The organism is Arthrobacter sp. HMSC06H05, from assembly GCF_001807395.1.
Lineage (GTDB): Bacteria > Actinomycetota > Actinomycetes > Actinomycetales > Micrococcaceae > Pseudoglutamicibacter > Pseudoglutamicibacter albus.
Map to the genome: position 1 here is coordinate 81,463 of NZ_KV788984.1, position 57,671 is coordinate 139,133.

Sequence of the window (57,671 nt, forward strand, 5' to 3'; positions counted from 1 at the left end):
TGCGGGCTTTGCGGCGTCGAATCGCTGCCGCTCGGAGACCGCGGCCTGGTTTCGTCGGCGGCTCAGCCAGTGACTCGCGCTCTTGCCTAGCCCGCCCTTGCTTTGCTTGACTCTGTTGAGATTGGCCCTGCTGGGATGGATCCTGCCTGGCTTGCTGTTGGCGGGCGTGGAATCGCGCTTTACGTTCTTCGGTGTCTTGGGCTCGGGCTTCCGCGAGTTTCTGCGCATGCTCGCGTTGTGCACGGCGGCGTTCGGTTTTCTCTAGGCGGCGTTGCTTCTTCGCTAAACGACGCTGGCTAGCACTGTTTCCCGCTTGGGCTTCAACCCTCGGCTGGCCTTTTTCTCCGCCTTTAGCGGTCGCTGAGAACGTGTCCTTCGTAGGTGATGCAGAGCCCTGTGGCTGACCTTCGGCGCGTTGGCGTTCGCGCTCACGATCTTGCCTCAGTTGTTGCTCGCGCTCTTGCTGGAGCTCTTGTTCTCGCTGTTGCGCGCGTTGTTGTTCTAGCTCGTGTTCACGCTGTTGCGCACGGCGCAGGGCTTCTTCGGATTTACGCGCCTGCTGTGCACTGTGCGCATGCGGAACGCGTGGGCGTCGCGGGCTCATTGACACATCCTCTCGGCGCTCAATCCATCCAGTCTTTGCCTGCTCCCAGGCGAGGCTCCCCCCCACCTTCATTCCTGGGCCAACCCAGCTGGGGTGAGAAAGCAGGAAACCACCGAAGCGTGAGGCTTCGGTGGTTTCCTATCCTACTCAGCTGAGGCGGGCCTGCGGGCTAACCTCGCCGTGCATCAGGCCTTGAAACGTGGGAACGCGGATGCGCCGGCGTATGATGCGGCTTCGCCGAGTTCTTCTTCGATGCGTAGCAGGTGGTTGTACTTAGCGACGCGGTCGGAGCGGGCCGGGGCGCCGGTCTTGATCTGGCCTGCGTTGGTTGCGACCGCGAGGTCGGCGATCGTGACATCCTCGGTCTCGCCTGAGCGGTGGGAGATCATGCATGCATAACCTGCACGCTGCGCCATCGTGATGGCGTCCAGGGTTTCGGTGAGGGTACCGATCTGGTTGACCTTCACGAGCAGCGCGTTCGCGGTGTCGTCTTTGATGCCGCGTTCGAGGCGTTCTGGGTTGGTCACGAACAGGTCGTCCCCGACCAGCTGGACCTTATCACCCAGGCGTTCGGTCAGGTTCTTCCAGCCTGCCCAGTCGTCTTCATATAGCGGGTCTTCGATGGAGACGAGCGGGTAGGCCTCAACGAGTTCGGCATAGTAGTCGGCCATCTGCTCTGCGGTGCGGTTTTCACCCTCGAAGACGTAGACGCCGTCCTTGTAGAACTCAGATGAAGCCACGTCGAGTGCAAGCGCTACGTCAGCACCTGGCGTGTAGCCGGCTTTCTCGATCGCGGTGACGATCAGATCGAGCGCGGTGCGGTTGCTTGGCAGGTTCGGGGCGAAGCCGCCCTCATCGCCGAGGCCGGTCGAGAGGCCCTTTTCGTTCAGAACAGCCTTGAGTGAGTGGTACACCTCAATGCCCATACGCAACGCTTCAGAGAAGGTTGGGGCAGAGATCGGAGCGATCATGAACTCCTGAATATCGACATCGGAGTCAGCGTGGGAGCCGCCGTTGAGGATGTTCATCATTGGGACTGGCAGGACGTGTGCGTTCGGGCCGCCGAGGTACTTATACAGCGGGAGGTTCGAGGACTCGGAAGCGGCGTGTGCTGCCGCGAGCGATACACCGAGCAGTGCGTTAGCGCCGAGCTTGGACTTGTTGTTGGTTCCGTCCAGGTCGAGCATGATCTGGTCGATGTCGCGCTGATCGGTTGCAACGAGGCCCTGCAGTTCTGGACCGATGACGTCGATGACGTTATCCACGGCCTTGGTGACGCCCTTGCCGAGGTAGCGGCTCTTGTCGCCGTCGCGGAGCTCTACCGCTTCAAACTCACCGGTGGATGCGCCGGAGGGCACAATCGCACGGCCCAGCGAGCCGTCCGTGAGAAGAACTTCAGCTTCAACAGTTGGGTTACCACGGGAATCGATGACCTGGCGCGCGTGAACGGCGTCAATCAGAGGCATTGGTTTGTGCTCCTTTTGATGATTCAACGGCGCGTGGCTTTGTGATGGCGCCGCTCGTCGCTTCCTATGGTATCCGCCCGTTAGCTTCGGGCCGATTTCTCTTTCCGTTTCGCTTCCGCCCACGCGGCTTCCGCGGCTTCCACGCTACGTTGCGGATCCGAGCGCATCGAACCGTCCGCGTTGAACAGGTGAGTGTTGCGGCGCAGCAGCTTCTCGCTGAGCGCATCAGCGATGTCATCAAGATCAAACGCGCCGCGCTCCCTGCCCAGCTCCGCGTGGAGCAGGATTTGGAACAGTACATCCCCCAGCTCGGACACCAAGTCAGCATCCGGGGCCTCGCTAGCCACCGCGTCGTGCACTTCGTGCGCCTCTTCAATCAGGTACGGAGCCAGTTTTTGTGGAGTCAGCGCGGAGGTCCACCCGCACTCGCTACGCAGCAAACGCACGATGCCGCGGGCACGTTCAAGCGCGGCCGTCACCTTCTCGTCATCAGGATTCATCTGGATCTTTCGGATTGCGCTCTGCCTGCTTCTGCTCACGCGACTCTGCTTGCTTCGGTTCGCGCGGCTCGGCCTGCTGCTGGGTTGGGTCCCTGTGGACTTCGCGGCGCGGGATTTTCGGTTTCGGCTCGGTTTCTTCCCACTCAGGGTTCACGCGCCAGATCACGCGGTGGACGATGCGGTCCAGGATCCACCCGAGCACCATCGCGATGCAGATGGAGATGATGATCCCGAGCAGGCGGTTCGATTCCATCCACTGGCCGGCCACGGTCCCGATCAGCACGGAGTATGCGCCCCACATGAGGCAACCGATCGCGTCAAACAGCATGAACGTTTTACGTGAATATCCGGTGGCCCCGGCGGTGAAGTTCACGGCAACGCGGCCGATTGGCACGTAACGGGCCGTGAAGATGAGCACGCCACCGCGTTTTTCGAGCTGTTTCTCTGCGGTCACGAGCATTTTCGCGACCGCGGGCCTGCGCATCCACTTGAACCCTTGCCTGCCCACGGCTCGGCCTAACGAGTACGCGATCTGATCGCCGATGAACGCACCCGTTGCACCCACTAACGCGAGCACCATGACAGGCAAGAAGCCTTGAGAGGCCCACACCGAGGACAAGCCCACGAGCAAAGACTCTGAAGGCACCACTGGGAAGAACCCGTCGATCACAGACATGATGAAAACCACGGGCAACACCCACCATGCGGTGGCGGCGTGCAGAATCCAGTCGTTGATCATGTCCATGGTCTCGCCGAGTTTTGTGGCGATGACTAGACCGGTGAGGCTCATCTCGTCATGCTCTTCCCTTTTCAGTGTGTTTACTGTTTGTGTGCGGCTTCCTCTGCCGCGAGTAGCGCGGCGCGTGTCATGACGGCTACGCCGGTCTTGATCGCGGATTCATCCGGGTCATAGTCGCCCTGATGGAGGTCATACACTGGCCCGCCTGGCCTGCGTGTACCCAGGCGCATCAGTACGCCTGGCTTGCGCATCGTCATCCACGCGAAGTCTTCGCCACCCATCGATTGCGGCATGAGTTCGATGGCCTCGCCGCCTATCTCTTGGCGCGCGGCTTCTTCGATGAGCGCGGTTTCGGTTTCCGCGTTGACAACCGGCGGGACTCCGCGGATGTGTTCGAGCTCGACCTCGACGTTGTAGGGGGCTGCAACCTGCTTGATGACCTGATCCAGCAGCTCTCCTGCCTGATCCCAAGCTGAAGCGTCGAGGCAACGCATCGTGCCGGATAGGGTTCCGAACGCCGGAATCGCGTTCGGAGCGTTACCTGCATTGATCTGGCCCCACACAACCGATACGGCCGAGCGGACGTCGATGCGGCGGCTTAGGACCGCCGGAACGCCGAGTGCGATCTGCGCCATCGCGTAGATGAGGTCTTCGGTCAGGTGCGGGCGGGAGGTGTGACCGCCGCGCCCGTGCAGGCGGATACGGATCGTGTCAGATGCCGAGGTGATCGCGCCGATGCGGGTGCCGACGCGGCCGGCGAGGATACGGGGTTCGCAATGCAGGGCCGCAAGCCGCGGCAACGGATCGATTACGCCTTGCTTGATGACCTTCTTAGCCCCGCCTGGCATTTTCTCTTCAGCAGGCTGGAAGATCACCCGAACCCGGGCGTTGAGTCTGCCTTCGGTGTTCAGGCGATGCAGAACCAGCGCAACGCCGAGCATCACCGTGGTGTGGACGTCGTGGCCGCACGCGTGTGCCACGCCCTTGTTCTGGGATGCAAACTCCAGGCCTGTCACTTCCGTGACGGGTAGCGCGTCGATGTCGGCGCGTAAACCGATCGCGAAAGGCCCGTCCCCGATATCGACGTAGGCGCCGGTGTCTTGGAGGCGGACCGGCTCCAACCCGGCTTTTTCAAGCGCTTCTACGATCCGGTCTGTAGTACGGAATTCTTCGAAAGAGAGCTCCGGGTCAGCGTGGACTTCACGGCGGAATGCGACGAGGGTATCGAACAGGTCCTCGATGTGCTCAGCGGTATCAGGGGCGGGCCTTTGAGATGTCACGGCGTATCTCTCCTCTTCGTCTCTCAATCAGAGTAGGTGCCTCTAGATTCAGAGTACGTCCGTTTGACCGTGAGCTTTCAACGCGTTAACTGCATCCTTAACCTGCTGTGCATGGGACTTTGTGGTCACCAGAAGCGCGTCCGGAGTATCGACCACGACAACGTCTTCAACGCCGATCAACGCGATCACGCGGTTCGTATCAGAAACCACGATGCCGGAGGAGTCATCGACGTAGACGCGGCTTCCGTGGCCCAGGACTTTCACGCGTGTGTCATCCTCGGCAGGGTTGAGCCGGCCCAGGGCGGCGAAGTCGCCGACGTCGTCCCACGTGAATTCGCCTGGGACCACCGCAACATCACCGGCTAGCGCGGCAGGCTCGGCGACCGCGTAGTCGATCGCGGTTTTAGGTAGGCCCGGCCACACCTCGTTGAGGACCCGCTCTTGACGCTCAGTTCCCCACGCGTCAGCGATCTCTTCAAGCCCTGCGGCAAGCGCTGGCTCGTTTTCCCGCAGGTGCTGGAGCATGAGCCCCACCGGGGCCACGAACATTCCGGCGTTCCAGAGGTAGCTGCCGCTGGCCAGGTAGCGCTGCGCTGCAGCCTCGCCTGGCTTCTCAACGAATTCGATGACTTTCCGCCCGCTCGGAGCGCCGGGGATATCGAGCTTGCCGCCGGTGCGGATATAACCGAAACCGGTTGCAGCGTAGGTAGGTGTAATGCCGATCGTGACGATCTTGCCGGTCGCGGCGATATGCACCGCTTCAGTGACTGCCTCGCGGAACTGCTCTTCCGGAGTGATCACCTGATCGGCCGCGAACGATCCCATGATGATGTCCGGATCGCACTTATTGAGGATCGCTGCCGCCAAACCGATCGCGGCAGCCGAATCCTTCGGTTCAGGCTCCAACACGAGGTCATGCTCTTTAAGCTCAGCGATCTGGCGGTGCACCGCGTCTCCATGCGCGCGGCCGGTGACGACCAGGACGCGGTCATTCATCAAAGGCAAGAGACGCTCATACGTCGAGCGGATCAACGTTGTTCCGGAGCCTGTGAGGTCATGCAGGAACTTAGGGGCTGCTGCACGTGAGAGCGGCCAGAGCCTAGTGCCCGTCCCGCCTGCAGGGATGACGCCGTAAAAGCGTTCCATGACATCGCCCGAAAACCCTTTATTCTTCATCATTTGCATCACACTACCCGAGATGATGTGACCGGCGTCCTACCGAAGGATGAGTCGAAGTAGACCAAAGTATTAGGAAAGCTTTGGCGTGCATATTTCATCCAGATGACATGCGCCCATGAAGCAACCGACATATTTAAGGGTCGCAGATCACACTGGCGGCCAAGCACTCGGCACGCAAACTCAAAGTGCATTAGTCTAGATAGGAACGCTGACATCGGCGCGCACCCGAAATTGTGCCCAAAGTGGCACATACGCCCGGTGGTCTTGGAGGTAGATCAGTGTCGAAGACATCTTCTGGCACCCTGTATCGCGGCCGTGAAGGCATGTGGTCATGGGTGGGACACCGCGTTACCGGTGTCGTTATTTTCTTCTTTTTGCTCGTCCACGTTCTGGACACCGCCCTGGTTCGCATTGACCCAGGCGCATACGACGCCGTGATTGGCGCGTACAAGAACCCGATCATGGCTCTCGGTGAGCTCGCGCTCGTCGCCGCGATCGTGTTCCACGCCTTCAACGGCGTCCGCTTGATCTTGGTTGACTTCCTGAAGCAGGGCACCAAGATCCAGCGCGGCCTCTTCTGGGGCGTCATCGTCCTGTGGGTCGTGACCGTCGCCGCATTCGCTGCACGTCACTTGACCCTCGTGTTCAGCCACTTCTTTGGGGGTAACTAATCATGGCTACTGCACAGATTGAAGCTCCCCGTTCCCCACGAATTGACCCGAAGTACAACCGGTCACGTAAGTCTCGCAACAACTTCGAGATGATGGCGTGGCTGTTCATGCGCTTCTCGGGCGTGGTCCTGATCGTTCTGATCTTCGGCCACCTCATCACCAACCTGCTGGTGGGCGACGGTGTAGCCGCTATCGATTTCGGTTTCGTTGCCGGTAAGTGGGCTAACCCGCTGTGGCAGTTCTGGGACCTGACGATGCTGTGGCTGGCAATGTTGCATGGCACCAACGGTGTTCGCACCATCATCAATGACTACGCTGAGAAGGATCGCACCCGTTTCTGGCTCAAGACGATCCTCTACATCGCCTCGATCTTCACGGTGATCCTCGGCACCTTGGTCATTTTCACCTTTGATCCATGCATCCCTGGCTCGACTCTCGCCGTGTGCGGCGCCTGAGTAGCCCCCTGACGTTTCGAAAAGGAAAACACGAATGCAGGTACATCAGTACGACGTCGTGATCGTCGGTGCCGGCGGCGCCGGCATGCGCGCAGCCATCGAGGCTGGTCAGCGTGCACACACCGCGGTCTTGACTAAGCTCTACCCAACCCGTTCTCACACCGGTGCCGCTCAGGGCGGTATGTGTGCAGCGTTGGCCAACGTTGAAGAGGACAACTGGGAATGGCACACGTTCGACACCATTAAGGGTGGCGACTACCTGGTTGACCAGGATGCCGCAGAGATCATGGCTAAAGAAGCCATTGACGCGGTGATCGACCTTGAGCAGATGGGTCTCCCGTTCAACCGCACCCCAGAGGGCAAGATTGACCAGCGTCGCTTCGGTGGCCACACCCGCGATCACGGTAAGGCCCCGGTCCGCCGTGCATGCTACGCAGCTGACCGTACGGGTCACATGATTCTGCAGACCCTCTACCAAAACTGCGTTAAGCACAACGTTGAGTTCTTCAACGAGGTCTACGTTCTCGATCTGTTGCTGACCGAAGAGGACGCAACCCGTGAGGACGGCACCGCCTACAAGCAGAAGCGCGTTGCAGGCGTGGTGACCTACGACTTAGCAACTGGTGAGATCGAGGTCTTCCAGGCTAAGTCGGTTGTCTTCGCAACCGGCGGTGCAGGCAAGATCTTCAAGACCACCTCGAACGCTCACACCCTCACCGGTGACGGCATGGCGATCGCGTTCCGCGCAGGCCTGCCGCTTGAGGACATGGAGTTCGTCCAGTTCCACCCGACCGGCCTCGCTGGCCTCGGTATCCTCCTTTCCGAGGCTGCCCGCGGTGAAGGTGGCGTGTTGCGTAACGGTGACGGTGAGCGCTTCATGGAGCGTTACGCACCAACCATTAAGGACCTCGCACCACGTGACATCGTGGCGCGTTCGATGGCTCAGGAAGTCCGCGAAGGCCGCGGTGCTGGCCCGAAGAAGGACTACGTCCTGCTCGACCTCACCCACCTCGAGCCGTCCCACATCGACGAGAAGCTCCCGGACATCACCGAATTCGCACGCACCTACCTGGGTGTTGAGCCTTACACCGAGCCTGTCCCGGTCTTCCCGACCGCCCACTACGTCATGGGTGGTATCCCAACCAACGTCAAGGGCGAGGTTCTCCAGGATAACGACACGATCGTGCCGGGCCTCTACGCCGCTGGTGAGGTCGCGTGCGTTTCCGTTCACGGCTCCAACCGTCTGGGCACCAACTCGCTTTTGGACATCAACGTGTTCGGTAAGCGTTCCGGTATCAACGCGGCAGCTTACGCACGCGATGCCGAGTTCGTTGCCGTCCCAGAGAACCCGACCGCGTTCGTGGAAGAGCAGATCAACCACGCTCTGCACAACGACGGCCCGGAGCGCGTTGCACACATCCGTGCAGAGCTGCAGCAGACCATGGACACCAACATGCAGGTGTTCCGTTCTCAGGCCTCCATGAAGCAGGCTCTCGATGACATCGAGGCGCTGCGTGAGCGTTACAAGTCGGTAGGTATCCAGGACAAGGGCAAGCGCTTCAACCTGGACCTGCTCGAAGCTATCGAGCTCGGCTTCCTGCTCGACCTTGCCGAAGTCATGACTGTTGCTGCTATGCACCGTCACGAATCCCGCGGTGGCCACTACCACGAGGACTACCCGAACCGTGACGATGAGAACTTCATGAAGCACTCCATGATCTACAAGGACGAGTCCGCCAACATTGACGGCACTCGCGGCCTGCGTTTCGATACCAAGCCGGTTGTCTTCACCCGCTACGAACCAATGGAGCGTAAGTACTGATGTCTACCAACGTTGCTGAACCAGCATCCAAGATTGAGGTTGCTGGCTCCGATTCCGGCGAAATCGAGCAGTTCGATATCACCCTGAAGGTCCGCCGCTACAACCCGGAGGTCTCCGACGAGGCCCACTGGGACGAGTTCAAGCTCACCATGTACGGCACTGACCGTGTGCTGGATGCCCTACATCAAGCCAAGTGGGATCATGACGGTTCGCTCTCGTTCCGCCGCTCCTGCGCACACGGTATTTGCGGTTCCGACGCTATGCGTATCAACGGCCGCAACCGTCTGGCTTGCAAGACCCTGCTCAAGGACTTGGATACCTCCAAGCCAATCACTGTTGAGCCGATCAAGGGCCTGCCAGTCGAGAAGGACCTCATCGTGGACATGGAACCGTTCTTCCAGTCCTACCGTGAAGTCATGCCGTTCCTCGTGACCAAGGGCAACGCTCCAACGCGTGAGCGCCTGCAGTCCCAGGAAGAGCGCGCACGCTTTGATGACACGACCAAGTGCATCCTGTGTGCTGCATGCACCACCTCGTGCCCGATCTTCTGGACCGACGGCCAGTACTTCGGCCCTGCAGCAGTTGTGAACGCTCACCGCTTCATCTTCGACTCGCGTGACGAGGCCGGGGACATGCGCCTTGAGGTTCTCAACGATAAGGAAGGCGTATGGCGTTGCCGTACCACCTTCAACTGCACCGAGGCATGCCCACGTGGCATCCAGGTGACCAAGGCTATCGCTGAGGTCAAGCGCGCAATCCTGAACCGCACCATCTAAGGTGACAGGATGAACGCTTAGGGCTGAGCCCCTCAAACGTTTGCGGGCCGGAAAGGGAATGTCCCTTTCCGGCCCGCAAACGTTTAACGGTTATCCACTGAAGGCAAGCTCCTCGATCTGGGTCCAGGACCCAGCGCCATCGCCCACATGCACCGTAACGCTGTGGGCGGACATGTTGAATGAGACGTCCTCCCATTCCCGGCGCACCTGCGCAAGCCGCTCCGGAGCTACCTCCTGGGCCAGGGTCAGATGCGGTACAAACGGGTAGGCAGGTTTCGCATCGAGCGGGCCTGAATGGAGGCGTTCATGCAGTTCAGTGAGTTCCCGCTCCCCTTCCGCAACGCGCAGATAGGTCACCGGCGAGACCGGATAGAAAGTGTCTGTACCTGCGAACCTCAACGGGAACGGGGAGAACGCCGAGACGACGTTGCGGATATGCGCTATGGCCTCGGCCGGATCCGGCAACGGGACCCCCGACATGAGCGTGATGTGAGGAGGGATGTACGCGTACGGGTCACCGGTGGCGGCACGGGTCGCAGACACCTTGCGGGCGTACTCGCCCTCGACGGGGATCACGATGCCAAGAAAGGACCGGCCCTCGCCTATCGCGCCTGCCATCTGGCCTGGGCTTAGCTGCGTGCTCGTAGCATGAGTGCGCGTACTTTTCTCGTGTGTGCCGTGCTCATAGCGTTCGGTACCCATAGTTGAACCTTACCGTGGCACTCTCACACCTTCGCGTAATAACAGTTGCCGCGTTAGTTCAGGCGTGCAGGTGGCAGGAAACCTACCGCGTCGTAGACCTCTTTGAGGGTCTCTTGAGCGACGGCGCGGGCCTTCGCGGCACCAACGGCGAGCAGCCGGTCGAGTTCGGCTGGGTCGTCCAGCAGTTCCAGCGTGCGTTCGCGTACCGGCTCGAGCGCTGCGACCACGGCGTCGGCGACATCGACCTTGAGGTGGCCGTACATCTTGCCTTCGTATTCGGCAACGAGGGTTTCGACCGGCTTCTCGGTCACGGCGGAAAGGATCGCGAGCAGGTTGGATACGCCCGGCTTGGATTCGCGGTCGAAGGAGACCTCAGTCCCGGTGTCAGTTACCGCGGACTTGATGCGCTTAGCGATCGTCTTCGGTGCGTCAAGGATGTCGATACGACCGTTCGGTGACGCTCCGGACTTCGACATCTTCGACGTAGGCTCCTGCAGATCATAGATGCGGGCGCCGTTAGGTGGGTTGACGGCCTTCGGAACCACGAACACCTCGCCAAAGCGGTGGTTGAAGCGTTGCGCGAGCGTGCGGGTCAGCTCGACGTGCTGGGTCTGGTCGTCGCCGACCGGCACCTGATCCGCCTTGTACAGCAGGATGTCGGCCGCCATGAGCGACGGGTAGGTGAACAGGCCGACGTTGGTTGAGTCGGCGCCGTAGCGGCTCGATTTGTCTTTGAACTGGGTCATGCGGGAGGCCTCACCGAAACCGGTGATGCACTGCAGAACCCAGTTGAGTTCGGCGTGTTCTGGGATGTGGGACTGGATGAACAGCGTGGCCTTATCGACGTCCACCCCGCCTGCGATGTATTGCGCGGCGGTCGTGCGGGTGCGCTGAGCGAGGTTGGTTGAGCCGTCTGGGGATGTGATCGAGTGCAGGTCCGGAACAAAATAGAACGCATCCGCATTGTGCTGTAGCTTCACGAACTGCACGAGCGCACCGAGGTAGTTGCCGAGGTGCAGGGAGTCCGCAGACGGCTGCATCCCTGACAGGATGCGCGGGCGGTGCGGCGTTTCGGTTGCCCCAGTTGTTTCAGTCGCTGTTTCGGTTTCGGTCGCTTCGGTGCTCATGGTGATGCTGATGTCCTTCGGGTGTATGCGCTGTTGCCGTGTGTGCTGGAGGCTACGCTTAGTGCAGCCTGCGCGCTAGATGCTGTAGTCGATGACGAGTGCGGAGTGGTCTGATACTCGCTTGTCATAGGATTCGGCGCGGTCCACAGTCGCCTGGACTGCGCGGCCGGCAAGCTCTGGGGTGGCCATGTGGTAGTCGATGCGCCAACCGGCATCGTTGTCGAAGGCCTTCCCGCGGTAGGACCACCACGTGTACGGTCCCGGTACGTCCCCCGCGAGTTCGCGGGCGACGTCCTTGTAGCCGATCTCACCGAAGAACTTATCGAAGTAGGCGCGCTCTTCCGGGAGGAAGCCGGCGTTCTTGACGTTGCCCTTCCAGTTCTTGATGTCGAGTTCGGTGTGGCCCACGTTGAGATCGCCCACGATCAGCACATCGTCTGCCTGCTTTGCCAGTTCCGGCATGCGCACGAGCATCGTGTCGAGGAACTTGTATTTATCGTCCTGGCGTGGGGTGTCCACCTCGCCGGAGTGCACGTATGCGGAGACGACGGTGAGCGTGCGGCCGTTGATGGTGTAGTCGGCTTCGACCCAGCGGCCGGAGGTCTCAAAGTATGGTTCACCGATTCCGATGCGGGTCGCATCTGGCTCTCGTTTGGAGGCGATGAGCACGCCAGCACGGCCCTTATCTGCTGCTTCTGCGTGCAGAACGTGCCAGTCGCTTCCCTCGAAGTGCTTCTCAACGATCGCATCGGGTGCCCGCACTTCCTGGAGCGCGAGGATATCGACGCCGCGGTCCTCGAGCCACTCATCGAATCCACGGCGGGCTGCGGCACGGATTCCGTTGACGTTGAAGGATGCTACTCGCAATACGTTCTCAGACACTCAAATACCTTTAGCTTGATCGGTTTGCTGTGCGTGTGTGGTGCGCATTCGGCGCAGGTGCGGGTTCGGCGCAGGTGCGGGTTCGGCGCAGGCCGGTCGCCCAACGTTAGTCGATGATTTCGCCTTCGACGGTGCTGGTGTGGCGGTCTTTGCGGCGCTGCTTGATCATGTCGCGTGCGTTGGTCGCGGTGATGTTGATGGTGTCCAGGGCTCGGTTGACCATGTCTTTGGCTTGTTCGTCGTCTTTGCCGAGGTTGTCCATGACCACGCCGTATTGGACCTGGACGATCTTGAAGGAGTGATCGAGCTTCATCTCGTGGTTCATTTCGGCTTCGCTGATCACGCCTGGGCGGGTGCTGTCTGGGCTCGCGTCGTTGGAGAGTTTCGCGGCGAGGTTCGCGTTGGTTTTATCCCACCTACGTCCCACGGCCCGGGCACCGGCGCGCAGGGTCAGGAACACGCCAGCCACGAGCAAAAGCCACAGGCCGGTGATGATCACGACGATCCAGCCGACCACCTGGTTGGAGTTCGCGGCGAAGATGATGGCGACGATGAGCGCGAACGTCAGCACGGCCATCATCCAGGAGGCCATGCCGAGCGGGCGAGCGACGTTCCGAGCGCGCGCGTTGGCCTGTTTATTAGACGAAGGGAGTTCAGACATGATGCCCATTATCCCAGATGGCCCAGCCGCACACGTCCCCGCTCACGTGTTGTGTCCAGCTCACTCGTTACGTGAGGAACATCTTCTTGAACCGCATGGTCGCAACCGTGAGTCCTGCGACCGCCATGACAACGAAGTACAGAACGTGCCACAGGATGTCGATGGTGAAGGTCGAGGTCGCGAGCATTCGCAGCAGGTCGACGCCGTGCCACAGCGGTAGCGATGCGATGACGGCCTGTACGGCTTGCGGGTAGACGTCCAGCGGGAAGAAGGTCGCGGAGAACAGGGTCAGCGGCTGAACGATCATGTTGAGCCAGTCGAGGTGCTGGAATCGGGTGAACCACGTGGTGATGGCCATGAACACTGCCGCGAATCCGAACGCGATCAGCACCGCTGCCGGGATCATGAGCAGGCCACTACCCCACCCCACGAGGCCCGCCGCCGCGGCAATGAGGTAGAAGCCGAGCGAATAGATGAACCCGCGGATCATCGCCATCGCGATCTCACCGATCGCAACGTCCATCGGGCCGAGCGAGGTGTTGAGCATGACCCGGTACAGCTTCGCGTAGCGCAGCTTGAAGAACATGTTGTTGGTGTCCATGAGGGCACCGTTCATCGCTGAAACCGCGAGCAAGCCCGGCGCGATGTATGCCGCGTAGCTCATCGTCTGCCCGCCTGGGCCTTCGACCCCGCTGATGACCACGCCGAGGCCGAAACCGAGCGAGGCGAGATACAGCACCGGCTCCGCAAAGCCGGTCACGATCACGATCCACGTGGAGTTCTTGGTCGCCATCCACGAACGTTCCATGACCGCTTTAGCGTTGCGGCCATACAGGTCAGATAGCCAACGACGCCGTGGCTTGCTAGCTTGCGAAAGCGCGGCTTGTGCTGTGCCCTGGGCCTGGGCAGCTGCCGGGGCGGAAGGTGCGGAGTCTTCATGCGCATTCTGCGCATCGGCGGAACCGGTGCCCTGGCTTCCGTAACCGACCGCGTACGGATCGCCTGCTTCACCCGAGGTGTCAGCGGGGCTCACGCTCGCCATCGTCTTCTTGGCGGCGCGGGCACCCCACACGCGCGTCTTGACTTTTTCGCCGCGCAAACGGCGGTAATAGCGGGTCTGGGCGATCAGGAACGCGATCACGGCGACCACGATCATGACGCCGAGGTGGACCGGGAACATCCACGGCTCAACCTCGTGCCCGTAGATCGCCCACCGGTTCAGCTCGGTTGCATGCCAGATGGGTGAGATCCAGCCGATCCACTGCAGGTAGATCGGCAGGTGCTCGAGCGGGTAGAACGTTCCCGAAAACAGGAACATCGGCGTGACGATGAAGCGCATGATGACCGAGAACTGGCCGCGCTCCTGGAAAATACCCGCCGCGAACGCCATACACGGCAAGCCGAAAGCGAGTGCTGCGATCGTCGAAAACACGATCACCAGGACGGCGCTCAGGCTGTGGATGACGCCGAAGGCCGCGAGGATCAGGAGCAACAGTAGGGTCTGCGCAACCACGCGTATAGAGACAGCGATCACCGTGCCCCGGGCGATCTGTTGCGGCGTGATCGGGGTGACCTGCGGCCCGTAATAGGTTCGGTTCCATTTGAACCCGCCCATCACTGGGAAGGTCATTTCCTCCATCGCGATGCCGACCGCCATGGTCGCGGCGAGCGCGCCGGCGATGAAGGTGATGTACGGGACGCCATCGAAGCTCGTCTGATTATTCGTCAGGACGGCACCGAGGCCCACGCCCATCGTGACGAGGTACATGAGAGGGGTGCCGACGGAATCCGCGAGGATGACGTCGATGTAGCGGCGCATCACACGGAAGAGGTATTCCGCGAAGTACCACGAGCCTGCCCGGGAGACCTTCCGTGCGGAGCGGTCGCCTTGCTCCGTGGGCCCGGAGATCGGCTCGCGGCGGACAAGGACGTCGGCGCCTGTTGCTGAGGCGTCGATTACGTGTGCGTTATGAGGGTCAGTCAATGAGGGACCGTCCTGTCAGGATCAGGAACACGTCTTCAAGCGATGCGCGGCGGGCCAGCGTCGATACGGGGCGCAGCCCCAAGCTCACAGCGCGGGCAACCGCGGCCTCGCCGTCGTCGGCGTAGACAAGCACGCGGTCGGCCAGCGTTTCGGTTCGGAAGCCGTCTTTATTCAGGACCTCGGCCGCCGCAGCGTTCTTGTCGGAGCCGAAACGCATCTCTGCGACTTCGCGAGTCGCGTACTCGCGCACAAGCGCGGACGGCGAACCTTCAGCTTTGATCTCGCCGCCATCGACCACGATGAGCCGGTCTGCGAGTTGCTCGGCCTCATCCATGAAGTGGGTCGTGATGATGAGCGTCGTGCCGCGTTCTTTGAGCCGGTAGAGGCGGTCCCACAGGATGTGACGGGCCTGTGGGTCGAGGCCAGTGGTTGGCTCGTCGAGCAGTAGCACGGCTGGATCGTTGATGAGCGAGCGCGCGATGGTCAGGCGGCGCTTCATACCGCCTGAGAGCTGGTCGACGCGGTTGGCGGCCTTTTCCTCAAGTTGCGCAAACGCGAGCAGGTCTTTGATGCGCGGCACGATTTCGCGGCGTTTCATCCCGAAGTAGCGGCCGTAGATGTAGAGGTTGTCGCGGACGGTGAGCTCTTCGTCGAGGTTGTCTTGCTGCGGCACCACGCCGAGGTGGGCACGCAGGCGTGGACCTTCTTCGCTCGGGTCCATCCCGAGGATGCTGAGCTCGCCCGATGTGCGGGTTGAGACGCCGCCGATCATGTTCATGGTCGTGGACTTGCCTGCGCCGTTGGGGCCTAACAGGCCAAAGGATTCGCCTGCGGCGACGTCAAAGTCAATGCCGTTGACGGCTGTGAAATCCCCAAACTTCTTGGTTAGCGAACGCGCGCGCAGAACCGTTGGCGCGTCATTAGAAGAAGGTGTTTGAGGAGATGGTGCAGGTACCCCAGAATGGGCTTTTGAGTCGTGTGCCACACCATGACACTACATAAGGTGTGCCCACGGTCGCAACGAACACCCCGCCTCATCGCTCACCACGCTGTTACCGAGACGCCAAGAGTTCATTTCTTATTCTGAATTATTCAGAATAATTTGCTAGAGTGTGTTGCATGACACTCGGACCGATCACGGCGGCTTCACCTGTTGACGACCGTGAACGCTCATGGGCGGACACGCTCAAAGCGCATAATCGCCGTGTCACCAAGCAACGGATGGCGGTGATGCGAGCAACAGCCGCGTCATCCCATGCGTCGGCAGAACAGATCCACAAGTACGCATCGGAAGCTCTACCCCAGTTAGCGCTTTCAACCACGCACATGATCCTGCATGACCTCACGAACGTGAGGCTGTTACGGCGCGTGGAAGTCCCTAACTCCCCCACCCTGTATGAGGTGGAGACCGGGGATAACCATCACCATGTTCAGTGCGTGAAATGCGGCAGACTTGAGGACGTGGAGTGTGCCCTCGGGCACGCCCCGTGCCTTGAACCTTCACACACCCACGGCATCGACATTGACGTGGCGGAGGTTCTCTACCGCGGTCTTTGCGAGGACTGCAAAGAAGCATAAGGTCGTCCACAAAGTTTCAATCTCATCCAAGTAAAGGAGCAACATGGCTGAGAACACCAAGCCCCACGGCACTGGTTCAACCACCCAAGCCGGCATCCCCGCGGTCAGCGACCGCAACTCGCTGACCGTTGGTCAGGACGGCCCGATCGTCCTGCACGACCACCACCTGGTCGAGACGCTGGCACACTTCAACCGCATGAACGTTCCAGAGCGCCGCCCACACGCAAAGGGTTCCGGCGCATTCGGTGAGCTCGAGGTCACCGAGGACGTTTCGAAGTGGACCAAGGCTGACTTCCTGCAGCCTGGCAAGAAGACCCCGATGCTGGCTCGTTTCTCCACGGTTGCTGGTGAGCTCGGCTCCCCAGACACGTGGCGTGACGTTCGCGGCTTCGCGCTCAAGTTCTACACCGAAGAGGGCAACTTCGACCTCGTCGGTAACAACACCCCAGTCTTCTTTGTGCGCGACCCAATGAAGTTCCCACACTTCATCCGTTCGCAGAAACGCCTGCCTGAAAACGGCTTGCGCGACAACACGATGCAGTGGGACTTCTGGACCCAGAACCCAGAGACCGCACACCAGGTCTCCTACCTCATGGGTGACCGCGGTATCCCTAAGAGCTACCGCCACATGAACGGCTACGGCTCCCACACCTACCTGTGGGTCAACGCTGAAGGCGAGCGCTTCTGGGTTCGCTACCACTTCCTTTCCCAGCAGGGTGTTGAGGGCCTCACCAACGAGGAAGCAGAGCACCTGGCAGGTACCGACGCCGAGGCTCACCGCCGCGACCTGTTCGAGGCAATCAAGAACGGCGACTACCCGAAGTGGGACATGCACGTTCAGATCATGCCGTACGAAGAGGCTAAGACCTACCGTCTGAACCCATTCGACCTCACCAAGATCTGGCCGCTGGGTGACTACCCTCGCCACAAGGTCGGTACCTTCACGCTGAACCGCAACCCTGAGAACTTCTTCGCTGAGATCGAGCAGGCTGCTTTCTCCCCAGCGAACATGGTTCCAGGTACCGGTAACTCCCCAGACAAAATGCTGCTGGGCCGTAACTTCGCCTACGCGGATGCACAGCGCTACCGCATCGGCACCAACTTCCAGCAGCTACCTGTCAACCGTCCAATCAACGACGTCCACACCTACAACTTCGAGGGCAACATGTGGTACGAGCACACCGGTGCTCGCTCCGTTTACGCCCCGAACTCCTTCGGTGACTCGTGGTCGGATGAAGAGGGCCCGGTCGACAACGGTTGGGAAGCTGACGGCGACCTGACCCGCGCGGCCTACACACTCCGCAAGGACGACGACGACTTCTCGCAGGCACACGACCTGGTCCGCAACGTCTTCGACGACGCGGCCCGTGACCGCCTGGTCGAGACCGTATCCGGCGCACTCGCCGACGTTGTAGAGCCAGTCCTCTCCAACGCGATCGAGTACTGGAAGAACATCGACGAAGAAGTCGGCCAGCGCATCGAAGGCAACGTCCGCAAGTAAGCTGACGCGGCCTACCGCTTAAACGAGTGGGGGCGTCCAAACAGTTCAAACTGTTTGGACGCCCCCACTTCGCGTATCAAGCGAGGTTTCGTTCCGCTAGCCGGCTCGATTCCCCCTCTTGATGTGTTCTCTACTTCTTGAGGGAGCGCTCCGCGGCTTCAACAACGTTGGTCATGAGCAACGCAACCGTCATCGGGCCCACACCACCCGGATTCGGCGAAAGGTAACCTGCTACCTCTTCAACCGCCGGGTCGACGTCGCCATAGACCTTATCGCGGCCGCCCTCAGGGTCCGGTTCGCGGGTGACCCCAACATCGAGCACCGCGGCACCCGGCTTGATGTCTTCAGCCTTGATCATGTGCTTGACGCCCGCGCCGGCAACCACGATGTCGGCCCGGCGCAAGTGCTCGCTCATGTCCTTGGTTCCGGTGTGGGTCAGGGTCACGGTCGCGTTGTGTTCGCGGCGGGTCAGCAACAAGCCGATCGGACGACCGATCGTGACACCGCGGCCCACAACAACAACATGCTTGCCCGCGATCTCAACACCGTTGCGAGTCAAAAGCTCGATCACACCGCGCGGGGTGCACGGCAACGGGGTGTCGATCGGGTCATTGACGTTGAGCACCAGCTTGCCGAGATTCGTTGGGTGCAGGCCATCCGCGTCCTTCTTCGGATCGATCCGCTCCAAGATCGCATCCGTATCCAGGTGCTTCGGCAACGGCAACTGAACGATGTAGCCGTGGCAGGACTCATCAGCGTTGAGCTCATCGATCAGAGCCTCAACGTCTTCCTGGGTCGCATCCGCAGGTAGCTCACGCATGATCGAGTTCATGCCCAACGCCACCGACTGCTTGTGCTTCATCCCCACATACAGTTGCGAGGCAGGGTCAGCGCCCACCAGGACCGTAGCGATCCCCGGGGTCACACCCTGTTCCTTGAGCGCCGCGATACGCTCAGCGAGCTCTTCCTTGATCGCCTTGGACGCCGCGCGCCCATCAAGCTTTACTGCCGTCATGACTCCCCCTTACCAGTTCTCGTGGCCAGGATAGAGCGGGAAGTCAGCGGCGAGCTTATCCACGCGGGCACGCAACGCATCAACATCAGCGTTCTTGCCGTCACGCAAAGCAACCGCGATGATGTCAGCGACCTCGGTGAACTCCTTGTCGCCAAAGCCGCGGGTCGCCAGAGCCGGGGTGCCGATGCGCAGGCCGGAGGTCACCATCGGCGGGCGTGGATCCCACGGGACAGAGTTGCGGTTGACGGTAATGCCGATCTCGTGCAGCAGGTCTTCGCCCTGCTGGCCATCGAGCTCGGATTCGCGCAGGTCAACCAGGACCAGGTGGACGTCGGTGCCGCCGGTCAGAACCGAAACACCCGTGTCGGCAACGTCCTTGGCGGTCAGCCGTTCGGCGAGGATCTTCGCACCGCTCAGCGTGCGTTCCTGGCGGTTCTTGAACTCCTCAGAAGCGGCAACCTTGAACGCAACAGCCTTACCGGCGATCGCGTGCATGAGCGGGCCGCCCTGCTGGCCAGGGAACACTGCAGAGTTGATCTTCTTGGACATCTCAGCGGTGTTGGACAAGATCACGCCCGAGCGTGGGCCGGCGAGCGTCTTGTGGACGGTCGAGGTCGTCACGTCAGCAACCGGCACCGGGTTCGGGTGCAAGCCAGCCGCCACCAGGCCAGCGAAGTGCGCCATATCAACCCACAGAAGCGCGCCAACCTCGTCGGCGATCGAACGGAAGGCCTCGAAATCCAGCTGGCGAGGGTACGCCGACCAGCCAGCAACGATCACGTTCGGGCGGGCCTCAAGAGCCTGCTCACGCACCTTATCCATGTCGATGCGGAACGTCTCCGGGTCTACTTCGTAAGCGGCAACGTTGTAGAGCTTGCCGGAGAAGTTGAGCTTCATGCCGTGCGTCAAGTGGCCGCCGTGAGCGAGCGAAAGGCCCAGCATCGTGTCGCCTGGGTTGATCATCGCCGCCAACGCGGCGGCGTTGGCGGAAGCTCCCGAGTGCGGCTGAACGTTGGCGAAACCCGCGCCGAACAGGGCCTTGACGCGGTCCCGCGCCAGGTCTTCAACCTGATCCACGTATTCGCAGCCGCCGTAATAGCGGCGCCCCGGATAACCTTCGGCATACTTATTCGTCAGAACCGAGCCCTGAGCCTCCAAAACACCGCGCGGAGCGAAGTTCTCAGAAGCGATCATTTCCAGGGTGTCGCGCTGACGCCCCAATTCCTGATCGATCAGGGCAGCGATTTCGGGGTCAACCTCAGCAAGCGGCTGATTAGTGACATCGGAAGTCTGTGACACGGGGCCTCTCCTGTGCAGCGCTTAGCGCTCGTTGGTGTTCGGCAACAGCGATGCCGCGGCACCCGGCACGTGAGGTGTCGAGTGAACACACGGCGGACGCCTCCATTCTAGCCCGTGAACACCCATCAGACACCGAACATAACTCGACGCACCAACTCAACGAATAGCAACCCCACCGCAAGCCCCCGCTATCGTGAACCCTATGGAGCGCAAAACTAGCCACCGCGATGTCAACAGCAGCCACCGTATTGTGGTGAGCTTGTCCTGCCCAGACCAGCCGGGCATCGTCCACCACGTGACCGGGGCGCTGTTTCAAGCCGGCGGCAACATCGTGGAATCCCAGCAGTACGGTTCTGACCAGACCGGCACGTTCTTCATGCGGATTGAAGCGGACGTGTGTCTGCCCACCGTCGATGTCGAGGCTCATCTCCGCGCGGTCGCTCAGCAGTTCCAGATGGATTTGAAGGTGTGGGACGCGGACGCGCCACTGCGGACCCTCATCATGTGTTCAAAGGCCCCGCACGCGCTCGAAGAGTTGTTGAGCCGCCAGCACGCAGGCTACCTGCCGATCGAGGTGCCGCTCATTGTCTCCAACCACACCGCGTTGAAGCCGCTCGCTGAGTTTTATGGCGTACCGTTCACGCACATCCCAGTCACGAAAGACACCAAGGCAGACGCCGAGGCGAAGCTGCGTGAGCTTGTTGCTGAGCACGAGATCGACCTCGTGGTGCTCGCCCGTTACATGCAGATCCTCTCCGATGAGCTCTGCAACGAACTATCTGGCCGGGCGATCAACATCCACCACTCGTTCCTGCCCTCCTTCAAGGGGGCCCGGCCGTACCACCAGGCGCATGCCCGCGGTGTCAAACTCATCGGCGCCACCGCGCACTATGTGACCAGCGACCTCGACGAAGGCCCGATCATCGACCAGGCCGTGACCCCGGTGCGTCACGACCGCACCCCGGAAGAACTCGTGCAGCAAGGTAGCGCTACCGAGGCACAGACGCTCGCGCGCGCGGTACGGTGGCACGCCCAGCATCGCGTGCTCCTGGACGGCCACCGCACTGTTGTCTTCGACTAAGCCCTGCCGTTTTCGACTAAGACCTGCTCAGCAGCGCGATGACCTCCATGTGCGGGGTTTGAGGGAACATGTCGAACAAGCGCGCCTGCTCGATGCTCCAGTTGCTCATCGCGGCGAGGTCACGGGCGAGCGTGGTGGGGTTGCAACTCGAATAGATGATGCTCTCGGCTTCGCATTCGTTGAGCCACACGGGCAGGTCTGGACCTAGTCCGCGCCGAGGCGGATTGACGATGATGAGCTCTGGCGCAGGTTTCTCGCGAACCCACTGCGTCGCATCAGCCGCGATGAACTCGACCTCGCTGATTCCCTGTTCGGCTGCCGCGGCGTTGCCGGCAGCGACCGCCTCGACAGAGGTCTCAACGCCGATCACGTGCCCGGCCCCGGCCTGGGCCGCTGTGAACCCGAAACCGCCGACGCCCGCATACAGATCCCACACGGTCTCCGGAGGCCCTACGTGGCTGTCCCGCGAGGCCGCTGCGATCCACTCCCCCGCCTGGGCATAAAGCCCCTCGGCAACCGCCTGATTAGTCTGCACAAACCCTTGCGGACGAACCCGCAACGGCAGGCGGCTGATCGTGAGCGGGAACGTGGTTTCACCGGCTAGATGGATTTCTTCTTCTCCCTCGGCGAGCGCGACGTGATCCGGCAACAGGTTGGCTGTCACGGTCACGATGTGCGGGGCTCTTTCGAGGAATCCTGCCAGGTTCGGCCGCAAGGCTTTGACGCCGGCGCGGGAGCGCATCACGAAGCGCAGCATGATCTGCCCGGCCTCGTTCAACGTCATGTGGACTTGTTTGAGCTCTCCGGCGCGCTCGGGGACGGAATACGGGGCGAGTTTGCTGATGCGGATGAGCGAGTGAATGAGCCCGAACATGCGGGTCAGTTCCGGGTGGATCACCCTGCATTCGCGCAAGTCCACACCGCGGCGCTCCCGGTCGAGGATCCCGAAAGTCGGGCGTCGATAGGTTCCGCCCACCACCATTTTGATGCGGGTGCGGTAGCCCTGCTCAGGCCCAGTGAACGGTTCAAGCCAGGCCGTTGGCCCGTACGGCTCGAGCAACGTTTGAGCCTGGCTCTGTTTGAGTTCAACCTGTTGGGCGTAGGGCTGTTGAATGAGCGTGCAGGATAAACACACTCCCGCATCGTAATAATCGCACTGCATGATGCATCCATTATGGCGGTAGATCCCGTTGCGTGATGCTTCACATACGCGTGCATGGCGAGCCGAACTCGCGGCGCGAGCGCGGGTTGGTGGATGATGCTCGGTATGCAACGAAAGTCTGGCGCCTCACGAAAATTCAAGAAAACATTTAACAAACTCATGGCCCTTGCTGTGACTGCGCTCTTGATTTTCGTGATCGGCAAGCTCTCCATCAACGGTAGTTCAACCGCACCGAATGAAACCGCGCCGGGTGAAAGCAAGCCCAGCGCGACCGCACCCTCCACGCCGGCGCCTTCCAAAACCGCGCCTTCCAAAGCAGCGCCGTCCCAAACCGCGCCGGGTGACAATAAAGCCACTGATCCCGCGCGGTCTCATAATGCGGCAGCGGTCCTGGAGACCCTCGAGGTCAAGGGCCGCGCACCTAAGACCGGCTATAACCGTAAAGAGTCTTTCGGGCGGGCGTGGCTCGATACCGACCGTAACGGTTGCCGCACCCGCGACGACATCCTCAAGCGAGACCTGAGCGATATCACCCAACAAGGCCGCTGCGGCGTCGAAAAAGGTGTCCTACGTGACCCGTATTCGGGCGACATGATCAACTTTCAGCGCGGCCCCCGCACCTCCGAGGCAGTCCAGATCGACCACGTCGTAGCGTTATCTGACGCGTGGCAGAAGGGCGCCCAGAACTTGAGCAAACGCGAACGGATCTTGCTCGCGAATGACCCGCTGAACCTGCTCGCGGTCTCCGGGCCACTCAACCAGCAGAAATCTGACCGCGACGCCGCAAGCTGGCTCCCACCCAATAAGTCCTACAGGTGCCCGATGGTGGCCCGCCAGATCGCCGTGAAGTCCCGCTATAAACTGTGGGTCACCCAGGCTGAAAAGGACGCGATGAAACAGGTCCTGAAACGCTGCCCCGACCAAACCGTGCCTACCGAAGGGTTCGATCCCCAGGATGCTCCAGAGATGCCGAGCTCCTGGAAACAAGACTGAACGGCTTTGGATGCAAGAGTGGGCCTGCGTCAGTAGGCTTGCTACATGGCACACATCATTGCACTCGATAACGGCACCCCTGACGTGGGCGCTGCCGCATTCCTAGCCCCAACCGCCACGGTAAGTGGCGATGCAGTTTTAGCAGAAGACTCTTCGGCGTTCTATGGGGTATCAGTCCGTGGGGATTCCGCGCCGATCCGCATCGGCGCCCGCACCAACCTGCAGGATAACGTGGTGGTCCACGCTGACCCTGAGTACCCGTGCACGCTCGGCGATGACGTTACGGTCGGCCACGCCGCAGTGGTGCACGGCTGCACGGTGGGTGATGGCACGCTCATCGGGATGTCGGCGACCATCATGAACGGCGCGGTCATCGGCGAGCAGTCGCTCATCGCCGCTGGCGCGCTGGTTCTGGAGGGTATGGAGGTCCCTCCGCGCTCGCTGGTCGCCGGGGCTCCTGCGAAGGTTCGCCGCGAACTGACCGACGAGGAAGTCGCTGCACTCTCAACGTCCGCTGAAACCTACGTCGGCCTGGCTCGCCGCCACGCAGCAGCGCTAAGCAGCTAAAGCACTGCGGCGCTGCCACACAAACACACTGACGTGTAAACGAACGGGCGGCGTGACCATGTGGTCACGCCGCCCGTTCGCTGTATCAGCGAGAAACTTAAGCTTTGAGGCCGTCGATGATCTCGTTGAGGGTTGCGGATGGCCGCATGATCTCGGAGACCTTCTTCTCGTCTGGGCGGTAGTAGCCACCCAGCTCAACAGCCACACCCTGTGCGCCGTTGAGCTCGGAGATGATCTGCTCTTCCTTCTCAACCAGTGCCTTCGCAACAGGTGCGAAGACCTCCGCGAGGCGTGCGTCCTCGGTCTGCTTGGCGAGCTCTTCAGCCCAGTAGCGGACCAGGTAGTAGTGGGAGCCGCGGTTGTCGAGCTCGCCTACCTTGCGGGATGGGGACTTGTTCTCATCCAGGAACGTGCCGGTCGCTGCGTCGAGTGCGCGGCCGAGAACCTCAGCTGCTGGGGTCTCGGTCTGGCGGCCGAACTTCTCGAAGGATTCAGCCAAAGCGAGGAACTCGCCGAGGGAGTCCCAACGCAGGTGGTTCTCTTCAACGAGCTGCTGGACGTGCTTCGGTGCGGAACCGCCAGCGCCGGTCTCGAACAGGCCACCGCCAGCGAGCAACGGGACGATCGAGAGCATTTTCGCAGACGTGCCGAGCTCGAGGATCGGGAACAGATCGGTCAGGTAGTCACGTAGGACGTTACCGGTCACCGAGATGGTGTCCTCACCCTTGCGGATGCGGTCCACCGAGAACTGGGTTGCTTCCTTCGGGGCGAGGATGCGGATGTCCAGGCCGTCGGTGTCGAGGTCCTTGAGGTAGGTGTTGACCTTCTCGATGAGGTTCGCATCGTGTGCGCGGTTCTCATCGAGCCAGAACACAGCTGGCATACCGGACTGGCGGGAGCGCTCAACTGCAAGCTCAACCCAGTTGCGGATCGGCAGGTCCTTGGTCTGGCATGCACGCCAGATGTCGCCGGCCTCAACCTCGTGGGAGATCAGGACGTCGCCCGCGGAGTTGACGACCTCAACTGTGCCGTCTTCCTCAAGCTGGAAGGTCTTGTCGTGCGAACCGTACTCTTCGGCCTTCTGGGCCATGAGGCCGACGTTCGGGACGGTACCCATGGTTGCTGGGTCGAATGCACCGTTGGCGCGGCAGTCCTCGATCACGGTCTGGTAGACGCCCGCGTAGGAGGAGTCTGGGATGATCGCCAGGGTGTCCTGGGTCTTATCGTCCGCGTTCCACATCTGGCCGGAGGTGCGGATCATCGCTGGCATGGATGCGTCAACGATGATGTCCGATGGGACGTGCAGGTTGGTGATCCCGCGCGAGGAATCGACCATCGCGATCGCTGGGCCTTCGTTGTAGGCCTTCTCGATCTCAGCCTTGACGCCTTCGGCCGTCTCGGAGTCGAGGGAATCCAAGCCGGAGATGATCGAGGCCAGGCCGTTGTTCGGGGACAAACCGGCTTCAGCGAGCTTCTCGCCGTACTTGGCGAACAGGTCAGCGAAGTATGCGCGCACAACGCGGCCAAAGATGATCGGGTCGGAGACCTTCATCATGGTCGCCTTGAGGTGCGCGGAGAACAGGATGCCTTCATCCTTAGCGCGTGCAACCTGTTCCTTGAGGAACGCATCGAGCGCCTTCACAGACATGAAGGTACCGTCAACAACCTCGCCTTCAAGCACCTTGAACGCAGGCTTGAGAACCTTAGCCTCGCCACCGGCAGGGGTGAAGCGGATGGTGAGTTCGTCGTCTTTCTCCAGGACAACGGACTTCTCGTTGGACGCGAAGTCGTTCTTGCCCATCGTCGCGACGTTGGTCTTGGATTCTTTAGTCCACTCACCCATCGAGTGTGGGTTCTTCTTCGCGTAGCTCTTGACCGACTGCGGTGCGCGGCGGTCAGAGTTACCCTCACGCAGAACCGGGTTCACGGCCGAACCCATGACCTTGCCGTAGAGCTCACGGATCTCGCGCTCTTCGTCAGTCTTTGGCTCATCTGGGAAGTCCGGCAGGTCATAGCCCTGCCCCTGCAGCTCAGCAACGGCTGCCTTTAGCTGTGGAACGGAAGCCGAAATGTTCGGTAGCTTCACGATGTTCGCGTCCGGGCTCTGGGTCATCTCGCCCAGCTCGGCCAGTGCATCGTTGATGCGCTGGTTTTCCGGGAGCAAGTGAGAAAACGTTGCGATGATGCGGCCAGCCAGCGAAATATCGCGGGTCTCCATCGGCACGTCCGCTTGGGAGGCGAAAGCCTCAACCATCGGCAGGAACGAGTGCGTGGCCAGCATCGGCGCTTCGTCAGTGTGTGTATAGATGATTTTTGCCATGTGGTGGCGTTCTCCCTCAACAGTCGCTGATGAGTTGACTTGTGCCCTGGGCTTGGCAGGGCACACTCGCTTCTATTCTAGATGGTCGCAAGAAGGCCGGTGAGGTTTATTGCCGAACACGCGTTCACGAGCAATCAACCGTACCGGCCTCTCTAGCTGGCTTCTTTAGTGGAAGAAGTGGCGTTCGCCGGTGAAGTACATCGTCACGCCGGCTTTGTTCGCCGCGTCGATCGTGTCTTGGTCACGCACCGATCCTCCCGGTTGGACGATCGCGCGCACACCGGCGTTGATCAGGACCTCCGGGCCGTCAGCGAACGGGAAGAAAGCGTCCGATGCGGCCACGGCACCGCGTGCGCGTTCCTCCGACTGTGCGTTGGCGTCGGCCTCAGCACCGCCTGCGGCGTTGACGTCGGATGCGACCGTGACGCCGAGGGTGTTGGCGCGTTCGACCGCGAGCCGGCAGGAATCCACGCGGTTAACCTGGCCCATACCGATGCCGACCGCGGCGCCATCGTTGGCGAGCAGGATCGCGTTCGACTTAGCCGAACGCAGAGCACGCCACGCGAATGCGAGATCAGCCAGGGTCTTCTCATCGGCTGGTTCGCCTGCGGCCAAGGTCCAGGTCTCTGGGTCATCGCCTGGGGCATCGAGCTGATCGGTAGTCTGGAGCAGTGCGCCCCCGGAGATCTGCCGGATCGAGACCGTGTCCTGCGTGAAGCCCTCGGGCAGGCTCAGCAAGCGGATGTTCTTCTTCTTCGAAAGGATCTCAACGGCCTCGTCCTCGAAGCCCGGGGCGACAACAACCTCGGTGAAGATCTCAGAAACCGTGCGAGCCATACCCGCCGTGACAGGGCGGTTAGCCGCGATCACACCACCGAAAGCAGACAACGGATCGGTTGCGTGAGCCTTACGGTGCGCATCAGCGATCGGGTCCTCAGCGCCCGGGGTCGCGACCGCGATGCCGCACGGATTCGCGTGCTTAATCACGGCAACCGCTGGCTCATCGAAGTCATAGGCGGCACGCACTGCCGCGTCCGCGTCCTGATAGTTGTTGTAGCTCATCGCCTTACCGTGCAACTGCTCAGCCTGAGCAATACCCGGGGAAGCCGCGTGATCAACATACAGCGCTGCCGGCTGGTGCGGGTTCTCGCCGTAACGCAGAACCTCGGCACGCTCAAGCGACAAGCCCGCATACGGCGGGAAGACCGGGGCCTCCGCGGCCTCGGGATCACCGAACTGCGCCGCAGTCCACGCGGCAACCGCATTGTCATAAGCGGCAGTGTGAGCAAAGGCCAGCGAAGCCAGACGACGGCGGGTCGCCAGGTCGAAACCCTCGCCGCGGGCGGCTTCAACCACCTGGCCATAGAACTCTGGGTTGACCACCACAGCAACCGAAGGGTGGTTTTTAGCGGCCGCACGCACCATCGACGGGCCGCCGATGTCGATCTGCTCAATCACCGCGTCCTGGTCGGCACCCGAACGCACCGTCTCAACGAACGGGTACAGGTTCACAACCACCAGATCAAACGGCTCAATCTCCATATCCTTGAGCTGCTGAACATGATCATCCTTACGGCGGTCCGCCAGAATACCGGCGTGAACCCGCGGATGCAACGTCTTCACGCGGCCTTCAAGGCATTCCTGGAACCCCGTCACCTCAGAGACCTCAGTCACCGGGATGCCCGCATCAGCGATACGGCCAGCAGTAGAACCGGTAGAGACAATCGCAACGCCGGCCTCATGCAGGCCGCGGGCTAGATCTTCCAAACCGGTCTTGTCATATACAGAGATCAGTGCACGCTTAATCGGAACAGTCGTGGGCGTGGAATCCTGAACGGTCACGAGAAAAGGCTCCTCAGGAGAAATCGCGGAACAAGACGCACTACACGTGCGCACCAGAAAGCGCCCGCCGCGAAACGGCAGGCACACCCAGTCTACGCGTCAGGCGTCCGCGTGAGGGAAGCTGATCACGCCATCAGCCAGGCCCTGCAAAACCTCAATCAACGCAGAACGCTCCTGAACCTTGATCCGCTCATGTAGCTCATCCTGGGATTCACCTTCCCGCACCTCAACGGCACGCTGAGCGATGATCGGGCCCGTATCCACCCCAGCATCAACCCAGTGCACAGTACAGCCGGTGACCTTGACCCCATAAGCCAACGCGTCCCGCACACCGTGTGCACCAGGGAAAGAAGGCAGCAACGCCGGATGCGTATTCACCGTCCTATCCCCGAAACGCTCCAGAAACGCCGCCCCCAGAATCCGCATAAATCCCGAACACACCACCACATCCGGGGAAAAACCAGCCACCGCAGAAGCCAACGCCGCATCCCAGCCAGCACGCGCATCGTAATCCCGAGGGTCCACCACAAACGTTTCAGCACCCAGAACATCAGCCCGATGCAAACCAGCCGCCCCCGGCTGATCCGTACCCACCGCGACAATCTCCATACCCGTCAACCGGCGAGCAGAAACCGCATCAACAACAGCCTGAAAATTCGTACCAGACCCAGAAAGTAGAACAACAGCACGCATACCCAAACCCTACCTAGACTCAGTCATCCAAAACCGGGTCACGCTCAAACAATGGCGCAGCAACATTACCGAGCACAGCGCCCACGCCGATCTCCGCAACCAACAAGCCAGCCGAAACCCACACGTGCGGCCCGATCCACGTGAAAATACCCAGCCCCAACGTGCCAGAAGACAACAAAGCCAACACCACGAAACCCACTGCAGAGACCGCGCCCACCAACAAACCCAACATGAGCGAAGACAACGTCACACCAATCCAGCGCTGCGAAAAACGAAGAGTCAACCACTCCTCCAAATGGTTCTCGCCCTCACGCATGAACCACCAGCCGGCAACGACACCAGCAAGCACCGGGATAGCCACAACCCACACCTGCGGCCCATCCGGCAACATCCCCAAAACCGGCAACGGCGGCATATCCGTCCCGAACGAACCAAACGCAGAAATCGAGGTGGTGCTACCCAACGCGAACCCGCCACCACTGACATAAGCCAGCGTGTACATCACCATGTTCGGCACAAACACCAGCTGCAGCAGCATCAACGCGGCACCACCCCACAGGCCCGGATTCAGGCGCATCACAGTGTTGATCACATCAACCCAATGCACCACCAACTGCACCGTGAACGCCGCTGATGCCAACCCCACAGCCATCACAAGCCCCACAAAACCAGCGCGAACCACCGCCCACACATACGAGCCAGCCCACCGCTGATACTGCGAATGGTGAAGCACCCGCTCCGCCGCATTAAAACCAATCAACCGGCCAAACGAACCCGCCTCACGCCACGCGCCACCAATCAAACCGAGCCCGTGAATCACCAAGGGAATCAACAACGCGCCCCACCACGGCGAAGCAATCAGCTCAGAGGACGCCCACCACGTCGTCACAATCCCGAGCACCCCATACACCAGAAGAGAACCCAGCATCGCCTGCCACAACTGATCAGACCACGAGGCCCGCGCCAACCGCCGCCCAGCACGCCACGCCAACCAGCCTGGCAACACAACGAAACCTAGAGGCAAGAACCACATCGTGCCAGCCCCGCCAATAGCGGCTTCGGAACGCACCAACGGAACCCCATGCCCCAACAGCCACCACCGCCCCGTGACACGAGCGACCTCGCTGACATCCGCGCCCAACCAGCCACCAGACATCGCGGCGCCAGCCACCGGAAGCGCAACAACAAGCAAACCCAGAACATACACCTGGATCGCCTCAATACCGCCCTGGATCACCAACGGAAGCGGCATGCCCTCCTGCAAGCCCACGCGGAAACGGTACAGAGCCTCGCGGGTGCGGGTCGTCAAAGAAACACGCTCATCCCCTACCCCATACACGAGCTGCTCCGCCGCACCCTCACCGGCTGCCGCCGCCTCAGCATCACGTGGACTACCGGGCTCAGATGACGTTTCAGCGTCCCCGGCTCCGCCGGCGTCGCGCGAATCCATAAAATCCGTAGGCATCCTGCAACATCCCTCAACAAACTCACTTCAGCATCCACGGCCACGCCGCATGCTTCACCACCGATCGTGCCATCTTAGAACCCACACCACACGCAGGCGCGGCGAAATCGCCCACCCTTGAGCCCCAAAAACTCCAAAGTGTGGCATCCGATCTGTGAGATGGTTAGGCTCTAGATGAATAACATCCATCAGGAAGGCCCCCACCGTGGAGAGAAGCATCACGGCAGACCCCGACGCGAAAGAAGCGATCGAGGAACGCATGGACAAAGCCGGACCACTTCCGGCAGCCGGATGGAAATACATTTTCGGTAGAGCACTACGCGAGTTCACGCGCGACGGCGGCATGGACATGGCCGCTTCCCTGACCTACAGGACAGTGTTCGCGATGTTCCCGGCACTGCTCGCCCTCGTCTCCACGCTGGGCTTGTTCGGCCAGGGCGAAGAGACCACCAAACTGCTACTCGACACCGTTCAGGACGTCGGCTCCCCGGAGATGGCGAAAGTCCTCGAAGAACCCATCACGAGCCTGACTGAAGGCGGCGGCGCTGGGTTGTTCTTCGTCATCGGTGTCCTCGGTGCCGTGTGGACGTCCTCGAACTACGTCAACGCGTTCTCCCGCTCGATCAACACCGTCTACGGCGTTGAAGAGGGCCGCGCCCCAATGTTCTTGCGCATCCAGATGTACCTCATCACCCTCGCGTTGCTGTTCGGTTCGGTGATCTGCATCCTGTTGCTGCTGGTCTCCGGTGACTTCGCGTCCATGATCGGCAGCTGGATCGGTCTAGGCGCTGAGGCCGTGACCGCATGGAACATCCTGAAATGGCCGGTTCTTATCCTGGTTGCGATCGTCATGATCGGCCTGCTGTATAACTTCACCCCGAACGTGCGCCGCCCGCAGATCCGTTGGGTCACCCTAGGTGCCACGTTCGCGCTGGTCACGATGGCGTTGGCGACCGCCGGTTTCGCGTGGTACCTCTCCAACTTCGCTAACTACAACAAAACCTACGGCTCCATCGGTGGTGCTATCGCTGGTCTGATGTGGATCTGGATCATCAACTGCGTACTGGTCTTGGGTGCGGAGGTCGATGTTGAGGCTCAGCGTGCACGCCAGCTCACCGCGGGCCTGATCGCTGAGGAACAGGTCTTGCTTCCGCCTCGCTCGGTTTCTGGGATCAAGAAGAAGGAAAAGGCCTACGCCAAGGACGTGTTCGAAGGCCGTAAGTTGCGTTTGATGACCAACCCGATTGGTCCTGAGCCGATGGACCCTAAACGTAAGAAGAGGCGTCTGAAAGCACTCGCGGGCTTCGGTGGCGTGGTTGCCGTGTTGAGCATGATCCGCCAGGCATCCCACACCCCGCCGGAACCGGAAGAAACCTCCGGTAAGGACGATTCCAACTAACGCCAGGCGGCGGTGCAGAACGGCACCGCCCCGGCTTGTCTTCTCGACGCTTTTCCACACATAAGGAGAGCCTTATGGCTAATCTGACTACTCCACTCTTGACGACTACCGGACTCGTGGGCGGCTTCGAGGTTGCCCGCCGCACCAAGAACCGTCCGCTTGGCGGCGCCGTGTTGGCGGTCTGCGGCATCTTCGCTACCTGCATTTGGGTCAAGAAGGTCGGCTGGCCACGCGCGCTTGTGTTGCTGGGGATCTATCTTGGCGCGTTCGGCTACTCGCATCCACTCGCCAAGAAGGTGGGTGCAGAGGAGGCCGTGGCGATCGTGACCGCGGCATCCGGTCTCAGCGCGTTGCTCTTCGGCGGTTCCAAGCGCAGCGAAGCGAAAGTGGCGGCCAAGCGTGAGGAACGCAAGGCCGCCCGCGCCCACAAAGCAGCCCAGAAAAAAGTCGCGGCACTCTCAGCTAAGTAGGGCGCGAGCTGGGTTCCCGCCTAGGGGACGTCCCTTCACTGGGCGTCCTTTCACCGGAAAGAAGGAAAACGATGGTAGCTGACAACGTTGCCGGCCAGAGCCGCGAGGGCGCCGCGAATGGCCGCGCGCTACTGATTGTGGATGTGCAGAACGACTTCGCTGAAGGTGGGGCCTTGGGGTGTGATGGCGGGGCTGCGGTTGCGGCGTCCATCAACTCGCTGACAGCTCCGGGCCACGACTATCAGCTGATCGCGGCATCACGGGATTGGCATTCGCCGGAAGGCGATAATGGCGGCCATTTCGCTCCAGCTGGTGAGGCACCGAACTGGACCACCACGTGGCCAGTCCACTGTGTAGCCAACACCGAGGGCGCGGCATATCACCCGAATCTTGATGCCTCGCGCATCGAGCTTGAGGTCCGTAAAGGCATGGAAAGCCCCGCCTACTCGGCTTTCGAGGGTGTATCCGATGACGGCAGCGGCCTCGCCGAGATCCTCAAAGAGGAGGGCATCACCGAGCTTGATGTTGTGGGGATCGCAACCGACCACTGCGTTCTGGCCTCTGCGCGCGACGCTCTAGCCAACGGTTTCACCGTCACCGTGCTCAACCAGCACACCGCTTACGTGGACGCTGACGCGGCGGAAGCGGCACTGGCCTCCCTCGAGGAGGCCGGCGCGACCGTCGTGCGTTAGGCGCGCCGAAGGAACTGTGCGTTAAGCGCGCAGAATTGACGCTGCGCTGGGCGCGCCGAGTTGACGGTGCGCTGGGCGCGGCTTATTCGTTGTCCCGGTTCTCGTCTGTGAATGCCTGCATGGCTTCGCGGATCTCGGCCGGGACTCTCATGAGGCGCCCCGTCTCGCCCTCGGCGAGCGCCATGAGAGTTTTGGCGCGTGAGCAGAGGGTTCCGTCGTGGCCGTCGCGGATTTCGTAGTTGACGGTGAAGGTTGCGGGTTTGATGTCGGAGATCCAGATGTCCACGGCGGCGGGTACGTCGCGGTATGGAAGTTGCGCTAGGTAGCGGATGGTGTGTTCGACGACGAGGATCATGATGCCCTCGCCGACGTTTTCGAACAGGTCGTTTTTGCCTTCGCGGCCTACTGGTGAACCGGTTCCGCCGGGGACGCCGAAGCCGGCGACGCGGGCTTCTTCCATGAGGCGGATCTGGTTGGCGTTGTTGATGTGCCCGTAGGCGTCCATGTCTGCCCACCGTAGTGGCACAGAGACGGTTTGGCGGCTCACGTGGCTGTCCTTCCTGCTTGGGGGCTTGTTTCGACGCAAGATCTGGCGCCGATTTCGGCGCTGATTTCAGCGCGGGCTTCGCGCTGGTTTCAGCACCTGTTCTGGCGCCGGGGCTAGTGGTCCGGATGGAGCGCGTCGGGGGCTTCCGGCATGAGGCCCAAGGCGGCCAGCCGTGCGGCGATGCGCCCACCATCGGGTTCATAGACCCACGGGACACCCGGGGTCGTGTTCATGATCGCCGCGTTACGCCCGCCGGCGAGCGCGGCTTCCGATGGGGTGAGTTGACGGATCACGATCGCGGACACGTTGTCTGGGTAGCGGCGGGCGAATTCGGCGTAAATGTTGGGGTCTTTTTGGCCGTCGTCGCCGACCAGTAGCCACGAGATGTCGGGGAATTCTCTAGCAAGGCGGCGTAGGTTGTCTACTTTGTGTTGGATGCCGGAGCGGAACCAGCGGCCTTCGACTGGCCCCCAGTCGGTGAGCAGTAGCGGGCCGTCTGGGAATAGGTTGCGGGCCATGAAGCGGCTGAGTGCCCGGTTTGTGTTCCACGCGCCCGTGGAGAGGTAGAGCGTGGGTGCGCCGGGGTGTGCGGTGGCGAAGCGGTCGAGGAACACTGCCATGCCTGGGGTTGGTACGCGTGCGTGTTCGTCGATGACGAAGGAGTTCCATGCCGCTAGTAGTGGGCGCGGGAGCATCGTGACGACAACGGTGTCATCGACGTCGCAGATGATCCCGTGTTTTTGCTTTTCGTTGACCATGAACACGTGACCGCTGACGGGTTCGGAGTCATCGACGATGAATTCGACGTGGTGCCAGCCGGGTTCGAGGTTCACGGCGAGGCGTTCGTCGATCACGCCGCCGCGGTCTGAGTACACGTCATAGGTTGCGCCGTTGATGCGGATTGTGACGGGGTATTCCGCGACGGTGGGTGAGATGAAGTGACGCCACCCGCGCACGCCTTCTTCAACGACTGCGGGCAGGTGGAGGTCTTCAAGCCGTGACCCGGGTTTCGCCATGACAACTCGTGCGAATACGCGCACCCACCCGTTTTCTCCGCTGCGGCCGTAGCCGCGGTATGGGACAACGGCGACTTTGTCTCCACGGCGTTGGGACATTTTGAGGCGGAAGTCTTGCCAACGGTCTTCAAGCGCGAGAGCGAACTCTTTATGGGCTCGTTTGGTGTGCTGTTTTTTACCGTCTTTCATCACGCATCTAGTTTCTCATGTGGCACGGTCACGGAGGGTGCGGCGTCCCTCACACGGCAGTGGTTTCAGGTGGCTGGCGGCTTGCCTTTGGTTTGTGTGTTCTTGGTTAGGCTGAAGCTATGAGTTCGGATCTGTACAGTGCGGCGACGGGGATCGATGCGGCGGAGGGGCTCGATGCGATAGAGGCTCGCGTGTGGCCTGACGCTGGAGCGATGGTTGCGCGGCTCGGGGCCAGGGAGCCTGAGCGTTTGCGGGACATCGCGGTGGACGCGGTCGTGGCCGTGGCGGCCGATGTTGAGGCTGCGTGGCGTGCCGGTGTGAGTGCGCGGCAGAAGTCTTCGGCGCACGATGTGGTGACTCCAACGGACATCGAGACTGAAGCCCGACTGGTTGAGTTCCTGCGCGCACGGACCCCGCAAGCCGTGTTTCTCGGCGAAGAAGGCGCTGGCGGGGCCGGCGCCGGCGAGGAGGGCGCTGGCGAGAACAGGGCCGGCTCTCCCGAGGCAGGAGTGGTGTGTTGGGTTATTGATCCGATCGATGGAACAAGCAATTTCGTTCACGGCCTCCCGGATTTCGGGATTTCGGTTGCCGCGGTCATGGATGGTGTCCCGGTTGCCGGGGTTGTGTGCGCGCCTGCATTGGGGCGTATGTGGCGCGCATGGATCGGCGCAGACGGGATTGTGGTCTCTGAGCAACGTCACTTTCAGCAGCGCACTTTTGACTCTGCAGGCACCTTTGGCTCTGCAGGCGGCTGTGACTCTGCAGGTGGCGCCGATGCTTGGGTTCCGTGTGCCTCTTCTGGCCGCGGTGCTGAATCGTCGTGCGCGCTGGTCACGGATCACCCGCATCCTGAAGCCCTCGAGGTCTCCCCCGATGCGGCACGCGAGTTTTCTGACCTGGTGCAGGCCTTCGCGACGGTGCGCCGGCACGTGTGCACCACGGTGGATGTGTGCAGGCTGGCCTCGGGGGTGCACGATGCGGTGCTCGGCCCGGCCGTGAAGCCGTGGGATATCGCTGCGGCGGCTTTGATCGCGGTGGGTTCGGGGGCTACGTGGCTCTACGGTGGCCGCCGCGCTGGTATTCCGGGGCCTTCCTCAGCTCCCGTTGCCCTGCTCAGCCCCGGCGCAGGCTCCGGTTCCCGACGCACCAGCGACACGGACTCCGGTTCCGGCGGCAGTGTTCTGGATGCGCCGATGTTCCTGGTGCATGCGAACGGCGCAAGCGTTCCGACCGCGCGGAAGGTCCTCAACCAGATGATCGCCCGGACGCTTCCAAACGACTAACAGAGACTTCCGGAGAATTAAAGGTGGCATAACTTTTTGCCCGGCACCGGCGTCGAAAGTTTTTCTAAACTGGTGCCCGTGAGTACCTCATCGTCTTCGCCTGCCCACCCCTCCCCCACCCAAAACCCCAACGATAACTCTCCAGCCCAGCGCCCGGATTCCCAACGACCGGAGCCAACACCCGCACAGATCCGCCGTTGGCGCCGCTATTTGGCTGATGAGTTGACGGAGGGCGCGATCTATGAGGCGCTCGCCGCGAAAGTGAAGTCCCCGGAGGATGCCCGCATTCTGAAGGGGCTCGCCGCAGCTGAGGAGCGTCACGCTGATCATTGGCGTGAGCTTTTAGGTGAGCACGCTAAGCCGTCGCGGCCTTCGGTCCAGCGGTCGCTTCTGCGTTTTTTGGCTACGCATTTCGGTTCGATTTTCGTTTTGGCGTTGGTCCAGCGTGCCGAGGGCAATAACCCGTATGCGAAGGATTCGGATGTTCCGGACAAGATGGCCGCGGACGAGTTGGTGCATGAGGAGGTTGTGCGCGGGCTCGCCACGGAGGGCCGGATGCGGCTTTCGGGTAATTTCCGTGCCGCGGTGTTCGGTGCCAACGATGGTTTGGTGTCTAACTTCGCGCTCGTGTTAGGTATCGGGGCGACCGGTGTTGCGCCGTCGATCGTGATGTTTACAGGTATCGCGGGCCTGCTCGCGGGCGCGCTGTCGATGGGTGCCGGCGAGTTCGTTTCGATCCGTTCCCAGCGGGAACTTTTGGATGCCTCCCGACCAACGCACGCGACCTTGCGTGCCGCGCCGCACCTGGATATTGACGAGAACGAGCTTGTGCTGGTGTATCTGGCGCGAGGGATGTCCCAGGCGGCTGCTGAGCATCGCGCCGCTGAACGCATGGGTCGCTTCGATTGCGACTGCGACCCATCCACGTCCCTGCCGTTGCCGCATGAGGACCGGTCCCTGCCAGGTGATGAGGAGCTCGACGGGCACGGTAGCGCGTGGGGTGCGGCGACATCGTCCTTTGTGATGTTTTCGATCGGTGCAATCGTCCCGATCCTCCCCTACATCTTCGGTATGTCTGGCCTCGGCGCCGTGATCGTGGCTACCGTGCTTGTGAGCGCTGCTCTGCTCATCACGGGTGGCTTTGTGGGGCTGATCTCTGGTTCTTCCCCGGTATCGCGTGGGTTCCGGCAGCTGTTCATCGGCCTGGGTGCCGCGGCTGTGACCTATGGGCTGGGTCTGGCCTTCGGAACCGTCGCCCTATAGGGCCCGCCACACGCGGTGCAGAACCACTCGGCATGATGTCCCCGATTTCATGACACCTGCCTCAGGATGAGAAACTATGCGGTGATGAGTTCTGCGAAGTTTCCTTTGGTTGATGCCCGTGAGGTCCTGAAAAAGGTCGGTGGTGGCTCTTTTACCCGCGGGAAAATGCTGGTTGATGCGGGTAGGTTGTCTGAGCTTTCGTGGGATTCGGATGCGTTGGTGCTGACCGGCACGGTGGTCGATGACGATGTTGAGGCTCACGCGCATATCACGTTGGTTGCGGATCAGTCTGGGTTCTTGATTGGTGAGATGACCTGCAGCGCGGACGAGGAGCCGGGTTGTAGGCATGCCGCCGCTGTGCTGATCGATTCGAATGCCCGCCATATGAAGGCGAAGGATGAGCGGGAGGCGGAGGAGGCCCTGCAGCCTGTTGATGCCGAGTGGGAGCAGGCGCTGTCGCGGATTGTGGAGAGCGGGCGTGCGGGCCGTGACGGTCAGAAGCCTGAGGATATCCAGCCGCTGGGTTTGCAGTTTGAGCTACGTGATTCCCGGGATGCGTCCAGGCGTCAGTATGGTGCGGGTCAGAACCCGAAAGCTGTGGGTGCCCGTGGTGTGCGTAGCCGGTTCACGTTGGCGATCCGCCCTGTGATCCGTAACCCGCAGGGCCGTTGGATTCGTTCTGCTTTACGGTGGAACACGATTTCTTTCAAGACCTATGGTTTGCCGTTGGATCCGGAGCAACACCGGTGGTTCTGCCAGTTGGTTCCTCTGTATAGGGCTAATGGTGAGCTGTATTTCGGTGAGGATAACGACTGGCTCATTTTCGATGATTTCGCCTCCGGTTTGGTTTTTTCCTTGCTTGAGGAGGCTCACGAGCTGGGGATCGAACTCGTGGGTTCCGGCGAGATCTCCGGTATCGAGCTGGTTGATGCCGGCCGCGTGTATTTCGATGCGCAGCGCAGCGATGAGGGTCTCGAGCTAACTCCGACGATGGACATCGGCTCCCGTACTATCGCGCTAGGTGAGGACGTCGTGGCGGGCAGTGTGGGTCGGCATGGTGTGTGGGCGTTGGCTGAGGATGGCCACACCATAGAGATCGCCCCGGTGGAGCACACGTTGGAGCCGGAGACTCGTTTCTTGGTGCGCCGCCCGTCGACCATCACGGTCCCCGCTGGTGAGGAGGAGCAGTTCTTCTCTGGCTTGTATCAGCGTTTGGGTCGCCGCGTTTCTTTTGTGTCCCGTGATGGTTCGGTTTCGTTGCCGCAGATCACTCCCCCGTCGCTGGTTGTTGTTGCGACGTATCAACCTGACGATGTGGTGGTCGTCGATTCGGAGATCGATTACGGTGCCGGTGGGCTCGATGATTACGCCCGCGATGTGCAGGCTGAGGCGCAGTTGCGTTCCGCAGCGCTGAAGGTTTTGGTCAATCACGGCTGGGATGAGCTCGAGCCGCACCGCAGTAACGGCGGCCTGGTTTCGCATACGCTCGAGGGGCTTGCCACCGTCGACTTCGTCCGTCGCGGCCTGCCTGCGTTGGAGCGGACCCCGCACGTGAGGGTGCTCGATGTGGGTAAACGTCCTGTCTATAAGGAACTCACTGAGGCCCCTGAGCTCACGGTGACCACGGTTGAGTCGGATAAGAACGACTGGTTTGATCTAGGTTTGATGATCACGGTGGGTGACCGCCGGATCCCTTATGCCGATATTCTGCGGGCGCTCTCCGCTGGGCAGAAGCGCATGCTGATGTCGGATAAGACCTACGTCTCGCTTGATCAGCCGCTCTTCCATCAGCTTCGCAGCCTCATCGAGGAAGCGAACATGCTGAAAGAGAACCCGAAAGACCCGTTGCGGATCACCCGCTATCAAGTGAACCTGTGGGACGAGCTGGCCGGTTTAGCTACTGAGGTGTCCGGCCCGGATTCCTGGTATGCGGCCATCTCCGGTCTATCGACGGGTTCGGAGAAAGCGAGTGAAACCCCGGTCCCTGACACTGTCGATGCCACGTTGCGCCCGTATCAGGTGGATGGTTTCCGTTGGCTCGCTTCGCTGTGGCGGCAGGGTCTCGGCGGGATCCTGGCTGATGACATGGGCCTGGGTAAAACACTGCAAGTCATCACCTTGTTAGTCCACATGCGCGAAGCATGGACGCGCGAGGAGCAGAGCGCACCCGACCTGCCTGCCGCATCGGACGCTGCAGATACAGCCCCGGCCGCCGCATCGGAAACTGGCGCCGCGCACACCGCGTTGATGGGCGGCGCCGGCCCGGTTTTGGTGGTCGCGCCGACCTCGGTGGTTCCTAACTGGCTGGCTGAGTTGCGCCGGTTCGCCCCGGGCGTGAGGGTTGCCGGTGTGCGGGATACACAGGCGAAAGCGGCTCAGTCGCTGGCTGAGGTCGCCGCGCACAACGATGTGGTGGTGACCTCCTATACGCTGTTCCGTCTGGATTCGGATGTTTATCACGGCGTGGAATGGTCGGCGTTGATCCTGGATGAGGCGCAGTTCGTGAAGAATAAATCCACGAAGGCGCATCAGACGGCGCGTGAGTTGAAGGCTCGCGTGAAGTTCGCGATCACGGGTACTCCGCTTGAGAACAACCTCATGGAGCTGTGGGCACTACTGGCGATCACTTCCCCTGGCTTGTTCCCCTCGTCCAGTAAGTTCGCTGAAGTGTTTGGCCGGCCCATCGAACGGATGGGTGCTGTTGAGCCGTTGGAGCGGTTGCGCCGCAGGGTGCGTCCGTTCATGCTGCGCCGCACCAAGGCTGAAGTGATGACGGACCTGCCGAGCAAGCAAGAGCAGGTTCTGGCGATCGACCTTTCGGATGAGCACCGCCGTATCTATGACACGCGGCTGCAGCGTGAGCGGCAGAAGGTTCTGCATCTGGTGGAGGACATCAACCGGAACCGATTCACGATCTTCACCTCGCTCACCACGTTGCGTCTCATGGCGTTGGATCCTGCGTTGGTGGATGAAGAAGAGTTCGCCGATGTCGGTTCAGCCAAGCTGGATGCTCTCTTGGACTACCTGAGCTCACTGCTCGCAGAGGGCCACCGTGCGCTGGTGTTCTCGCAATTCACGTCCTTCCTCAAACGCGCTGGCGCTCGCCTTGATGAGGCGGGGATCGACTACGCGTACCTGGATGGAGCTACCCGCAACCGTGAAGAGGCGATCCAAGAGTTCAAGGACGGCGAGGCCCCGGTGTTCTTGATCTCGCTCAAGGCCGGCGGTTTCGGGCTGAACCTCACGGAGGCTGACTACATCTTCCTCATGGATCCGTGGTGGAACCCGGCCGCGGAGGCTCAGGCGGTGGACCGTGCCCACCGCATCGGACAGACCCGCAACGTCATGGTGTACCGCATGGTCTCTGCTGGAACCATCGAAGAGAAGGTCGTGGCTCTGCAGGATGCCAAACGCGAGCTCATCACATCCGTCATGGACGGCGGCGATGGGTTCGGTTCCGCCCTCAGCGCGGACGACATCCGCGAACTGCTCGCCGAATAGGCCCCACCTCGCGCTTAGCTCTCCGTGATGTCGCCGTGGGTTTCGCTGGCGCTGCTGTTGCCGACGCTGTTGTGGGTAACACTGTGGCTGTCGCGTGGTTTCAGGAACCGGCAGGGCCGTACGGGGCTGATGCGTGTGCGGCCGGCGGCTTCGAACACTTCGAGTGAGGTCCGGTAGACCGAGCTCAGCAGCCGCGCGTCACAGACTTCCGCCGTGGCTCCGGCGGCGCGGACCCTGCCTTGGTCGAGCACGATGAGGTCATCTGCGTAGGATGCGGCGGCGTCGAGGTCGTGGATCACCACCACAACTGCGGAACCTTGGGCGGCGAACTCTTGAGTCAGTGCCAGGGTGTGTTCGGCGTAGGCGACGTCCATCGCAGCGGTGGGTTCATCGAGCAAGAGGACCCGGCCCGCGCACATCGGGAAAGCCTGGGCGATGACCCGCGCGAACGCGGTTCGTTGGCGCTCCCCGCCCGAAAGGGTCGTGATTTCACGATCGAGCAGGTGGCTGAGCCCAGTCAGCTCGATCGCTTGCTCAACGGCTGTGCTGTTGGCTGGGTTGGTTCCCCACGGGGTGCGCCCCATCTCCACTATTTCCCGGATCGTGTAAGGGAAGGCGACATCCGAGTTCTGGTTCATGACGGCACGCTGTTGGGCTAGTTCCAGGTGCGGGATCGTATGTATGTCTACCCCATTGACCCGAACTACCCCTCGGCGTGGGTGGGTGAAGCCGGCGAGCGCGGCCAGCAGTGTCGATTTCCCTGCTCCGTTCGGGCCGATGATCCCGGTCACGGCTCCTTGCCGCACAGACACTGTTACGGAGTCGAGCAGCGTTGCGCCGTTGATGGTGATGTTCAGGTCTTCGGCTTCGAGCGCGTTCATGACCTGATGCCTCCTTTTTTGAGGGTTCCGCGCAGCAAGACGATGAAGACGGGTCCGCCTACGAGTGCGGTGAAGACGCCGACGGGGATGTCGCTGAGCGGGATCAGTGTGCGGGCCGCGGTGTCGGCGAGTCCAAGCAGGGTTGCCCCACCCAGGAGGGATAGCGGGACGAGGTATTTATGGGAGGGCCCCACTATGAGCCGTAGAGCGTGGGGGACGACGAGCCCCACGAATCCGATCATCCCGGAGAACGCGACCGCGGTTCCGGTCAGGATGCAGACGAGGATCACGCTGATGAACCGTAGCCGTTCGACGTTGATTCCGGTTCCGTGGGCGGCGGCGTCCCCGAGTGCCAGAACGTCGAGCCTGTTCCTATAGAGCCAGATGCATAGGGCTGTCACGGCGAGCACGGCGAGGCACACGCCTACTTGCTCCCAGCGGGCCGCGGCGAGGGATCCCATTTGCCAGAAGATGATTTCTTCGCGCGAGCTTGTGTCCCCCAGGTACACCAGGAAGCTGGTGAGTGCCCCGCCGATTGCGTTGATCGCGATACCGGTCAACACGAGCGTGAGTACCAGGACCTTACCCGAGCCTTTGGCGAGCATCCACACGCATGCGGTGGCGATCATCGCGCCGATGAATGCGCTGACTGGCAGGACCCAGGAGCCAGTCGATGTGTATCCGAAGACGATGGCGAGGCACGCGCCGACGCTCGCGCCGGCGCTGACGCCTACAACGCTTGGTTCAGCTAGCGGGTTGGCGAAGATGCCTTGCATCACGGTGCCGGCTAACGCGAGGCTCGCCCCGATGACCGCTGCGAGCAGGGCTCTCGGGAACCGGATCGTCCACAGCGCGGCGTCGGTCGGGTTGTCGGTGGGTTCGGCCCCATCGAACGCGACTCTCTTGATTGAACTGAGGACTTCTATGGGTGTTGTCGCGTACTGGCCAGCCGCGGACGAGATCAGCAGAACACACACCACGGCAATGGTCAGTACGATGCCGGTGAGCCAAGCCGCGCGTGCCCTCGCGCTACGGTTGCTCGCCACGGTCTGGGTCATTTCTTGGCTTGTCCGTCCTGATATACGGCTTCTGCGAGCGCTTTAAGGTTCTCGTGTGTGCGTGGCCCGAAAGATAAAAGCTGGCCATCAGCCGCAGTGATGATGCGTTTATTCTTGCCCGCCACTGTTGCGGCCATACCTGGGCGCTTGAGGAAACCATCCATTCCACCTGCGGATTCGATCCCGCGTTTCATCGCGAAGACAATCTCCGGGTTGAGGTTCAAAAGCGCTTCCGCGTTAGCGGGTTTCACGCCTTCGATGTTGTTCTCCCGTGCCGTATCTTGCAGGCCGAGCGCCTCAACGATGTCGGAAGCGCCATGTTCGTTGCCGAGGATGAAGAACACTCCCCCAGTTCCGCGCACATACAGCACGGCGGCGCGCGGTGCCCGCGGGGTCTTAGACCGCAGTTCTTTGACGTATTCGGCCGCTTCATCGAGGTTCTTCTTGGTTTCTTTGGCGAGTTTTTCTGCTGCTTCTGGCACGCCGAACACTTTTCCTACCGCGCGGATTCCGTCCGGGATCCCCTCGATGCTGGTGGCTGGTTCGAGCCTCACCACTGTGATTCCCGCGTTTTCCAGTTGGCGGTAGGACTCGGCCCCACCGATGTTTTCGGTGGTGATGATGAGGTCCGGTTTGAGGTTCAGGATCGCCTCAACGTTGGTGTCGTGACCGTCTTTGGTGACAACGGGGAGGTCTTTGAGTAGCGCGCTCGTATCGGAGTTTGAGCGCCCGATCAGCCGGTCGTGCAAACCCAGCCCGACCATCGTGTCTGTCAGGGTTCCGTTGAGATCCAACGCAAGCACTTTCTTGGCTGATGTGACCGTGATTTCCTTACCGTGCGCATCGGTCACTGTGGTGGGTAGCGCCGGTTTCACTCCGGATAGAACCGGTTTCATATCCGGGATGTCGCGTGCCTCGGCAGGGCCAGTGAGTTTCAGTGCATCCGCCGCGTTTGCGCTGCTATCTTTACCGCTGGATTCACCTGAGCTGGACGCCGTTGCTGTTGCGTGCGGGCTCGGCGATTCGGCTGTGGACGGCGCTGACGTGCACCCTGCGAGCAAGCTGATAAGTGTTAGCCCCGTTGCCCCGAACAAGGCCACACGGGTGGTGCGGGAAGGTGTCTTCTCGAAGGGCGAGCTGTGAGTCATGATCCCATCGCTTTACATTGTCACGACGTTAAGAGCACGTCGGAGTGAGGACGTTAGAAATGAAGGAGGGCGTGTGGTTGTAGCCCGTTGGAGGAGCTACAACCACACGCGGTTTCCGCTGCATGAGTGGGCAGAATTACGCCAGGAGGCGTGATTATGCAGCGGAGTCTTTACGGCGCACGCCCCGCATGAGCACCAGCCCGATGAGGGCCAGGATGCCTGCGGTCCCCGCCAAGGTGGCGTTGCCGAAGCCGGTAGCGGCAAGCTGTCCGCCGGAAGCACCGGACGCGGAGCCTGCACCTGCAGGGCCGTTACCTGCACCCGGTGTGTTGGTTCCGTCTGGGGAGACAACCTCACCGGTTACTGGGTCGGTGCAGATCTCCTTTTCAACCGTGCCTGCAGACCCCACGGTCACGGTGAGTGGATCCAGCACCAGGCCGGCATCGTAGAAGCCCGCGAACCCTGCCGCGCCTTCCTTAGTGAGGGTTACCGTCGCGTTCTTGATGCCTTTGGAGGCATCGCCGCTGAAGGAGAGGATTGCGAACACGATGTTGCTGCCGGACAGGTCTTTACCTTCCATCGACTGCGACTTCACGTTTGCGATCAACTGGCCCTTGCCAGGTCCCGTGACCTTGACGCGCAGCCCGGAGATGGTGGTGTCGAGGATGCCCTTGTGGCCGGTGAAGTGGACGCTGCCGGGGAAGGACACGGTTCCAGAGTTGGAGGTGAGAGTTCCAGAACCTGCGCCCCATGTGAACCCGTTCGCGGTGCGGGCCGCGCCGTTGCCGGCAGAGATGGATCCCTTAGCGATACCGCCGGTGACGTAGTTCCGGAAGGAACTCTTAACACCCCAGGAAAGAGTTGAAGCGCCCGGGGTTCCAGGAGTCTTCTCGATGCGGCAAATCGGTGCCGCTGGGCTCTTACCCTGGCCAGCCTCAGTGCCTTGAGTGTCAGAGCCTTGAGTATCAGAGCCTTGTGCCTGAGCACCCTGGGTTTGGGTGCCCTGCACCTGCAGGCCCTGTGAACCAGGGGTTTGCACGTCAACGCTTGGCTTCTGCGGAGCTGGTTTAGGTGCTGGCTTCGGCTTCTCTGGCGCAGGTTTTGGCTTCTGCGGTGCAGGCAGAGGTGCCGGCTTTGACTTTTCTGGCGCAGGCTTTGGCGCAGGTTTTGGCTTCTGCGGTGCAGGCAGAGGTGCCGGCTTGTTTCCCGTGATCAATGCGGCCTTGATAGATACCGAGTCCATCTCGGTTCCTGGTTCGTAGAAACCAGCCATGGCTACAGCGCCGTCCTTGGTCAACTTCGCTCGAGCGTTAGAGAGGCTAAGTTTTCCGTTCTTGACCTTCACGGCGTTCTTGGGGAACGTGAGGTTCGCAACGCGCGCGTTCTTCAAGTCCACAGCCTCCGTGACAGAGGTCTTCGGCGCCTTGACGGTCATGATGAGTTGCGCGGTGGTGTCAGAGGTGAAGTTGACCGCGAACTTAGACATCGTGAGGTTCATCTGGCCGCCGTGTCCCTTGAAAGTCACGGTGCCATCGAAGATCACGGTTCCCTTGCCATTCTTATATGCGCCCTTACCGTTGGGGAAGGTGAAGGCGCCGTTGTTTGGTTTCTGTGCCGCACCACCACCTGTTACGACGGAGCCTTTAGCGATACGTCCCACAACGTATTTACGGAAGCTTTCTTTGACGCCCCACTCCAGCTGGCCGCCCTTGCCGGCTTGCTTCTTCGCAGCGCGTGGCTTTGGCTTCGCTGGCTTTGGCTTCGCTGGCTTTGGCTTCGGTTGTTCGGGCTTCGGCTGTTCAGGCGTTGGCTGAGGTTTCGGCTGAGGCTGAGGTTTCTCAGGCTGAGGCTGTGGAGCTGGCTTCTCAGGCTGAGGCTCCGGCTGCTCAGGTTCAGGCTTCTCAGGCTGAGGCCGCTCCGGTTGAGGCTCGGCCTTTTCCAGGTAGGTAATGGGGGCTTTAGCGTCCTGGCTAGTGTCCCTCATGCCCATGCCGTGGCCCTTGGAGGTAAAGAAGGAGAGGTTTTGCTGCGACTGCGCGGGGACATCGACCTTGACTGAGAACGAGCCATCGGCGTTTAGCGGAGCGGTGCGTCCACGTGCGGTGTCTTCGTCTTTCTTCCCTGCTGCGATCCATACGGGATTCTGGCTCCCACCTTGGTAGAAGCCCGCGGCGTCGGATGGGCCGTAGCCCAGATAGATTCCTGCTGTTGCGGCGCCCTTATCGTCGCCTCGGTAGAAGTTCTTGCCGGTAACGGTGACTTCGCCGCCCTCAGCGGGTGCAGGTGTCACCGTAATGGTGGGCTTTGTTTCTGCCGCAGAGCCGGTATCCGCGTGGGCAGTGGCAACTGGAACCGATGCCATCGCGCCAGCCAGCGCGAAGGACAGCATCGTACCTAGGACCTTCCTCACACGGACCCTCCTCACGCTTCGCTTACGGGTGGTTTTCTGCTTCATAGCTTTTACGATCCTTGCTTGATGGGCACCCCAATGGCATCGGGTGCAGATGCGGAGATGTCGTGATTTCGGGTGGTGCCCACAGCCACCGTCAAGCAACACAGGCAAGCCTAAACTTAATTTATCGAATAACGCAAGACACCCCTTGCGTAACTCAAGAGCACATGGTTAGGTTGACCTTAGAAAATGATCTACTGATTCGCAAGGCCACTGATTCCTGAAAGATAGACCGATGACTGCTCCACCCACCCACGCACCGTCTTTCGCAACACAACTGAAAACAGCAACGCGCGCTGAACATGCCGCGGCGGAACACTCTTCGTTCATCCAGAACCTCATGGAAGGCAAGCTCTCCGCCGAGGACTACGTGCGGCTTCTAGCTCAATATCAGCCGCTCTATAGGGCGCTTGAAAAGGCCTGCGCTAGGTGGCGCTGCGAGCCCAGTGTCCGGCAACTGCTTGACCCGGCACTTGAACGCAGCGAGTCAATCCGCAACGATCTAGCCGGCTTGACCGAATACCTCGGGATCCAGATGCCGGACCTCACCACGGCTGTGACGCTCTACACCCAACGCATCCACGAAGTCGGCGCCATGGCCTCCCCTGAGCGTCTCATCGCACACCACTACCTGCGCTACCTTGGCGATCTGTCCGGCGGCCAAGCGATCGGCGCACTCGTAGCCCGCCACTACAACATCCCGAGCGAACTGCTCACGATGTGGAAGTTCCCCACTATCGACAAACCGAAAATCTACAAAGACACGTACCGAATCCACCTGGATCACTTCGCTCAACAAGCGAACCAGGCCGAAATCGTTGACGAAGCCCGCCTAGGCTTCGCACTCAACCGAAACCTCTTTGTTGAGCTGGGCGCTCCTCTCAGCGACAACAAAGACCTCTACGTCTAAGCGCATCTCCTCTCGCAAACCTGCGCCACGACGTCAAGCGGCCTCGTGTGCCGACTGAACGCATCAGTCGACACACGAGGCCGTTTCCTTCATCCTTCCGGGCCCTCATTCTCTGCCCCGCCGAACCTAGTTCCTGCCCCGCTGAGCCTAGCGCCTGCCCCAGCGAGGCCCTACCCTCTGCCCCGGCGAAGCCCTAGCTCTTGCGGGTCAGTACCTCATGGAGGGCTTCCAGGATCGAATCGTCCTCGATGGTGGAGGGCACTACGTAGTCTTCGCCGTCGGCCATCTGCCGCATCGTTTTGCGCAGAATCTTGCCCGAGCGAGTCTTTGGAAGCGCCTCAACCACAGCAACATGCTTGAAATCGGCCACCGGGCCGATCTCCTTGCGCACCAAGGCGACTACCTCGTCGCGCAGTTGCTGCTCATCGATCTCAACGCCGTGCTTGAGGATCACATAACCGGAAGGGCGCTGGCCTTTCAGCGGGTCCGCAACGCCAATCACCGCGCACTCAGCCACCGCCGGATGCTCCGCTACCACCTGCTCCATTTGGCCGGTGGAGAGCCGGTGGCCAGAGACGTTGATGACGTCATCGGTGCGGCCCATCACGAAAACGTAGCCGTCCTCATCGACCATGCCCGAATCCCCGGTCGCATAAAAGCCAGGGAAGGCGTCCAGGTAGGCGGACCTGAAACGTTCATCGTTACCCCACAAGGTCTGCAACGTACCTGGAGGCATCGGTAGCTTGATCACCAGGTTGCCTTCCTGACCTGCCGGCATCGGTTCACCGATCGGGTCCAACACCTGCACGTTATAGCCGGGCACCGGCACGGTTGGCGAGCCGGCTTTGACCGGCATCGGGTCAAGCCCACGCAGGTTCGCGCAGATAGGCCAACCGGTTTCGGTCTGCCACCAGTTATCGATCACGGGGACGTGCAGCAGCTCAGAGGCCCACGTATAGGTTTCGGGATCCAGCCGCTCCCCTGCCGCGAACAATGTCTCCATCGAGGAGAGATCGTATTTCTTGCTCAGCTCACCCTCCGGATCCATCTTCCGGATAGCGCGCAACGCGGTCGGTGCGGTGAACAGGATCTTCGCTTTATGCTCAGACACAACCCGCCAGAAAGCGCCGGCATCCGGGGTTCCGACCGGCTTGCCTTCGTAGACGATCGTGGTTGCGCCCGCAAGCAGCGGCGCGTACACGATGTAGGTGTGACCCACAACCCAGCCAACATCCGATGCGGTCCACGAAACATCGCCAGGGTTGATGTTATAGACGTTCTTCATCGACCACACACCGGCTACCGCGTATCCGCCGTTATCGCGCACAACACCTTTCGGTTTGCCCGTGGTTCCGGAGGTGTAGAGGATATAGAGCGGATCAGTGGCCTTGACGGTGACCGGGTCAGCCGGCTGGGCGGCAGCTACCGCATCGTCCCATGAAATCCATGCCGCTCCCCTGCTCTCAGCGGCGCGCTCGCGAGCCTCCGCGACAGTGGTATGGAAACCGTCGCGTTCATAGACAATCACGCTAGTCGGCTTGTGCTCGGCGATGCTCATACCCTCTTCGATGATCGGGATGTATTCGATGCGGCGCGAAGGCTCAATACCGCCGGAGGTCGTCACCACAACCTTTGGTGTGCCGTCGTCGATGCGGCTGGCAAGCTCCCGGGCGGCAAAGCCGCCGAAGACGCCGATGTGTACGGCGCCGAGGCGAGCGGTCGCCAACATCGCGATCAAAGCCTCAGGGACCATCGGCATGTAGATCATGACCCGATCTCCTTTGCCCACACCTTGGTCGCGCAGAGCGCCTGCGAACACGGATACACGCTCAAGGAGCTCTTGGTACGTGATCGTCTCCTGTTTGCCGAGTACCGCGGAGTCATAAATGATCGCGGCCTGATCCCCGCGGCCATTCTCCACGTGACGGTCCACGGCGTTGTAGCACGTGTTCAGTTCGGCGCCGGGAAACCACTTATAGAACGGCGGGTTCGAGTCATCGAGCGCCTTATTCGGTGGGCTGACCCAGTCGATGCCGCTGGCCGCCTCAAGCCAGAAGCCCTCCGGATCATTGATGCTGCGTTCATATACCTCGCGGTAGTTTTCTCCCGTCATGATGCCTCTCCCCAACTCGCCTGTTTGCTGATTGCTGATCAGTTGTCACAGACCCCGCGAAGATCAACCTCACAGGCTGTGGCGTGAATCACACGCTAGCCCTCGGAGTGAAGCAAATCAATAGTTATGTATACATAAATCTGAAAATCCAGGAGACTTCTTTGATTCCTCGCATCAAGCATTTAGTTGTGTATACAATCGAGCATGGGGCGCTCAGGAGCGCTCTGCCGGGACACTCACTGGAACCGGGACTCTCAATGGAAGGGAGACGCGATGCGAGCCAGCGAACGCGCCTACCGGAAACTACGCGCTGACATCACCCAATGGCGGCTACGGCCAGGCGCAGTCCTCGGCGAGGTCGATCTCTCGGAGCGCCTCGGTATATCCCGCACACCGGTTCGCGAGGCGATCTCCCGCCTCGTAGCAGACGGCCTAGCGGAACCCGCTGGCGGGCGCGGATTCGCCGTCTCACACATCTCAGAAGATGACGTACGCAAGCTCTATGACCTACGCGACGTGCTTGACACCCGAGCAGCTGCCCTCGCAGCAGAGCACGTCAACGCCGCGCAACGCGCGAACACGGCGGCGGGTGTTAGCGCTGCAACGTTCACGGAGCTGGCGCAGAGCTTCGCTGACACCGCGCAAAAGCTCAGCGCTGAGCACACCGCCCACCCGGGCTATTACGAGCTCATCGACCAGCTGGATGCCGCGATCGACCACGCGGCCGACAACCCTTATCTAACTCAAGCCCAGGCAAGCGTGCGCTTGCGGCTCGCCCGGGTCCGCAGGCTATCCACATCGAATCCCGATCGCCTCATCGCAGCCGCGAACGAACACCGAGCCATCTCAGAGGCCATCGCGTCCGGCTCACCACAACTAGCGATCGCAACCACGCGCGTCCACCTATCCAATGCGCTCAAGAACGCGTTGGCATCCAAAGAGCTAACCCATCAAGCCGAAGAAAAACGGCACCTCAGTGCAGCATCATAAGCACCTCGCCGCATCGTGAACACCGGGCAGCATCATAAGCACCGCGCCTCAGCGTAAGCGGCGCGATCCAGAGTAAGCCACGCAGCAGAACTGAATATCGAACGTAGAACTGAGAACCCAACCACGCGGCCACGACCGCCCAGAAGGAAGGCACAACGTGACTGTCAACCACACGGTACGAACCTACCCATCGGCAGAGCACCTGCCGCACGAAGAGCAGCTGGCTTATAAGCTCGCGCTCGTTGCAACTGACCCGGTCGAGGTCGATGACGAGGTCACCGAGATGATCATCAACCGGATCATCGACAACGCCTCCGTAGCTATCGCGTCGCTGAACCGCGGCCCGATCGTCTCGGCGCGCGGGCAGGCCCTCACCCACCGCGTGACCCCGGACGGTGGCTACACGGGCAAGGGCGCGCTCATCTTCGGTGCGCCAGAGGACAACGCTGCCGTCTCCCCTGAATGGGCGGCGTGGGCCAACGGCGTGGCCGTGCGTGAACTCGACTACCACGACACGTTCCTCGCCGCCGAATATTCCCACCCGGGTGACAACATCCCGCCGATCCTCGCGGTAGCCCAGCACACCGGGGCAAGCGGTAAGGACCTCATCCGCGGCATCGCGACCGGCTACGAGGTCCACGTGAACCTCGTCAAGGGAATCTGCTTGCACGAGCACAAGATCGACCACATCGCCCACGTCGGCCCGGCATCCGCTGCCGGCATCGGTACTTTGCTCGGCTTGGATGCCGAGACGATCTTCCAGGCGATCGGCCAGGCTCTGCACACCACCACGCAGACCCGCCAGTCCCGTAAGGGTGAGATTTCAACATGGAAGGCCCACGCGCCAGCGTTCGCGGGCAAGATGGCGGTTGAGGCGGTGGATCGTGCGATGCGCGGCCAGACCTCCCCTGTCCCGATCTATGAGGGCGAAGATGGCGTGATCGCGTGGCTACTTTCCGGCCCGGAGGCCGAATACACCGTCCCGCTTCCAGCGGCAGGTGAAGCCAAGCGAGCCATACTGGACACATACACCAAGGAACACTCCGCTGAATACCAGGCGCAGGCGTGGATCGATTTGGCGCGCAAGCTCAACAAGGAACACCCTGAGGCCACCGACCCAGCTAACGTCGAGTCGGTTCTGATCAAGACCTCGCACCATACCCACTACGTGATCGGCTCGGGCGCGAATGACCCGCAGAAGTACGATCCGAAGGCATCCCGGGAGACCCTGGACCACTCGATCCCATACATTTTCACGGTCGCGTTGCAGGATGGTGCGTGGCATCACGTGGATTCCTACGCACCGGAGCGCGCTCAGCGCCCGGACACCGTGGAGCTGTGGCACAAGGTCACCACCGAAGAAGACCCTGAATGGACTCGCCGCTATCACTCGCTGGATCTGGAGGAGAAGGCGTTTGGCGGCTCGGTTGAGATCACCCTGAAGGACGGCACGGTCATCACTGACGAGATCGCTGTTGCTGACGCTCATCCGTTGGGTGCTCGTCCGTTCGCTCGCGAGCAGTACATCAACAAGTTCCGCACACTGGCTGAAGGCAAGGTCGCTCCGGAGGAGATCGAGCGTTTCCTGGATGCGGTTCAGCGTTTGCCTGAACTCGGTGTGGGCGAGCTGGATCAGCTCAACATCGAGGCCAGCGTTGACCTTGAAGAAGCGCAGAAGGGTGTGTTCTAAGAATGCTGTATTCCAACGTCACTGCCGAAGAAAAGCGTGTTGCGTTCCGTGAGGCGCTAGCGGCCGATGAGGTGGCTCAGTTCCCGGGCGCGTTCACCCCGTTGTCTACCAAGCTCATCCAGGAGCAGGGTTTCGAGGGCGTCTATATTTCTGGTGGGGTGCTCGCTAACGAGCTCGGGCTGCCGGATATTGGGCTCACTACCCTGACTGAGGTTGCGACCCGTGCAGGCCAGATCGCTCGAACCACGGACCTGCCGTGCCTGGTTGATGCTGACACCGGTTTCGGTGAACCGATGAACGTGGCCCGCACCATCCAGGAGCTTGAGAACGCAGGCTTGGCTGGTTGCCACATCGAGGACCAGTTCAACCCGAAGCGTTGCGGTCACCTCGATGGCAAGAATGTGGTCGATGAGGAGACCGCGGTCAAGCGGATCCTTGCCGCGGTCGAGGCCCGCCGGGACAGCAACTTTGTGATCATGGCGCGCACCGACATCCGCGGCGTAGATGGCTTCGATGCGGCCCTGGAGCGCGCTCAGAAGCTGGCTGATGCTGGTGCTGACGCGATCTTCCCTGAAGCGATGGCGAACCTCGCTGAGTTCGAGGCGATGGCTTCCAACCTTGATGTTCCGGTGCTTGCGAACATGACCGAGTTCGGTAAGTCCCAGCTGTTCACCAAGCAGCAGCTTCAGGACGCGGGCGTGTCCATGATCATTTATCCGGTGACGCTGCAGCGGCAAGCGATGGGCGCCATCGAGCGCGTGCTCACCGCGATCCGTACCCAAGGCACCCAGGAATCAGAGGTTGACAACATGCTTACACGCGCACGGTTGTATGAGCTTGTTGACTACAACGGCTACAACCAGTTCGACACTGGCGTGTTCAATTTCGAAGTCCCCGGCAAGCCGCTGGCCTAAAGCTGACCCACCATCGGTGCCTTTCCCGGCATCGAACCAAGCCTTAAAGGAGGCGTCATGACTGAGCAAACTATTTATAAGGGCCTTGCTGGCGTTGTCGCAGACACCACCACGATTTCCAAGGTCAATGCAGAAACTAACTCGCTGCTCTACCGCGGCTACCCGGTCCAGGAGCTGGCCGCGAAATGCTCCGTTGAACAAGTCGCACTGTTGCTGTGGAACGGTGAGTTGCCAAGCGAAGAGCAGCTCGCGGAATTCACGCGCCGTGAGCGTTCCGGCCGCGCGCTGAGTGAACAGCTCAAGCGCGTGATCGATGAGTTGCCGACCACGTGCCACCCGATGGATGTGTGCCACGCCGCCGCCGCTGTGATCGGCGCGTCACATCCAGACGGTGAGGACAACTCGCCTGAAGCTGAGTTGCGTAAAGCGCAAGAGTTGTTCGCGCTGATGCCTGCGGTGGTTTGCTATGACCAGCGCCGCCGTCGCGGGCTTGAGCTTGTGGAACCGCGTGAGGACCTCGACTATTCGCAAAACTTCCTGTGGATGGCCTTCGGTAAGGAAGCCGCTGAGGAGGTTGTGGATGCGTTCCGTGTCTCGATGATCTTGTACGCGGAGCATTCGTTCAACGCCTCCACGTTCACCGCGCGCGTGATCACGTCCACGTTGTCTGATCTGCATTCGGCTGTCGGTGGCGCGATCGGCGCGCTCAAGGGCCCGTTGCACGGTGGCGCGAACGAGGCCGTGATGCACACGTTCGAGGAGCTTGGGATCAGGGCCGATGAGTCGGCTGAGGACGCCGAGGCCCGCGCTAAAGCGTGGATGGATGATGCGCTGGCTCAGAAGAAGAAAATCATGGGCTTTGGCCACCGGGTCTATAAGAACGGCGACTCGCGTGTGCCGACCATGCAGGATGCGTTGTTCCGCATGCTGGATTACTATGACCGCCACGAGCTGCTCGGCTTGTATCGCGGGTTGGAGAAGTCGATGGATGAGGCGAAGGGCATCAAACCGAACCTCGACTACCCGGCGGGCCCAACCTATTGGCTCATGGGTTTCGACATCCCGATGTTCACCCCGATCTTCGTGTGCTCCCGCATCATGGGCTGGACAGCGCACATCATGGAACAGCGCGCCAACAACGCACTGATCCGCCCGCTGTCCGCATACGACGGCCCAGCAGAACGCCACATCGAAGGCTAGTTAAGCCAGCACCCCGTTAAACCCGTTGGTCCCGCACACTCAGAAAGTGTGCGGGACCAACAGGTTTATGTGGAGGGTTTGAGTGTCAGCGCGTGCACGCTGCGCTCAGAACACGTCCTTAGCCTGGGTAGACCTCGCGGAGCAGGCGTGCTGCCTCGGATGGGGTCTTACCGACCTTGACGCCGGCGGCTTCGAGGGCTTCCTTCTTGGCCTGCGCGGTGCCGGAGGAGCCGGAAACGATCGCGCCTGCGTGGCCCATCGTCTTACCCTCTGGGGCGGTGAAGCCTGCGACGTAGCCGACAACTGGCTTGGTCACGTTCTCCTTGATGAACTCTGCAGCGCGCTCTTCAGCATCACCACCGATTTCACCGATCATGACGATCGCCTTGGTATCTGGGTCGTTCTCGAACGCTTCGAGGGCGTCGATGTGGGTGGTGCCGATGACTGGGTCGCCACCGATACCGATTGCGGTGGTGAAGCCGAGGTCACGCAGCTCGTACATCATCTGGTAGGTGAGGGTACCGGACTTCGATACCAGGCCAACACCGCCTGCGCCGGTGATGTTAGCCGGGGTGATGCCCACGAGCGATTCGCCTGGGGTGATGATGCCTGGGCAGTTCGGGCCGATGATGCGGGTCTTCGGCTTACCGTCTTCACCCAGCTTGGTCAGGGAGAGGTTGTAGAACTCTGCGGAGTCCTGTACCGGGATGCCCTCGGTGATGACAACCAGCAGACCGATTTCAGCCTCGATGGCTTCCTCGGCTGCGTCCTTGCAGAATGCCGGTGGGACGAACGCGATGGAGACGTCCGCGCCGGTCTCTTCCATTGCTTCCTTGACGGTGCCGTAGACGGTGATTTCCTTGTCACCGTGGATCACGACCTGGCCGGCCTTGCGCGCGTTGACACCGCCGACGATGTTGGTGCCTGCGGCGAGCATGCGTGCGGTGTGCTTTGCGCCCTCGGAGCCGGTGATGCCCTGGACGATGACCTTGGAGTCCTTGTTAATGAAGATCGACATGAGTTTTCTCAGTTCCCTTTTCTCAGGCGTTGGCCAGCTCGGCTGCCTTGTCGGCGCCTTCGTCCATGCCCGTGGCCATGGTCACGAGCGGGTGGTTAGCCTCCGACAAGATGCGGCGGCCTTCTTCAACGTTGTTTCCGTCCAGGCGGACAACCAGTGGCTTGGTTGCCTTGTCGCCCAGGATTTCGAGGGCCTTCACGATGCCGGATGCTACAGCGTCGCACGCGGTGATGCCGCCGAAGACGTTGACGAACACGGACTTGACCTGTTCGTCGTTGAGGATCACGTCGAGGCCGTTAGCCATGACCTCTGCGGAGGCGCCGCCACCGATGTCGAGGAAGTTAGCTGGTTTCATGCCGCCGTGGTTCTCGCCTGCGTAGGCGACGACGTCGAGGGTGGACATGACGAGGCCGGCACCGTTACCGATGATGCCTACCTGGCCGTCGAGCTTGACGTAGTTCAGGCCGAGTTCCTTGGCTTTCGCTTCGAGTGGGTCTTCAGCCTTCTCGTCGACGAGGTCTGCGTGTTCTGGCTGGCGGAACTCTGCGTTGTCATCGAGGGAGACCTTGCCGTCGAGTGCGAGAACGTTGCCGTCAGCGTCGGATACGAGCGGGTTGACCTCAACGAGGGTTGCGTCTTCCTTCACGAAGACGTCCCAGAGCTTCTGGATGACTGGAACGACCTTGGCGGCGGTTTCAGCGTCGAAGTTGGCCTTCTCAACGATCTCCTGTGCCTTGGCTTCGTCGATGCCCTTGGTCGGGTCGACTGGAACCTTCGCGAGGGCTTCTGGGCGCTCTACAGCGAGCTGCTCAATTTCCATGCCGCCCTCAACCGAGCACATTGCCAGGTAGTTGCGGTTTGCACGGTCCAGGAGGATCGAGAAGTAGTATTCGGAGGCGATGTTCGCGCCCTGGGCGATCATGACGCGGTGGACGGTGTGACCCTTGATGTCCATGCCCAGGATTGCCTTGGCGTGCTCGTAGGCTTCGTCGGCGTTCTTTGCGACCTTGACGCCGCCAGCCTTACCTCGGCCACCCACCTTGACCTGAGCCTTGACGACGGTGACGCCGCCCATCTTTTCGGCTGCGGCCTTGGCTTCCTCAGGGGTGGTCGCGACTGTACCGGCGAGCACGGGTACGCCGTGCTTTTCGAACAGGTCGCGCGCCTGGTATTCAAACAGGTCCACGGTGTTGTCCTCTTCCTATAAGAAGTGTGTTTCGGCATCGACACACAGAACCTCAGGATCCGTGATCTTGTTAGATTCGTGAGCCGATGATGCAAGACCGGCGTGGCCTTGCTTGGCGCTACGGCGTGCGCCACCACTCTTCAGGATACCGCGTGCCGGCCGCCTTGTTCAGCCCGGTGGTGATGCGCCTCACAATAGGGTGTTTTCGCTGGCTTAGGCTTTGCTCAGTGGCGCGTAGCGCAGCAGGAGTCGTTTCTCTCCTGCGGTGTCGAACACTACGGTCGCCACGGTCTTAGGGCCTTGCCCCGCAACGGCTTTGACCGTGCCGTTTCCGAAGGTCGCGTGGATGACCTTCTCGCCTGGCGTGAGTTCGAGGATTTCGCCGTCGCCGGAGGGGTTTGCGCCCGATGCGGCCCGCGGCTCGTATGGCCGCCCGGAGTTGGTCACGGGTGGGCCTGCCGCGGCTTGTTTTCCGTTTGATACTGGGCCTGTACGTAGGGTGTGTGGTTCTGGGTCCCCACTCATGCGGCCGCGGTTGCGGCCGGCTCCTGGCACTGCCCAGCTTGCGGTGTCGGAGCCCCAACGGTTGCTGTAGCGGCTGGTTGCGAAACCGGTTCCACCGACGGGCGTGCGGGTCGTGCCTTCGCGTTGCCAGTCGAGGAGTTCGTCAGGGATTTCTTCGAGGAATTGGCTGGCCGGATTGTATTGGGCTTGGCCCCACATCGAACGGTATTCGGCGCGCGTAACATAGAGCCGCTGGCGGGCTCGGGTGATGCCGACGTATGCGAGCCGGCGTTCTTCTTCGAGCTCTTTGGGGTCTGTGAGGGAGCGCTGATGCGGGAAGATCCCGTGTTCCATCCCAGTGAGGAACACAACCGGGAATTCGAGGCCTTTCGCGGTGTGCAGGGTCATGAGGGTGACCTGGCCTTCCGCGGCGGCGAGCGCGGCCCCTTCGGAGTCGTCGGGTTGATCCGGGATCGAGTCGGCGTCGGCTACCAGGGAGACCTGTTCGAGGAACTCTGCGAGGCCGTCTTCTGGGTGTTCCTTTTCGAAGTCCCTCACTACGGCGACGAGTTCTGCGAGGTTTTCTACGCGGGATTCATCTTGCGGGTCGGATGAGGTCCGCAGGGTGTGCAGGTAGCCGGTCTGTTCGAGTACCGCTTCGAGGGCGGCGGTGGGGCCGGAGCCTTCCGCGACGGTGATGAGTTGCTGCATCATCTCGGTGAAGGCACGTACCTGGTTGAGTGAGCGGGTCGCTATCCCGGGTGCTTCATCGGCCCGCAAGAGCGCCTCCCAGAATGGGATGCGGTCGCGTTCGGCGAGCGCCGCTACAGCGCCTTCGGCGCGGTCCCCGATTCCTCGTTTCGGTTCGTTGAGGATGCGGCGT

Annotated in this window: 49 protein-coding genes (2 of these 49 only partly in view); 20 read left to right on the forward strand and 29 right to left on the reverse strand. The window is 61.2% G+C overall.

What is annotated here, in order from left to right:
- From HMPREF3160_RS06270 to HMPREF3160_RS06295, 6 genes are all read right to left on the reverse strand, one after another.
- Positions 1–604: the 5' portion of a septum formation initiator family protein gene (locus HMPREF3160_RS06270; RefSeq protein WP_070507623.1), read on the reverse strand. It extends 542 nt beyond the left edge of the window; 604 of the gene's 1,146 nt are visible here — the first part of the coding sequence; its start codon is at positions 602–604; the stop codon falls past the left edge of the window.
- A gap of 185 nt (positions 605–789) precedes the next feature.
- Positions 790–2,070: a phosphopyruvate hydratase gene (eno, locus tag HMPREF3160_RS06275; protein ID WP_035754927.1), complete on the reverse strand. Its 1,281-nt coding sequence runs from the start codon at positions 2,068–2,070 to the stop codon at positions 790–792.
- An 80-nt stretch (positions 2,071–2,150) separates the two neighbouring features.
- Positions 2,151–2,570 (reverse strand): MazG nucleotide pyrophosphohydrolase domain-containing protein, encoded by a 420-nt coding sequence (locus tag HMPREF3160_RS06280; protein ID WP_070507624.1) that lies wholly within the window; start codon positions 2,568–2,570, stop codon positions 2,151–2,153.
- Complete coding sequence (locus HMPREF3160_RS06285) at positions 2,560–3,360, reverse strand: DedA family protein (RefSeq protein ID WP_052048279.1); 801 nt, start codon at positions 3,358–3,360, stop codon at positions 2,560–2,562. Before HMPREF3160_RS06285 ends, HMPREF3160_RS06280 begins: the two co-directional genes overlap by 11 nt.
- Positions 3,361–3,389: 29 nt before the next feature.
- Positions 3,390–4,589, reverse strand: coding sequence for an amidohydrolase (locus tag HMPREF3160_RS06290; RefSeq protein WP_070507626.1), 1,200 nt, complete (start codon positions 4,587–4,589; stop codon positions 3,390–3,392).
- Between the two features lie 48 nt (positions 4,590–4,637).
- Positions 4,638–5,768, reverse strand: a complete 1,131-nt coding sequence (locus HMPREF3160_RS06295) for a mannose-1-phosphate guanylyltransferase (RefSeq protein WP_070507629.1) — start codon at positions 5,766–5,768, stop codon at positions 4,638–4,640.
- Positions 5,769–6,046: 278 nt separating this feature from the next.
- Between HMPREF3160_RS06295 and sdhC the strand changes: the two genes are divergently transcribed.
- Genes sdhC through HMPREF3160_RS06315 form a run of 4 tightly spaced genes read left to right on the forward strand, consistent with a single transcriptional unit; the run spans position 6,047 to position 9,492 of the window.
- Positions 6,047–6,439: a succinate dehydrogenase, cytochrome b556 subunit gene (gene sdhC / locus HMPREF3160_RS06300; RefSeq protein ID WP_083285498.1), complete on the forward strand. Its 393-nt coding sequence runs from the start codon at positions 6,047–6,049 to the stop codon at positions 6,437–6,439.
- Positions 6,440–6,441: 2 nt separating this feature from the next.
- Complete coding sequence (locus HMPREF3160_RS06305; RefSeq protein WP_035754922.1) at positions 6,442–6,894, forward strand: succinate dehydrogenase hydrophobic membrane anchor subunit; 453 nt, start codon at positions 6,442–6,444, stop codon at positions 6,892–6,894.
- Positions 6,895–6,928: 34 nt separating this feature from the next.
- Positions 6,929–8,716 carry a succinate dehydrogenase flavoprotein subunit gene (gene sdhA / locus HMPREF3160_RS06310; protein WP_070490026.1) on the forward strand — a complete coding sequence of 596 codons (1,788 nt, stop codon included), beginning with the start codon at positions 6,929–6,931 and terminating at the stop codon, positions 8,714–8,716.
- A complete protein-coding gene (locus HMPREF3160_RS06315; protein ID WP_070507630.1) occupies positions 8,716–9,492 on the forward strand; it encodes a succinate dehydrogenase iron-sulfur subunit in 777 nt (258 codons plus the stop codon). Before sdhA ends, HMPREF3160_RS06315 begins: the two co-directional genes overlap by 1 nt.
- Positions 9,493–9,582: 90 nt before the next feature.
- On the opposite strand, the gene HMPREF3160_RS06320 is transcribed toward HMPREF3160_RS06315, so the two are convergent.
- From HMPREF3160_RS06320 to HMPREF3160_RS06345, 6 genes are all read right to left on the reverse strand, one after another.
- Complete coding sequence (locus HMPREF3160_RS06320) at positions 9,583–10,194, reverse strand: 2'-5' RNA ligase family protein (protein WP_070507632.1); 612 nt, start codon at positions 10,192–10,194, stop codon at positions 9,583–9,585.
- Between the two features lie 53 nt (positions 10,195–10,247).
- Positions 10,248–11,321 (reverse strand): tryptophan--tRNA ligase, encoded by a 1,074-nt coding sequence (gene trpS / locus HMPREF3160_RS06325; RefSeq protein ID WP_070507634.1) that lies wholly within the window; start codon positions 11,319–11,321, stop codon positions 10,248–10,250.
- 75 nt (positions 11,322–11,396) lie between these two features.
- Complete coding sequence (locus HMPREF3160_RS06330) at positions 11,397–12,203, reverse strand: exodeoxyribonuclease III (protein WP_070507635.1); 807 nt, start codon at positions 12,201–12,203, stop codon at positions 11,397–11,399.
- Between the two features lie 106 nt (positions 12,204–12,309).
- A complete protein-coding gene (locus tag HMPREF3160_RS06335; RefSeq protein WP_035755000.1) occupies positions 12,310–12,864 on the reverse strand; it encodes a hypothetical protein in 555 nt (184 codons plus the stop codon).
- Positions 12,865–12,931: 67 nt separating this feature from the next.
- Positions 12,932–14,848, reverse strand: a complete 1,917-nt coding sequence (locus tag HMPREF3160_RS06340; protein ID WP_070507637.1) for an ABC transporter permease — start codon at positions 14,846–14,848, stop codon at positions 12,932–12,934.
- Positions 14,841–15,833, reverse strand: a complete 993-nt coding sequence (locus tag HMPREF3160_RS06345; protein WP_083285499.1) for an ABC transporter ATP-binding protein — start codon at positions 15,831–15,833, stop codon at positions 14,841–14,843. Before HMPREF3160_RS06345 ends, HMPREF3160_RS06340 begins: the two co-directional genes overlap by 8 nt.
- Positions 15,834–15,967: 134 nt before the next feature.
- Here HMPREF3160_RS06345 and HMPREF3160_RS06350 point away from each other — a divergent pair, with 134 nt between their 5' ends.
- Positions 15,968–16,426: a Fur family transcriptional regulator gene (locus tag HMPREF3160_RS06350; RefSeq protein WP_052048276.1), complete on the forward strand. Its 459-nt coding sequence runs from the start codon at positions 15,968–15,970 to the stop codon at positions 16,424–16,426.
- A 43-nt stretch (positions 16,427–16,469) separates the two neighbouring features.
- On the forward strand, positions 16,470–17,927 hold the full coding sequence (locus HMPREF3160_RS06355) for a catalase (protein WP_035754910.1): 1,458 nt from the start codon (positions 16,470–16,472) through the stop codon (positions 17,925–17,927).
- 130 nt (positions 17,928–18,057) lie between these two features.
- On the opposite strand, the gene HMPREF3160_RS06360 is transcribed toward HMPREF3160_RS06355, so the two are convergent.
- Complete coding sequence (locus HMPREF3160_RS06360) at positions 18,058–18,942, reverse strand: bifunctional methylenetetrahydrofolate dehydrogenase/methenyltetrahydrofolate cyclohydrolase (RefSeq protein WP_070507639.1); 885 nt, start codon at positions 18,940–18,942, stop codon at positions 18,058–18,060.
- Positions 18,943–18,951: 9 nt separating this feature from the next.
- On the reverse strand, positions 18,952–20,241 hold the full coding sequence (glyA, locus tag HMPREF3160_RS06365) for a serine hydroxymethyltransferase (RefSeq protein ID WP_070507641.1): 1,290 nt from the start codon (positions 20,239–20,241) through the stop codon (positions 18,952–18,954).
- A gap of 202 nt (positions 20,242–20,443) precedes the next feature.
- Here glyA and purU point away from each other — a divergent pair, with 202 nt between their 5' ends.
- Positions 20,444–21,322 carry a formyltetrahydrofolate deformylase gene (gene purU / locus HMPREF3160_RS06370; protein ID WP_052048275.1) on the forward strand — a complete coding sequence of 293 codons (879 nt, stop codon included), beginning with the start codon at positions 20,444–20,446 and terminating at the stop codon, positions 21,320–21,322.
- A 16-nt stretch (positions 21,323–21,338) separates the two neighbouring features.
- Here purU and HMPREF3160_RS06375 read toward each other — a convergent pair whose 3' ends face one another.
- Positions 21,339–22,484 (reverse strand): methyltransferase domain-containing protein, encoded by a 1,146-nt coding sequence (locus HMPREF3160_RS06375; RefSeq protein ID WP_070507643.1) that lies wholly within the window; start codon positions 22,482–22,484, stop codon positions 21,339–21,341.
- 54 nt (positions 22,485–22,538) lie between these two features.
- Here HMPREF3160_RS06375 and HMPREF3160_RS06380 point away from each other — a divergent pair, with 54 nt between their 5' ends.
- Both HMPREF3160_RS06380 and HMPREF3160_RS06385 read left to right on the forward strand, forming a co-directional pair.
- Entirely contained in the window at positions 22,539–23,477 is a 939-nt protein-coding gene (locus tag HMPREF3160_RS06380) for an HNH endonuclease family protein (protein ID WP_256174086.1), read from the forward strand.
- A gap of 45 nt (positions 23,478–23,522) precedes the next feature.
- Positions 23,523–24,044, forward strand: coding sequence for a gamma carbonic anhydrase family protein (locus tag HMPREF3160_RS06385; protein WP_070490047.1), 522 nt, complete (start codon positions 23,523–23,525; stop codon positions 24,042–24,044).
- Between the two features lie 97 nt (positions 24,045–24,141).
- On the opposite strand, the gene HMPREF3160_RS06390 is transcribed toward HMPREF3160_RS06385, so the two are convergent.
- The 4 genes from HMPREF3160_RS06390 to HMPREF3160_RS06405 form a co-directional block, all read right to left on the reverse strand.
- Positions 24,142–26,364, reverse strand: a complete 2,223-nt coding sequence (locus HMPREF3160_RS06390; RefSeq protein ID WP_070507647.1) for an NADP-dependent isocitrate dehydrogenase — start codon at positions 26,362–26,364, stop codon at positions 24,142–24,144.
- Positions 26,365–26,529: 165 nt separating this feature from the next.
- Positions 26,530–28,206, reverse strand: a complete 1,677-nt coding sequence (gene purH / locus HMPREF3160_RS06395; RefSeq protein ID WP_070507648.1) for a bifunctional phosphoribosylaminoimidazolecarboxamide formyltransferase/IMP cyclohydrolase — start codon at positions 28,204–28,206, stop codon at positions 26,530–26,532.
- Positions 28,207–28,305: 99 nt separating this feature from the next.
- Positions 28,306–28,899, reverse strand: coding sequence for a phosphoribosylglycinamide formyltransferase (gene purN, locus HMPREF3160_RS06400; RefSeq protein ID WP_070507650.1), 594 nt, complete (start codon positions 28,897–28,899; stop codon positions 28,306–28,308).
- A 19-nt stretch (positions 28,900–28,918) separates the two neighbouring features.
- Positions 28,919–30,364, reverse strand: coding sequence for a cell division protein PerM (locus HMPREF3160_RS06405; RefSeq protein ID WP_141739857.1), 1,446 nt, complete (start codon positions 30,362–30,364; stop codon positions 28,919–28,921).
- 205 nt (positions 30,365–30,569) lie between these two features.
- Here HMPREF3160_RS06405 and HMPREF3160_RS06410 point away from each other — a divergent pair, with 205 nt between their 5' ends.
- From HMPREF3160_RS06410 to HMPREF3160_RS06420, 3 genes are all read left to right on the forward strand, one after another.
- Positions 30,570–31,763, forward strand: coding sequence for a YihY/virulence factor BrkB family protein (locus HMPREF3160_RS06410; RefSeq protein WP_070507652.1), 1,194 nt, complete (start codon positions 30,570–30,572; stop codon positions 31,761–31,763).
- Positions 31,764–31,837: 74 nt separating this feature from the next.
- The gene (locus tag HMPREF3160_RS06415; protein ID WP_070507654.1) at positions 31,838–32,233 is read left to right on the forward strand and encodes a hypothetical protein; all 396 of its coding nucleotides are present in this window, start codon (positions 31,838–31,840) and stop codon (positions 32,231–32,233) included.
- A 71-nt stretch (positions 32,234–32,304) separates the two neighbouring features.
- Positions 32,305–32,925 carry an isochorismatase family protein gene (locus HMPREF3160_RS06420; RefSeq protein ID WP_070507656.1) on the forward strand — a complete coding sequence of 207 codons (621 nt, stop codon included), beginning with the start codon at positions 32,305–32,307 and terminating at the stop codon, positions 32,923–32,925.
- A gap of 82 nt (positions 32,926–33,007) precedes the next feature.
- Here the strand turns inward: HMPREF3160_RS06420 and HMPREF3160_RS06425 are convergent, their stop codons facing one another.
- Positions 33,008–33,472, reverse strand: a complete 465-nt coding sequence (locus HMPREF3160_RS06425; protein WP_256174088.1) for an acyl-CoA thioesterase — start codon at positions 33,470–33,472, stop codon at positions 33,008–33,010.
- Between the two features lie 113 nt (positions 33,473–33,585).
- Positions 33,586–34,677, reverse strand: a complete 1,092-nt coding sequence (locus HMPREF3160_RS06430; RefSeq protein WP_035754892.1) for an App1 family protein — start codon at positions 34,675–34,677, stop codon at positions 33,586–33,588.
- Positions 34,678–34,796: 119 nt separating this feature from the next.
- On the opposite strand from HMPREF3160_RS06430, the gene HMPREF3160_RS06435 reads away from it, so the two are divergent.
- The 3 genes from HMPREF3160_RS06435 (at position 34,797) to HMPREF3160_RS06445 (ending at position 40,724) form a co-directional block, all read left to right on the forward strand.
- A complete protein-coding gene (locus tag HMPREF3160_RS06435) occupies positions 34,797–35,960 on the forward strand; it encodes an inositol monophosphatase family protein (protein WP_070507658.1) in 1,164 nt (387 codons plus the stop codon).
- 78 nt (positions 35,961–36,038) lie between these two features.
- On the forward strand, positions 36,039–37,223 hold the full coding sequence (locus HMPREF3160_RS06440) for a VIT1/CCC1 transporter family protein (protein ID WP_083285514.1): 1,185 nt from the start codon (positions 36,039–36,041) through the stop codon (positions 37,221–37,223).
- 84 nt (positions 37,224–37,307) lie between these two features.
- Positions 37,308–40,724, forward strand: a complete 3,417-nt coding sequence (locus tag HMPREF3160_RS06445) for a DEAD/DEAH box helicase (RefSeq protein WP_070507659.1) — start codon at positions 37,308–37,310, stop codon at positions 40,722–40,724.
- A gap of 14 nt (positions 40,725–40,738) precedes the next feature.
- Here HMPREF3160_RS06445 and HMPREF3160_RS06450 read toward each other — a convergent pair whose 3' ends face one another.
- The 4 genes from HMPREF3160_RS06450 to HMPREF3160_RS06465 form a co-directional block, all read right to left on the reverse strand.
- Positions 40,739–41,605, reverse strand: coding sequence for a heme ABC transporter ATP-binding protein (locus tag HMPREF3160_RS06450; protein WP_070507661.1), 867 nt, complete (start codon positions 41,603–41,605; stop codon positions 40,739–40,741).
- Positions 41,602–42,663, reverse strand: coding sequence for a FecCD family ABC transporter permease (locus HMPREF3160_RS06455; RefSeq protein WP_070490068.1), 1,062 nt, complete (start codon positions 42,661–42,663; stop codon positions 41,602–41,604). The genes HMPREF3160_RS06450 and HMPREF3160_RS06455 overlap by 4 nt, the downstream gene beginning before the upstream one ends.
- Positions 42,660–43,811 carry a heme/hemin ABC transporter substrate-binding protein gene (locus tag HMPREF3160_RS06460; protein ID WP_070507663.1) on the reverse strand — a complete coding sequence of 384 codons (1,152 nt, stop codon included), beginning with the start codon at positions 43,809–43,811 and terminating at the stop codon, positions 42,660–42,662. Before HMPREF3160_RS06460 ends, HMPREF3160_RS06455 begins: the two co-directional genes overlap by 4 nt.
- Before the next feature lie 154 nt (positions 43,812–43,965).
- Positions 43,966–46,266, reverse strand: coding sequence for an HtaA domain-containing protein (locus HMPREF3160_RS06465; protein WP_141739859.1), 2,301 nt, complete (start codon positions 46,264–46,266; stop codon positions 43,966–43,968).
- Positions 46,267–46,498: 232 nt separating this feature from the next.
- On the opposite strand from HMPREF3160_RS06465, the gene HMPREF3160_RS06470 reads away from it, so the two are divergent.
- A complete protein-coding gene (locus HMPREF3160_RS06470) occupies positions 46,499–47,173 on the forward strand; it encodes a biliverdin-producing heme oxygenase (RefSeq protein ID WP_070507667.1) in 675 nt (224 codons plus the stop codon).
- A gap of 193 nt (positions 47,174–47,366) precedes the next feature.
- On the opposite strand, the gene HMPREF3160_RS06475 is transcribed toward HMPREF3160_RS06470, so the two are convergent.
- The gene (locus HMPREF3160_RS06475) at positions 47,367–49,286 is read right to left on the reverse strand and encodes a propionyl-CoA synthetase (protein ID WP_070507669.1); all 1,920 of its coding nucleotides are present in this window, start codon (positions 49,284–49,286) and stop codon (positions 47,367–47,369) included.
- 273 nt (positions 49,287–49,559) lie between these two features.
- Here HMPREF3160_RS06475 and HMPREF3160_RS06480 point away from each other — a divergent pair, with 273 nt between their 5' ends.
- From HMPREF3160_RS06480 to HMPREF3160_RS06495, 4 genes are all read left to right on the forward strand, one after another.
- Entirely contained in the window at positions 49,560–50,276 is a 717-nt protein-coding gene (locus HMPREF3160_RS06480; RefSeq protein ID WP_035754882.1) for a GntR family transcriptional regulator, read from the forward strand.
- A 157-nt stretch (positions 50,277–50,433) separates the two neighbouring features.
- Positions 50,434–51,966, forward strand: coding sequence for an MmgE/PrpD family protein (locus HMPREF3160_RS06485; protein WP_070507671.1), 1,533 nt, complete (start codon positions 50,434–50,436; stop codon positions 51,964–51,966).
- A 2-nt stretch (positions 51,967–51,968) separates the two neighbouring features.
- Complete coding sequence (prpB, locus tag HMPREF3160_RS06490) at positions 51,969–52,880, forward strand: methylisocitrate lyase (protein ID WP_070507673.1); 912 nt, start codon at positions 51,969–51,971, stop codon at positions 52,878–52,880.
- Between the two features lie 57 nt (positions 52,881–52,937).
- Positions 52,938–54,080, forward strand: a complete 1,143-nt coding sequence (locus HMPREF3160_RS06495; RefSeq protein WP_070507674.1) for a bifunctional 2-methylcitrate synthase/citrate synthase — start codon at positions 52,938–52,940, stop codon at positions 54,078–54,080.
- A gap of 118 nt (positions 54,081–54,198) precedes the next feature.
- On the opposite strand, the gene sucD is transcribed toward HMPREF3160_RS06495, so the two are convergent.
- From sucD to pcrA, 3 genes are all read right to left on the reverse strand, one after another.
- Entirely contained in the window at positions 54,199–55,098 is a 900-nt protein-coding gene (sucD, locus tag HMPREF3160_RS06500) for a succinate--CoA ligase subunit alpha (RefSeq protein WP_070507676.1), read from the reverse strand.
- Positions 55,099–55,120: 22 nt separating this feature from the next.
- The gene (gene sucC / locus HMPREF3160_RS06505) at positions 55,121–56,284 is read right to left on the reverse strand and encodes an ADP-forming succinate--CoA ligase subunit beta (RefSeq protein WP_035754873.1); all 1,164 of its coding nucleotides are present in this window, start codon (positions 56,282–56,284) and stop codon (positions 55,121–55,123) included.
- Positions 56,285–56,497: 213 nt separating this feature from the next.
- Positions 56,498–57,671 carry the 3' end of a DNA helicase PcrA gene (gene pcrA, locus HMPREF3160_RS06510; protein WP_070507678.1) on the reverse strand. The gene runs 1,316 nt beyond the window's last position, so only the last 1,174 of its 2,490 coding nucleotides appear in the window; its start codon lies off the right edge, out of view — the gene reads right to left on this strand; it ends in the stop codon at positions 56,498–56,500.

What these genes read in the sequence shown, in the direction of transcription:
- eno (WP_035754927.1), bottom strand. Translation starts at nt 2,070, where the DNA reads ATGCCTCTGATTGACGCCGTTCACGCGCGCCAGGTCATCGATTCCCGT.
- HMPREF3160_RS06280 (WP_070507624.1), bottom strand. Translation starts at nt 2,570, where the DNA reads ATGAATCCTGATGACGAGAAGGTGACGGCCGCGCTTGAACGTGCCCGC.
- HMPREF3160_RS06285 (WP_052048279.1), bottom strand. Translation starts at nt 3,360, where the DNA reads ATGAGCCTCACCGGTCTAGTCATCGCCACAAAACTCGGCGAGACCATG.
- HMPREF3160_RS06295 (WP_070507629.1), bottom strand. Translation starts at nt 5,768, where the DNA reads ATGATGAAGAATAAAGGGTTTTCGGGCGATGTCATGGAACGCTTTTAC.
- HMPREF3160_RS06305 (WP_035754922.1), top strand. Translation starts at nt 6,442, where the DNA reads ATGGCTACTGCACAGATTGAAGCTCCCCGTTCCCCACGAATTGACCCG.
- sdhA (WP_070490026.1), top strand. Translation starts at nt 6,929, where the DNA reads ATGCAGGTACATCAGTACGACGTCGTGATCGTCGGTGCCGGCGGCGCC.
- HMPREF3160_RS06315 (WP_070507630.1), top strand. Translation starts at nt 8,716, where the DNA reads ATGTCTACCAACGTTGCTGAACCAGCATCCAAGATTGAGGTTGCTGGC.
- HMPREF3160_RS06320 (WP_070507632.1), bottom strand. Translation starts at nt 10,194, where the DNA reads ATGGGTACCGAACGCTATGAGCACGGCACACACGAGAAAAGTACGCGC.
- trpS (WP_070507634.1), bottom strand. Translation starts at nt 11,321, where the DNA reads ATGAGCACCGAAGCGACCGAAACCGAAACAGCGACTGAAACAACTGGG.
- HMPREF3160_RS06335 (WP_035755000.1), bottom strand. Translation starts at nt 12,864, where the DNA reads ATGTCTGAACTCCCTTCGTCTAATAAACAGGCCAACGCGCGCGCTCGG.
- HMPREF3160_RS06350 (WP_052048276.1), top strand. Translation starts at nt 15,968, where the DNA reads ATGACACTCGGACCGATCACGGCGGCTTCACCTGTTGACGACCGTGAA.
- HMPREF3160_RS06355 (WP_035754910.1), top strand. Translation starts at nt 16,470, where the DNA reads ATGGCTGAGAACACCAAGCCCCACGGCACTGGTTCAACCACCCAAGCC.
- HMPREF3160_RS06360 (WP_070507639.1), bottom strand. Translation starts at nt 18,942, where the DNA reads ATGACGGCAGTAAAGCTTGATGGGCGCGCGGCGTCCAAGGCGATCAAG.
- purU (WP_052048275.1), top strand. Translation starts at nt 20,444, where the DNA reads ATGGAGCGCAAAACTAGCCACCGCGATGTCAACAGCAGCCACCGTATT.
- HMPREF3160_RS06375 (WP_070507643.1), bottom strand. Translation starts at nt 22,484, where the DNA reads ATGCAGTGCGATTATTACGATGCGGGAGTGTGTTTATCCTGCACGCTC.
- HMPREF3160_RS06380 (WP_256174086.1), top strand. Translation starts at nt 22,539, where the DNA reads ATGGCGAGCCGAACTCGCGGCGCGAGCGCGGGTTGGTGGATGATGCTC.
- HMPREF3160_RS06385 (WP_070490047.1), top strand. Translation starts at nt 23,523, where the DNA reads ATGGCACACATCATTGCACTCGATAACGGCACCCCTGACGTGGGCGCT.
- HMPREF3160_RS06390 (WP_070507647.1), bottom strand. Translation starts at nt 26,364, where the DNA reads ATGGCAAAAATCATCTATACACACACTGACGAAGCGCCGATGCTGGCC.
- purN (WP_070507650.1), bottom strand. Translation starts at nt 28,899, where the DNA reads ATGCGTGCTGTTGTTCTACTTTCTGGGTCTGGTACGAATTTTCAGGCT.
- HMPREF3160_RS06405 (WP_141739857.1), bottom strand. Translation starts at nt 30,364, where the DNA reads ATGCCTACGGATTTTATGGATTCGCGCGACGCCGGCGGAGCCGGGGAC.
- HMPREF3160_RS06415 (WP_070507654.1), top strand. Translation starts at nt 31,838, where the DNA reads ATGGCTAATCTGACTACTCCACTCTTGACGACTACCGGACTCGTGGGC.
- HMPREF3160_RS06420 (WP_070507656.1), top strand. Translation starts at nt 32,305, where the DNA reads ATGGTAGCTGACAACGTTGCCGGCCAGAGCCGCGAGGGCGCCGCGAAT.
- HMPREF3160_RS06430 (WP_035754892.1), bottom strand. Translation starts at nt 34,677, where the DNA reads ATGAAAGACGGTAAAAAACAGCACACCAAACGAGCCCATAAAGAGTTC.
- HMPREF3160_RS06435 (WP_070507658.1), top strand. Translation starts at nt 34,797, where the DNA reads ATGAGTTCGGATCTGTACAGTGCGGCGACGGGGATCGATGCGGCGGAG.
- HMPREF3160_RS06445 (WP_070507659.1), top strand. Translation starts at nt 37,308, where the DNA reads ATGAGTTCTGCGAAGTTTCCTTTGGTTGATGCCCGTGAGGTCCTGAAA.
- HMPREF3160_RS06450 (WP_070507661.1), bottom strand. Translation starts at nt 41,605, where the DNA reads ATGAACGCGCTCGAAGCCGAAGACCTGAACATCACCATCAACGGCGCA.
- HMPREF3160_RS06455 (WP_070490068.1), bottom strand. Translation starts at nt 42,663, where the DNA reads ATGACCCAGACCGTGGCGAGCAACCGTAGCGCGAGGGCACGCGCGGCT.
- HMPREF3160_RS06460 (WP_070507663.1), bottom strand. Translation starts at nt 43,811, where the DNA reads ATGACTCACAGCTCGCCCTTCGAGAAGACACCTTCCCGCACCACCCGT.
- HMPREF3160_RS06465 (WP_141739859.1), bottom strand. Translation starts at nt 46,266, where the DNA reads ATGAAGCAGAAAACCACCCGTAAGCGAAGCGTGAGGAGGGTCCGTGTG.
- HMPREF3160_RS06470 (WP_070507667.1), top strand. Translation starts at nt 46,499, where the DNA reads ATGACTGCTCCACCCACCCACGCACCGTCTTTCGCAACACAACTGAAA.
- HMPREF3160_RS06475 (WP_070507669.1), bottom strand. Translation starts at nt 49,286, where the DNA reads ATGACGGGAGAAAACTACCGCGAGGTATATGAACGCAGCATCAATGAT.
- HMPREF3160_RS06480 (WP_035754882.1), top strand. Translation starts at nt 49,560, where the DNA reads ATGCGAGCCAGCGAACGCGCCTACCGGAAACTACGCGCTGACATCACC.
- prpB (WP_070507673.1), top strand. Translation starts at nt 51,969, where the DNA reads ATGCTGTATTCCAACGTCACTGCCGAAGAAAAGCGTGTTGCGTTCCGT.
- HMPREF3160_RS06495 (WP_070507674.1), top strand. Translation starts at nt 52,938, where the DNA reads ATGACTGAGCAAACTATTTATAAGGGCCTTGCTGGCGTTGTCGCAGAC.
- sucD (WP_070507676.1), bottom strand. Translation starts at nt 55,098, where the DNA reads ATGTCGATCTTCATTAACAAGGACTCCAAGGTCATCGTCCAGGGCATC.